This window comes from Streptomyces sp. SGAir0957, from assembly GCF_043523415.1.
Genome location: NZ_CP027291.1, coordinates 226805 through 282156, shown reverse-complemented (window position 1 = coordinate 282156; position 55352 = coordinate 226805). Strand labels below are relative to the sequence as shown.

The window sequence follows — 55352 nt, the reverse complement described above, 5'->3', positions numbered from 1 at the left end:
CGTGATGTACTGTCGATGTCGTTCGGTTGAGCAGCCGCCGCTGCTGCATCGGCCGGCCCCCTCTCCTCCCGTCCGCGTCCGTCCGGCGCGGCAGGTCACGAAGCGGATGCGCGCCCCTCACGGCGCAAACCCTCCCCCTTTTCCATGGAGTTCGACATGAACAAGGCCCAGCTCGTCGATGCCGTCGCCGACCGGATCGGCAGCCGCCAGCAGGCTGCCGACGCCGTCGACGCCGTACTCGACGCCATCCTCCGCGCAGTTGTCAGCGGCGAGCGAGTGTCGGTCACCGGCTTCGGTGCGTTCGAGAAGGTCGACCGCCCCGCCCGGTTCGCCCGTAACCCTCAGACCGGCGAACGGGTCCACGTCAAGAAGACCTCGGTGCCCCGATTCCGCGCGGGACAGGGATTCAAGGACCTCGTGGACGGCTCCAAGCAGCTCCCCGCTACGGAGCAGGTGGCGGTGAAGAAGGCGCCCAAGGGAACCCTGTCCGGCTCTACCAAGCAGCTGGAGACGATCGCGGCCTGATCGTCTCCGCCGCCGCACATCACGTCAGGCATCCATCCCCACTGCGGCCGGGCACCCCGGCTCCCGGCCGTAGCACCGACACACCCGCCGCGCTCCCGTGGCGGGTGTGTGTTCCCGCCCCGAGGACCACGATGCTCATCAGCCCCACGCCGCACGGCCCGCCGCCCTCGGCGACCGTCCTGTTGACCGCCCTGTCCGCCGTCGGCGTCTGCGCCTACTACGACCGGGAGAACCGCGCGATCCTCGCGCACGCCGCCGACGTGCCACGGGCCGAGGCACTCAACCACGTCCACGTGATGCTCGGGTGGATAGCGTTTCCCTCGAAGCAGCCGGACGCTGACCGCGCATGCGTGACGGCAACGATCCGCCGGCCGGACGGCACGCCGCAATCCCACCACCAGGCGGGCGCGCTCTACCGCACCGCCCGTCTTCGCCCCATCGCCGACGAGGCGCAGGCGGCCGCGTGCGCCGTCGCCGCCTGGATGACCGGCCGCTCGGCCGGGCTCATGCTGCTGTCCGCGCTCGCCGAGTACGGCATCACCCCGGGCGACGGGCTGTCGATCGGCCCCGACCGCTTCGACATTCCGCTGCCGTTCACCCACGGCTTCTGGGGCCGGCTCTCCATAGCCGACCGGTTCTACTCCGTCCGGCACGCCCCTGAGGCGCACACCGGCTGGCACATGTTCCTGCACGACGAGCGCGGCGAGCCGGTCGGCGACCCGGTGTTCGTCACCGGCGCCGGAGGTCTGGTGGACTGCGCCGAAGACTCCGCCGTCCTCGCCGCGGCCGTCGCAGACTGGCTGACCTCCCCCGTCTCCCGTCACTGTGACTGCTACGGCAACGAGCGCCCCGGACGGCCGCATGACCGCGAGTGCAACCGCTACCGGCTGCCCGTGCAGGGACGTCCGACGTGAACGCCGGGTCCGGCGGACTCAAGGCCGGCGCGGCGAGGGGCGGCACGCCTCCATACGCGAGCCCACACCACTCGACGCAGACCAAGGCTGTTGTCCCGTTCGACGCCGACACCACCGCAACGGCGTGCCGCACCTCCGCGGATGCGCCGATCGCGCCATGCGGTGATCCCGGCGACGGCAAGACGTGATCACCCGCCTGGAGACGTGGTGGAGCGTCGGGGTGGACTCCTTCGCCGAGGACGGCGGCTACGACGCGGCCGAGGTGCCCCGGGAACTGTGCTGGTACGTCACGTCGTCGATCACCGACATCAAGGCGCTGGATGAGGCCGAGGGCTGGGCGTACGGCTACGGCTCGTCTCAACTCCGGGTCCGCGACGGGCGGGTGCACATGGCACTCGCCTGGCGCCTGGAGGTGAACCGCGAGTCGTGGGCCGCCGTCCGCGGTCTCGGCCCGCGCGCCGCCGTCCGTCACGACTTCGCCGAGCACATCGCCCGGGAGCTCATCGGCCTCCCCTCCGTGTGTGAGACCGACGCCGTGATGACCGCCCGGTACGCCACCGGCCACGGCACCGTCCGCCGCTCGTGGACGTGGCAGGACCGCCATCCCGACGCCCGCAGCAACGGGCCGTCCATCCACCTTCCGGTCGTCCCCGACCAGTCCCACAGAAAGACACCGCAATGACCTATCTCGTGGTCGAACACGGCCGGGTCACCTCGGCTCACACCACCTTGGTCTTGGCCCGCGCGGCCGAGGTGCAGGGGCCCGGTCACAGCGACGAGCCCGGCCCGGTCCTGGGCAGGGAGCCTGCCTGGTGGTTTCGCGGCGGCCACGGCGCCTTGCCGCAGCTCGGGCTTGTGCGCACCGAGGCAACCGCGCTCGGGCTTCGCTTCGAGCTGCGCGCCTGCCAGGCGCCCGCCGGCAGCTGCGGGCACGAGCCCTGCGCCGCCTACGTCACCTGGGCCAGCAGCAGTTCGTATCACCTGCTCGATCGCCTGGCCATGTTCGTGCCCACCTCGTGGGTCTGGGCCGGAATGCGCGGCCACGACCCCCGTGGCGACGATCCCGGGTTCCGGGCCGAGGCTCAGGCACTCGTCGAGCGTCTGACGGCCGACCTGCGGCCGCCCCTGCATCCCGTCGGTGAGGCGCCCATCGACCCCCGGCCGCTGGAAGACCGGCGGGCAACTGCGCACGGACTCGTCGTACGTTTCCTCGCGGCCCAGTTCGGACCGTCGACGAGCCGAGAATCTGCCGTCGAGGTGTATGCGGTGCTCGCCGACGACCTCGTGCACCTGACGTTCGAGCCTCCGGCGCAGGAGAGGCGGGCTGTGTGCGGGGGGCTGCTCGCGGATCGGGAGGGCGGTCACGGCCTCACCGACGGCACCGCGCGCCGGTGCGAGCAGTGCTTCGGCCGCGCGCCCATCAGCCCGCCGCCCGTGCTCACGGCGGCGGAGCACGACGCATGGACGGCCGTTCTCCGTGCCCAGAACCCGCCCCGTCCGTAACCCGGCACCGTCCGCCAGAAGAGGTGATTGCCCGTGTCCGAAGCACTTGTCGCCCCGGTTTCCGGCTCGTACACGCAGACGGAACTCCGCCTACTGCGGCGGGGTTCCTACACCGCCGGCTATGTACCGCAGGTGATCGATTTCATCATGCGCGGCGTGACGGGCAGCGAGTTCGCATCCCCCAGCGAGGAGCAGGCCAGAGAGATCCATCGCCTCCTGGTGCACTACGCCGCAGGCGGTCAACCGGGTTCGCGGGAGCTCGCGCGGGCCATGCTGAACGTGCGGCACGCAACGGGGCTTGTACGGCATGAGCACTACCGGGGGTCGGCCGTGCCCGCCGCCGGCCCGGACACCGCCGTCTCCGGGCATCGGCTGCTCGAGCTCGCCGCAGAGGCCGGCCGCGACCGGGTCCTGCCGGCGCAGGGCGGGGCGCTGGTCGTCATCGAGCACGACTCCGACGGGCGGGGGACCGTCTACCGCCCCGTGCCCCTGGAGGAGGCGCGGGCGATTCGTGTGGCCGTGCGCGGCGCTAAGGAGGAGGCTGCCCGGTTGCACGAGCGGGTCGTTGCGGCACTGAGCCCCCACGTTCGAATGGCCGACTGGAGCAAGGACGAGGGATACGGCGTGGCCGTGGATGTCGTGTCCAATGCGGTCTCCGTGTACTGGTGGCCGGCTTCGATGCCCGAGACGCGAGACCTTTGGGAGCGGGGCGGGATCCGGCAGCTGTGCACGGACCTGTTGTCGGCCTGGTTCCGTGCCTCTGAAGGCCCTCGGGGGACTGTCCACGTCCATGACGTTGCACATTAGAGTTTCTTTATGTAATGTACTTGTACCGGCTCGGGGGCGGCGCCCTGTAGGCGCTACGCCCCCTTGACCGACCAACACCCCATGCCGCTGCGCCACTTCGGCGTCCCGCGTCTCATCTCGGCGTCCCGGCCCGCGCCCGCGGCCGCCCGACCACTGTCCAAAGGAGCTTCGATGCCCGACACCGCTCCGAAGTACGCCGTCGCGTTCGACATGCGCGTGCTCAACCTCTTCTCCCGGCTGTCGTGCGCCGAGAACGCCGAATCCGCGCTTGCGACTTGGGTGCCCACCCGCGCCCTTCCCGAACACCACATGTGTCTCGCTGCGGTGATGTTCCGTTCGCACAACGGCGTGAACAAGCTGACGGCGGCGCTCGCCCTGGCAGACGACACCGGTCACCTCGTCTGGGTCCCCGAAGCCATGGGCAGCCGCACCGAGCGTCGCACGGCTTTGTGCGACTACTGGGACTGGACGGATGAGATCCGGCCCGCCAGCGAAGAGGGCGACCGTCTGATCCGCGCCGCGCTCCCGAAGTACGGCGTCGACGCCGAGGCGACCGACCTCGACCTGGCCCGGGAGCTGTTCAGCACCACCCTCGCCGATGACGAGTACGGCCGATCTCGGCGCATCCGGCAGCTACTGAAGCGACTCAGCCTCCCCACGTCCACGACGCCTCCGGCGCCTTCCCCGGCGGGCGGCGAACAGTGAGCGCGCCTCCGGTCCCGCAGATGTGCGCTCACCGCCCCCGCCACGGTGGCCTGGTCGTTCCCTACGTGTCCTTCGAGCACAACAACGCGGTCACGTTCGGCGCGCTCGACCCGCGCAAGCGGACCCGTGCCTTCGTCAACCGCCTCTGTCAGATCTGCGAGAGGCCGTTGCACGAGCGGTTCTATGTGCTGCTCCGGCCCCAGGACGTAAGCGTCGGGTACGCGCCGGAGCCCGGGCTCCATCCGCCATGCATGATCTACTCCGGGCAGGCCTGCCCCATGTTGTCCGGAGCCGTGACCACCTACCGCGAGGGCGGGGTGATCGCCCGGCACCCAGCAGGGCGGCCGTGCGACGACCCCAGCTGCTCCTGCCCCGTGACCGCCCCCAGCGAGGAGGACGAGCGGCGCTCGGGCAGCACGGCGGATGACTGGGACGCGTGGATGCTGCCGCTGGAAAAGTACCGGCTCCGACACACCGCCCAGGGCGAACCCATCGGGATCGAGCTCCCCAGCAAGCCGCTGCGCATCCGCCGCATCCGCGTCTCCCCGGCCCGCCAGCGCGCGCTCGCGCTGTTGGAGGCGCTCCAGGAACTGGGCCTGTAGCCCCGGCAGAACTCCGACCACACACCGCCCGCGTGCCTTGCAGCCACAGCCTGCCGGGCCTTCGCCTGCCACGAGGAAGAACCATGATCACTACCACCTTCAGCCCGCCCGACGTCGAGCGCCTCGTCCGGATCGCCGGCGCCCTGGCCGACTCGCCGGCCGCTGCCGACCTGTCGGCGCCGGACCGCGAGTTGGCAGCTCGCGCACGGACCGAAATCCTGGCTCAGGCCGCCGGCCGCCTCGCCCCCGCCCGCACCGCACTTCTGGACCCTCGACCGGGCGAGCAGGTCTGGCTGCTGCGCATGTGGAGCAGCCACGAGGACTCCACCGTCCCGTACTCCACCGAAGCCGCCGCCTATGCCGAACTCGCCAGCTACGCACGGGGATGCTGGGACAACCTGTACGGGGAGCCGGGTGTGCCGGAGCGCCCTCCGGCGGACGACACCGAAGCCGTCGAGTTCTACTACGGCTCGGACGGCAACGCACGGCCGAACGAGGGCTACGAGCTGTATGCGGCTGAGGTGGTCCGCGACCGGCGCTCCCGCTTCGTCCCGCTGGACTTCGACTTCCCGGCCGCCGCGGAGGCCGAGGTCCTCAATCGCGCCGCAGTCTTCTACGCGGCGGACGATGACGGCCTTCCGTGCATGGAGGTGGTCGGAGTGCTCGTCTTCGCCTACCTCGACCACGAGGACGGCGTGGTGCAGGTCTCGGTGCACACGGACAACGCCGACGCCGAGCACGTCGTCCGGCCGGATGGCTCCGTGCCGCTGCGCGTGGTGGTGGAGGACACCGTGGTCTTGGACGACGGGCCCACGCGTGCCCCGCGCCCGCCAGTGCTGGAAGAGCTCCTGGCCAGTGCCGACGCCGACCAGGAGGCTGCGATCTACGCGGCGGCAGTCACGGCCGGGCTGATGTGGCGCTGCCCCAAATGCCAGTGGACCAACCCGCACGCCGCAACGCGCTGTGAGGGCCCCGAGAACTGCCGCGCGATCGCTCCGTCTGCCGGAAGCGAGCTGCCGGCCGACCTCCTGTCGGCATCAACTCCACCTCTCGCCCTGGACGGTCCGCGATGAGCAACCAGTCGCAACCGCCCGCCCCTCACCACCTCCGGTCCGCGTCCGCGCACCCGGACGGGCACCTCACCGCGCGGGTCAGCCGCGCGACGCTTCAGACCTACCTGGACGACGGACTGGTCTACCGCAACGACTCCGACGGGTACCGGCTGCCGCCGGAGGCCGCCCAGGACAAGGGCGCGGGACCATACGTCATCACCGGCGCAGGGCGGCGCGCCATTCTGAACGACTCGCAGCGCGCCGCCATCGACTCCGCCGACGACCGCGGCTCCGTGCCTTCGAAGGTCGCCTGGCCGACCGCCGACGCGCTCGTGCGGCTCCGACTCGCCGAATACCGGGACGCCCACGGCGTGGCCCAGCCCACCGACGGCGACGACGGCCGCACCGGTCCCAAACACCGCCTCTGGCTCACCCCGGCAGGCATCGCAGCCACCCGGCCGGCCTGACCGCGCAGGCCTGTCACGGCTCCGCCGGCGCTGGGCATCGCACCGGGATCGGGGTTCCCCGCGGGACGTGACGGCCGAACGCCCCCTGATCCGCAGAACAGAACGGACACGCAGTGAGCACCGCTTCCGAAGAGACCTTGGCCGACATCTGGCGCAATCTCGAATCGATGCTGGCCCCGATCATCACCGTGCGGGAATGGGCAGAAGACGAAATCCAGGCTGCTCAGCAGCGCCACCACGAGAACGGCCGGGGGCCGATCTGGCACGCCTCCTCTCTCGTGCGCCCGACCCTCGGCCGGCTCCACACCTCCGAGCGGCTCTACCGGGCCCACGCCGCGGAAATCCTCGACCGGGTTGCCGAGGGCGAGAACACTCGGCCGGCGACAGCCGCCGAGATGATCTGCGTCCTCATGGAAAGCAGCCTGCCCGCCCCACTCAACTCCGCTGCCGCCTACCTGTACATGCGCCTGTTCGCCCAGCTGTTCCCAGAGGACTTCTGCCGGCTCGTCGCCAGCCCCACGGAACTCGACGCCTACGAAAGGGTCCACGGGTCGGAAGCCGACGAGTACGAGGCCGACCTCCAGCGGAAGCTCACACACGCATGGCGAAGGCACATGGCCTGACCCGCCGTGCCCGTCATCGCGCGCCGCCGAGTCCACCCGAGCGGCGCGCAGCCCCGGCCGCTCCGCCCCAGCCGACATCAACAGCGCTGCGGCCCCCTTTTGCGCCTTTTCCACCAGCGGGTGCGGCCCGTACGGCCCGCACCGCCCGATTGTTTGGCCCAGACCATGACCCTGACCCTGTTCGACGCTCCCATTCCAGTCCCGTCTGGAAATCAGGCTGAGGTGGCTTCCCCGGCAGCACTGGATGCCTTCCGCGCAGCACCCCGTAAGTCACTCTCCTACGGCCTCGGCGTCGACTCGACGGCCGTGCTCTTGGCGATCCTCGACGATCCCGTCAGTTTCGGCATCGCCGAAGACTTCTCCGACTTCAGCGTGATCACGGGCCTGACGGGATTCGAGTTTCCAGACACGGTCGCCGACGTCCAGGACCACGTCCTGCCCAGGCTCCGCGCGAAGGGCATCCGCTATGCGCAGGTGTCTCGCGCCGGCCACCTGGAGGACGCCGGCGTCCAGGTCCTCAGCGACACCACGAATCCCGGGAAGATGCACAGCCGCGGGCAGTGGACGCTGATGGACGAGCTGGAGGCCAACGGCACCGTCCCGCAGTACGCCGGCGGTCACCGATGCGCCCAGAAATTCAAGGCTTTCCCCATCGAGCGCTTCCAGCGCGACCAGGCGGGAGGCCAGACAGTCGGCAAACTCTTCGGCTACAACGCGGACGAGCACAAGCGCGCCGTCGAGGCCAACCGGCACCAGGCCTGCAGGGACAAGAAGGCCGGCACGCGCATCTTCGCCCTCGACTATCCCCTCATCCGGCTCGGGCTCGACAGGAAGGGTGTGCAGGGTTACGTCAAGGAGCGGCTCGGCGTGGCCATGTCCAAGAGCTACTGCCCTGTTTGTCCCTTTTCGGGGGTTTGTTCGCCGCAGCCGGATCATCTGAAGCGGCTGCGGAAGTATCCCGACCTGGCCGCTCGCGTTCTCCGCCTGGAGTACGTCTCCATGGCCCTCAACGACAACAGCTCGCTCTACAAGGACGACACCCTCCACCGGCGCGTCGTCAACGACGGCAACACAGAGGCGCTCGGCCAGTTCGAGGCGCGCCTGGACGACGAGGACTGGGCCGTCTACCGGTTGCAGCGCGCCTACACCGCAGGACGCCGGCCCGAGTGCCGCACCGCGCACGGGGACCGCTGCGCCAAGCCGGAGTGCCGCGACAACAGCATCAAGGGGACCGTCTACCGGTCGGTGAAGACTGTACGCACCGGCAGCCGCGCGGAAGTCGGCGCGTTCCTGCGCAACGCCGCGTCGGCGCTGGATCGGCCGGTCGAGCACTCCACCAGCGCCCACCGTGCCGGCATCGACCGCGTGCGCACCCGAACCCGCCCGGACTCCAAGGCGTACGGAGCGGTCGAGGACTTCTACGTGACGGCGCCCGCCGGCGTCCAGGACAAGGCCCGCGACGGCTTCGCCAGGGTGTGGGCGGCGATGACCGTCGGCGAGCAGCAGGCAGCCTCCCCAGACGAGCAATCATGACCACCCGCACTCTGCCCGCGGCCGCGTACGAGAAGCTGACCGCCTCTGTCGCCCGGGACACCGGCGATCGGCGCAGCGCCGCCCTGTGGATCCACGCCGCCGGCCTTGTCCGGCACGCCCAGGACCACGGCCTCCTCCCGGACAGCGGCCCTGCGCCCGGGGCAGACGGGCTGCGCAAGTCCCTGGAGATCCTGGCCTCCTGCCACCCGGCCCTTGCGGCGCTGACCGACCCGCGCATGCTGCCGGTCTGGTCCCAGCCGCTCGGCGAGATCGCGTGGGAGTCCATCAGCACCTTCTGGGATCGACACCCCGCCTTGGAGGACGAGCACCGGATCGACGGGTACGCCCTCGGCGACACGTACCAGCTGCTCTCCGACGATGCCCGCAAGGGCCGCGCGCTGTGCCAGACCCCGCCGTGGATCGCCCGGCTGCTGCTCCGCCTGTCTCTGGAGCCGGCGATGGAGGAGTGGGGGCCGGCCAGCACCCGGATGATCGACCCCGCCTGCGGGACGGGGCACATCGTCATGGCGGCCTTCCACATGGCGCGGGTCCCGCCCATCCGCGGGCGAGGCTCGGCCCCGGCCTCACACGGGCATCGGGCCCTCGAGCGCGCGCTGGCCGCGGTGACGGGGGTCGACCTCGACCCTTACGCCGCCGCACTGACGGCGTATCGCCTGCTCGCCAGCTGCGCCACCATGCTCCGCACGCCCCTGGAGCGTCTTCCGTCGAACTGGTCGGTCAACGTGGCCGCGGCCGACTCGCTGTTGGCGCGCGACGAACCCCTGCTGGCCGCTGGCACCTACCACGCCTGCGTGGCCAACCCGCCGTACATCACACCGAAGGACCCCGTCGTCCGCGACCGCGTGCGCGCCGCGTACCCGCAGGTCGCCAGCGGCAAGTACTCGCTGGCCCTCCCCTTCACCGCGCTGATGCTGGATCGCCTGGCCGTCCCGGGCGGCTTCGTGGCGCAGCTGACCTCGAACTCGTTCATGAAACGGGAGTTCGGCCGGCGATACGTCACCGAGTTCCTTCCCCGCTTCGACTGAGCCGAAGCACGGTAGTTGTCACATAGGCAGTCTTGTTGTCACCTGCGAGGTGCGCGCCGGAAAGTCGTCCTCTCAACTCTTGACGGCCTCTGCGATCTGCTGGGCGGCCTGGGCGGGGGTGAGGTGCGTGGTGTCGACGACTTCGGCCTCGGCGTGCAGCCACGTGCGGGCTGCCTCGGCGTAGGGCTCGAGGTATTGGAGCCGGAAGGGGGAGTTGGGGCCGAGCACGGTGTCGCCCGCGATGCGCGCGCGGAGGGTGTCCTGGTCGGCATGGAGGACGAAGTGCCGGACCGGAATCTCGTGCCGGGCAAGTCCCGAGCTGATCTCGCGCCAGTACTGCTCGACCAGGACGGTCATGGGCATCACCAAGGTTCCGCCGGTGTAGTCGAGGATGCGTCGGGCGGTTTCGACCACGAGGGGCCGCCATGGCGGCCAGTGCTGGAAGTTGTCCGTCGCGGGTAGTCCTGGCTTGATGTCCATGAGTGTCTCGCCGACCTTCTCGGCGTCGAACACCCGGGAGTCCGGGATCAGCTGCTGGACGAGCGCGCTGGTCGTCGTCTTGCCCGCGCCGTGGGTGCCGTTGAGCCATACGATCATGGACTTGACGCTAGCGTCTGCGGGCTGCTGGGACAGGGAGAGTGGAAGATCCGGTGCGGTCGATCGCCTTGGCCAAGAGCCTGGCGTGGTCTTCGAGCAGTGGTTTGAGGGCGCCGTAGTAGGGCTGATAGTCCGTTGTGCGGAGCCAGTGGAAGACGTTGTGCCGCTCCCGGAGCCAGACAGAACGTAGCGCTGGGTCGTGTGCGATGTGCGGCGGGCAGGGGACGAAATCAGGCTCGCCTTCGGTGGCGCGGGTCCAGATGTAGGCGCTGACGGCCAGGCGTCTGCGGTCGTCGCTGATGGGTTTCCGATGGCTTGTGAGGACCGGAAGCTGGGCGAGGATGTGCTGCCAGCTCTCGGGATCCAGGGTCCAGGTAGCGAGGACCTCGCGCCGATGCTGGTAGTCGATGGTGGGGCCCGAGAGAAGGTCGGCGGTGATGGCGTCGAGGGCCTGCTCGAAGTCGCGGGCCGTGCCGCTGGTGCGGAGATGGCGGTTCAGCAGCTGTGTGTAGCCGTTCCTCTTGCCCTGGGGGTTGATCCCAAGGAACTGGGCGGCTTCGTCGAGGCTGCCGCCGCGTGCGCGCCGGACGAGGAAGACCGAGGCACTGCGTCGGCGCATCTTGGGGACGATAACTGAGAGGAAGTTGAGGTGATGTTCGGCGAGCGCTTGGGGCAAGAACGCGGGGATGTGTTCGGGTCGCAGGCCGGCACCGGTGGAAGGGAGGCGGAGTCCGCCTTTGCCGGTGCGTCGGAAGGTGGGAACGATCGTGTCGGCGGCGTGCTGGAAGCGTTCGGAGCATGCGCTGCGGTGCTTCTTGAAGTTCTTGTCCCAGATCAGGTGCCGTGTGGGCGGAATCCCGCTGCGGGTCCGGTTCTCCTCGGGCGCGAGCGCGGAGAGCGCTTCGCGCAGGTCGTCGGCGGCCAAGAGGCGATCGGTGACCTGGAGGAGGCCGGCGCAGGCGAACGCGTCGACGGGTGCCCCAGTGGAGCGGTAGGGACGGGAGTCGGTTCCTTCGTGGATGGCGAGGTGCTGGGCGACGGCTTCGGCGAGTTGGCGGGTGGTGCCGACCGGCTGGACGCGCGGCCAGCAGATCATGACCAGTCCCGCGAGCAGGATGAGCTCGGTGAAGTACTGCTGGGCCGGCTGCTTCGCTCCGCCCGGCCGGAGTAGTTGAAGGATCTTGTGCTGGAGCGCGAGCAGGGCGGGTCCGGGCCGGTGATGGTGCAGTGGGTCGTGCGCAAGCGGTGCCCCGCAGGGGGCGCCGGGCCGACTGGTCGGGATGTCCTGATCCGTGGAAGACCGGCAGTGGGCAGGGTGGACTCCGGAGGCGGCAGGACGGGGAAACAGCTGGGCTCTGCTGCTGAAGTTGACCGGTTTGTGGCAGTGGGGGCAGAGGTGTTCCAGGAACACCTCGTGGAGCGGGCAGGCGAAGACGACCGGAAGGCGCCAGAGGATCTGCCAGGGCCCGCCGTGGGCGCTCTGGATGTCGGAGCCGTCGCCGGCGAGACAGCGAGGGCAGTAGCGGGCGGTCGTGGCGAACAGCCATCCGTCCGTGTGCATGGAGTAGACCTTGCCGGCCCGCACGTTGGCGACGCTTCGGGCCGCCGGCGGGTAGCGGGAGGCGAGAGGTTCCAGCGTCATCGCTCGGACCTCGCGGGGGTCCAGGCGGGTGGTGGCGGCGAAGCTCTTGATCTCGGCGGTGGTCAGCCGCGTGGAGAGTGACGCCCGGGCCCGACCGAGCCGGTCCTGTTCGGTCAGGCCGGTCAGCCGGGCGAGCTCGTGGGGCGAGATGTGCAGGCGGTGGGCCAGACGCAGGACGAAACCGGTCAGGGACTCGCCCTTGAGAGGGTCGAGGCTGAGTCCGAAGGGCCGCCGCCCGGAGCTCATGGTCATGTCAGTCACCGGCGGCCGGCCTGTTCCCGCGGTCGTCGAGGACCGTGTTGCGTCCGCGCCGGCGACGGGGCTTGGGCTTCGTGGGCGGGGCTGTGTTCTGCGGGATGTCGGGGACCTCGCCAGCGCCGGGGTCGAGGTCGTCCAGGTTGCCGAGGTGGATCGTGGTCTTCGCGAGCAGTTCGGGGGTGAGGCGTTCTTCGCCGGTGAGGATCGCCTCGGTGCAGCCGTCCTCGATCAGCCGCCGCAGCAGGCCGACGACGCCGCGGGTGCGGCCGAAGAGGTACTCGGGCATTTCGCCGCTGGTGAGCATGCCTTCGAAGGACCGCAGGAGCCGCAGCTGGTCCTCGATGCCGGCGAGGTGGTCGAGGAAGGCGGTGATGCTGGCCGGGGTGGAGTAGTCGAACGGGTCGAGATCGACCATGTCGAACCGGCGGCCAGTCTGTGTAGCGGCCGCGGCGTGGTGCCGCCCGCCTCGCCCGTGGTCGGGGAAGACCCACTGTCCGGTGCGCTGGTCGACATAGGCGCCGCGCAGGAGTCCGGAGCCGGGGATGTCCACGCCGATCAGGATCAGGGTGACGTTGAGGTCCATCAGCTCGCGGATCAGGTCGAGGGTGTCCTGGTCGTCCTCGCGGTGGAGCCGGAGCCGGGTGATGTCGTCGATCAGCAAGGCGGTGGTGTGATGGTCCCGGATCGCGTCCCGCACCGCTCTGACCAGGTCATCCAAGGTTCCGGGGTGCGGGTTGCCGTAGACGTTCAAGATCGCCTTGCAGAGGCCCTTGGGGGTCGCGCGGACCGGCAGGCGGCAGTAGGCGACGGGCACGAACACGTCCCGGGTGCCGGGGGTGGGGCCGGGCAGCAGCTGGTGGTGGACCTCGCGCCAGACGTCCTCGAAGGACGCAGCCGCGTCGCAGGCGGTCTCGGTCTTGCCCTGGAACCCGCCGCCGTTGATCATCAGGCCGTCGCGGGTGCCGGGCATGAACTTCACCGCGTTGTTCTGCAGCCGGCCGCGCATCAGGTTCGCGACCCGCGCGCTCATCGGCGTCTCCTGCAGCCGCATGTTGACGTGCGTCGCGGTGCGGTGCAGGTCGTGCAGGGCCCGACGCCGGGGGCTCAGGCTCTGGTACTCGGCCGGCGTGAGCCGCGGTGCGGGCACGAAGGTGCCGCGGATCTTCCGCCACTGCTGCCAGCCCTCCCATCGGGTGCGGTCCGGCGGCGGACCGGCCCGAAGGAACGGGACGACCGCGTGCTCATCGGGCGTCGTCTGGTCCACCACGGTCCTCCTCCAGGTCATCCTCGGGCAGGACGAACACGCTGCGGGCCCGGAAGCTGTGGCCCAGCTCGGGCGGCGGGACGGGTGCGGGCCGGGCGGCCTCCCGCCGCCGACGCCGTTCACCAGCGACCGCGTCCTGCGTCTCGCGGGCCCGGCCCGGCCAGCTCAGCACCGTCGCCGTCTCCTCCCCGGCAGGAACTGGAGACGCAGCGGGCTGTGGGGCTGGTGCGGGTGGGCTGGGCGGCCGGTCGGCCTGGGCAGCCCTGGCCTGGTGCATCTCGCGGGCGTGCTCGGTGCGCTGGGACTTCTTCAGCTGCGTCGGCCACTTGCTGACCGGGATGTTCGAACCGATCAGCTCCAGCAGCACGGGCAGCAGTTCGGCGTCCGACTTCGGCTTCAGCCCGGCCGCGGCGGCCTTCGCGAGCAGGGCGCTGGCCCGCGCGTCCCCGAAGGCCGGCATCTGACCGGCCCGGGGCATGCCCGTCCAGGGCAGCGGGTGCCAGGCATGGCTGATCGGGTCCTGGAAGAACACCTGGCGCCGGTCACGCGGGTCGCGGCGGATGAGCCACTTGCCCTTGTGCTTGCCGCCCCGCGTCGACAGCTCGCCGCGGTAGTCCCGCAGGACGTCCGGGTCGTCGTACCAAAGTCCGCGGATCTTCACCCCGCGGCGCTTGTCGATGCGGACGTAGTGGGCGGGCAGCAGCTCGTAGAACAGCTCCGGGGAGGGGATGTCCATCGCGAAGCCGGTCTGCGCGAACGACGCCGCGAACAGGGAGTTCGGGCTGTGCGAGCCGTCCGGATCCCAGGCCGGGGCGTACTCGCCCAGCTTGCGCTTCTGCCAGACACCGACGATCCAGGTCGCGATCAGGTGCTCGAGCTGGTCGGCCGTCAGCACCGCGTCCGCGGCCGGGTCGGCCCCGCGGTCGGCGACATCGACGCCGGTGTAGCCGACCAGGTGCTCGAACAAAAGCTGCCGGATCACGCCGAACGCCCGCTCGACGGCGGCCTTGTCGGTCGGCCGCAGCACCCGCGCGGGCAGGACCTGGCAGCCGAGCACCCGCTCGACCTCGACCAGGTGGTGGTTGCGATAGACCGATCCGTGGTCGGTGGTCACCGTCTCTGGGGTGAAGAACGGCAGGCCGGCCACCGCGTGCCCGGCGAACTCCGCCACCACTGCGGCTGGCAGGCCGGGGTAGGGCCATTCCAGGTCCTCGCCCCAGTCCGCCCGCATCGGCAGCGGCATCGTCACGTCCCGCAGCACCATCGCGACATCCACCGAGGTGTCGGAGACCAGCGTCAGCCGGAAGGCGACCAGCGAGTGCGTGCAGACGTCCAGGGCCAGGGTGAGGTGCATCTTCACCGGATCGCCGAAGACGTGCTCGCGGACCATCACCGGCAGCACCGTGGTGTCCAGCGCGACGACCTGCCCCGGCCGGTGCACCAGGACGTGCCCCTCCGACTCCGGCAGATCGGCCGAGCGCGCATAGCGCTGCCGGGCGCCGCCTGGGCCGAACCACTCCTGCCAGAGCCGGCGCAGGGTGTCGTAGCTGGGCACCTTCGTCTCGGGCCCGAACTCCTCGCGGACGTACTGGCGGATCATGCGGTCCTTGGTCCGCATCGACACCTTCGCCATCCGCTTCGTCTCCTCGCGGACCGCCAGGACCGCCTCCCGCATCTCCTCGGAAACCGTCCGTGTTCCGCCGCTGCGGCGCAGCCAGCGGTCGTCCGCGCAGCCGACCAGCCCGAACCGGCGGCGGGCGTTCTCCCACCGGATCAGCGTGCGGTAGCCGACCGAGCCCAAACCGAGCAGCTTCGCGTGCTGCGGATCCAGGGCCGCGAGCTCCGCCACCTTCGCGTGCCGGCGCTCGGTGAGCGTCGTCCTCCTCGGGTCGTACTCGGCTCTCGGCTCGCCCGGGCCCGGGTGGAACGGGTCACCGGAGCGGAACCCGGTCGCGACTTCCAGCAGGTGGGCCATCCGCAGCTCGGTCAGCTCCAGCCGACCCGCTTTCAGGTCCTCGGACGCCTTACGCTGGCGGCCCCGGTCGGCCCCCGCCGACGACGTCCGCGACGACGGCCGGCACTGCGGATGGTTGGCCAGGAACCGGAACGTCATCCGCTCGCGGGTTCCGTCGTCCTTCACCAACTGCACTCGGCCCAGGTGCGGTTCGCGCCGCTCGACCGTCCACTCCGTCCCGTCCAGCACCAGCCCGGCGCCGGGGGAAAGGTCCAGCACCGCCACCGCGGTCACCGGCCCGCCTCCCCAGCGGGCATGACGAGCGAGCCGTCCTGCAGCGAGGCGGCCAGATCGACGCCCAGCTGCCGGGACCACAGCAGGTGCAGCAGCTGGGCCCGGGCCACCGGCTCGCAGCCCGTCGCCGCCGCGAGCTCACCGAACCTCCGCCCGCCTTCGGCCTCGGCGAGCAGCACCGGCCGAAGCCCCAGCGGATCGGACCTCAACCGGCGCCGCGACGCCATCGCGTCCAGGCCCGCGAAGGCGTGCTCGCGCCAGCGGGCGGCCACCGCGTAGCGCCAGCCGCAGGCGACGGCGACCTCGGCGGCCGCGGCGAACGACTCCCGGTCCGCCTCCTTGATCAGGGGCTCCGGGCGTACGTCGAGCAGCCAGACGCCGCGGCGGGTCACCGCGAGGTAGTCAGGGGTGTGGGCACGGCGCTTCCCGCAGGTGGCGAAGGAGATCTTCAGCGGCTGCGAGACGACGTCGACCAAGTCGCCGGCGAAGTCCAGGGCCAGCAGCACCCGGCTCTCCTCCAGGCTCTCCGCGCCGTGGTGCCGGCCGGTGCTGGTCAGGAACTGCAGGCCAGGACGGTGCCGTTGGTCCCGGCGCCAGGTGAAGTGCCGCATCGGGGCGCTCGTGAGCACCGGCTCCTGTACGAGATCGTGCACCGAGCAGGACGCATCGTCCCCGTCGGCCCGCCAAGAGACCGTCCACCGTCTCGTCCAGCCGTCGCCCAGATCCAGGCCGGACCTGCCCGCGTCGACATCCGTCTGCACGAAAAGGTCTTCCCAGCTGCACTGATGCGACCAGACGGACCCGGTGTCAGCGGCTTCGACTACCCTTCCCGACCCAGCACGTATAGCGGCCATGAGCTCATCGAAGCGCCGTGGAGATCCTCAGGCTTCCGATCTTCGTTTCTGGTGACAGAAAGACTGCTGAATGAGCGTCTGTGACAAGTCGGATGCCTCGTTAGTGACAACCGCGCTGCTTCGGTCGCCCCAGTTGACCAGCTCAGCCGGTCCCGCTGGTGACAACTCCTGAGCTTCGGCTCATCGACGCGCGCTGGATCATCGACACTTCCGGGGCCTACATCCCAGGCCACGGGACACCCACCTGCATCCTCGTGCACCGGGCCCGCCCGCCGGTCGGCGACACGGTCACGGTGATCCGGGGCAACCGCGGAGAGCCCCACGTTCCGGAGGACCCGGCGCGAGGGCTGGTCTGGAGAGCGATCGAGGACGCTGTCGACAGCCGGCTTGCCTGGGACCGGTTCCAAGCGGGTGCGGACCTCGCGCGGCGCGGTTGAGGCCCCACCGCCCAGAGCGTTGCATCTTCCAGTTTTCATGTGTATTGTCATCGTCAAGTCGGGGCAACGCCCTGTCACACCAACCCACTTGACGAGCGCCGCTCCAGGCGTCGCGCCCGTCTCAGCGCATCCGGGGGACTGATACAGATGAAGCGGAACAAGCCGCTCATAAAGCGCCGCAAGTTCGGGACGCAGCATGCGCGGCGGAGGCCGTACCAGTGGCAGGAGAGCGCCACTTCCTACTGGGCGCTGGCCGTGCCCCAGGCGTTCACTGGGACCGGCCAGACCGTCCTCGACATGACCGGAGCGGTGCCCGCGGGTGCAGACGAGTCAGCCCCCGACAACCCGCGCTACGGCTCCGTGCTGCGCTGGCGGCTCGACCGCGACGGCCAGACCCAGTTCGTCTACGGCAGACAGGTATGGGGGCGGTACCGGAGCGAGAGCCCGTCGGCCTACGGCAAGCGCATCGCTGAAGGTTTCCGCCGGTCACTCCCCACTTCGCCAGACGTCTACCACGTGTTCGTCGCCGAGCGGCCGGGATGTGCACGCGGGACGCGGTGCCCTCTCACGCGGCACTGGTACACGGCCATCGAGGCCGACCTGTCGACACACCAGCCGGATCGGTGCCCGATGGGCGTCCTGAACGATGGCCCGCCCTGGCGCCTGATCGGCCGGACAGTACCCGACGGCCGTCACATCTACTGACGCCCCTCGGCACAGCGTCCCGGGCCGCCCGGCAGCTCTCTCGGCTCCGGTCGGCTCGGCCCCGAGACCGGACCGGCCCACGCCCAGCGTGGCCAAGGCGCCGTTGAGGCCACCTCCGGCAGCCGCCCCTTCCACACCCCAGAGGCGACGCACCCTGCCTCGTATCACCCCAGGAGCCATCACACATGGGCACCACCCGTACACGTCTGCCCGGCATCACCCTCCGCGATGTGGCGCCCGCTGACGCGGACGCCGTCATGCGCCTCCTCGCCAATGTGAACCCCGACGACCCCGACGCGTTTGAGGACGTCCGGCCGAACCTGTCCTTGCCGCAGGAGGGGCCCCTCTCGCACTTCCGATCCCTGATGATCGTGGCCGAAAACGGCGAGGGCGAGGTCCTCGGTGTCCTCATCGGAGGTGTTCCGCTCTGGCTCTTCAACCACGTCGGCGTTGATCCCGAGCTGGCGCACCACCTGGCAGAACGGGTCGCGACCATCACCGCGGTGGCCGTGCTGCCCCGTCAGCGCGGGCGTGGCATCGGAGCCGAACTCGTCCGGCACTCGGTGCGCCGTTTCACGCGCGCCGGCTACGGACTGCTGACCCTCAACTGCTTCCCGGAGCTGGAAAGTTACTACCGGGGCCTCGGGTTCTCGATCATGGACGACCTGAACGTGTCCCTCGGTCCGCTGAACCCGGTACAGCAGCAGTGGGGCGACACGCGGGTGGCCGCGCGGGCGCTGGACCGCTACACCTCGCTCGTCGACGTTCCCGGTCTTTCCTCTCCGGTCGTCTCGGGCATCCTCCCCAACACGAGCCTGCCCCGGGGTACCTACTTCGACGGCGAGCGGCTGTGGCCCTGAACTGCCGACGGCCCGGGCGAAACGTTCGTTCAGGCTATGGAGCACGTGCTCGGATGCAGGTACGGGCCTGCATCCAGAACCAAGGAGGATCTGATGCCGGTAACCGAAAGGCGGGGCCCTTTGCCGCACCCCTGGGCTCGGTGGGCGTTTCGCTGGGGCGCGCCGAGCGCGGCAGTCGCCTTGGTCAGTGTGTGGGTGGTGGAGCCCGACAGCATCGTCGGCGCGATCGTTGCGGCCGGGGTGGCGATGGCGGCGCTCCTGGTCTTCGTCGGCACGATGCCCCGGCGGCAGCCGCAGGCGCAGCAGCGGGCGAGCAGGGGCGCCGGCGGGGGCGAGTAGCGGGAGTGCGGTGCCGCGGCCGTCGCGCCGCACACTTGGAACTTCTGATGGCGGGCGGGGCGATCGCGTGAGCGCCCCGCCCGCCACCCCCGGGGGCCCGGGCGCTCCCAACTGTCCCGAGCGTTGCTTATTCATGTTTCACCATGTAGATTGATTTCATTGCTGGCGGACCTCCAAGTCCACGCCGCACAAACCCCCTTTACTGCTCAGGAGTCCTCCCATGCTTGCTGTCGTCCGCGAGGTAGATGCTGCCCTTCTGGCCTACCGGCGGGGCTGGGCCGACGTCTGGCTGACCCTGGTGGACGTCACCACCGACCTGATGCACCTGGCCAGTCACATGCGCTCCGACGTCGAACGCTGCCTCGACGGTGACGCGAAGGCGCGACTCGACGAACGGCCCCTGGCGGCCATGCCGAACCTCGCCCCGTCCGTCGAACCGATCCAGAACACGGACGACTCGGCCGCCGGGGACCACCTCTTCGACGTGTACGTGCACGCCAGCGACGCCGCTGCCGCCCTCCGCGTGCACATGGCAGACGACCCCTACCCCACCTTCTCGAAGGCGCTCTACGTGCTGCTCAACGATCTGCGCGCCTACGCGCATGACCTCGGCTTCGACTTCGACGAGGTCATGCGCGCGGCATCGCAGGCCCACCGGATCGACCAGCGCAAGGCCAAGTAGCCGGACGCCCCCGGCACCGCGGCCCGCGGGTGCCGGAGCCCAACGAACGATCCCGTCGGAAGGACCTTCACCATGACCACGCCGCCGATTCCCGCCCCGGACCCTAAGTACCCTCCCCGGGGCTCGATACGGATGTACCTCGACCGCGGTGAGCACCCCGCGTCCCGGATGCCGCTCCTCGGTGCCGATCTCGACAACCCGCCCGCCGTCTGCGGAGGCTGCGTCAACACGGTGTTGAGGCAGCTCGACGACGGTCAAGAGCGTCTCAAGTGCGGACTCCAGCCTCGCGGAAGGCGCAGGAGGCGCGGCCCCGATCTGCGCGACTCGATGCCCGCGTGCGTGAAGTACGCCGCCGCGGCCGCCGCACTGCGCAACACCTGATCTCCCTGACCCCCGCGCCCGGGTCCCCTCCGCCGGAACCCACGCCGGTCCCGCGCCTCAAGAGGCGGCGGGACCCGGTCGGGGTCAGGTCTCCCTCTCCTTCGCCCCCGCATCCGCCTCACCCCGGAGATGTGATCATGCTGCCCGGCCTCGCCCAGCACATCGACTTCCAGCCCGCCCACAACGACTACAGCCGCGGGTTCCTCGTGGTGAGCAAGACCGACCACACCATCGAGTACGGCTACGTGTGGGAACACGCCCTGTCGGACGACACCACCACGTGGGTCGCCCAGCCCGACACGGCCAACGACGCTTCGCGTATCGCCGGGTTCCAGTCCCGGGAGTGGGCCGGCGAGTTCCTGTACGAGCGCGAGTGGCCCAAGTTCGTCCATCGTGAGGACACCCAGGTCGACACCATCCCGCTGCCGGAATGCACGGAGCACGCGCCGTGCGGGACGTGCTCCCTGTGCGAGCCCGACCTGACCCGCCGCGGAGTCCTCTGAACCGGGTGCAGTCGCCCCTGGTCGCCGCCGAAGCTGCCGTCGACACCCTCGTCCGGGAGCTCTGGGCCCCGCGCGTGGTCGTCGGATGCGGAGACGTCCTCGCACAGCGCGACCTTGCCGAGGACACCGTCGCCCGCCTGCGCGAATGGCACGCCATCGCGACGGCGTCCCTGAAACTGATCTGCTTCGCGATCGCCACGCGCACCACCGACCGGCTGCTGGACGCCTTCACGGCCAGCAGGTAGCCGCCCCCTCCCCGGCCCACCTCCTGTGGGCCGGGGCCGAAGGAGGAATCGTGGCACAAGCCCACGACCACAGCGAGAGCCAGGCCGTAGCCCGGGCTCTGCGCGGCGTCATGCCCGCACCCAGCCGTACCAGCGTGTACGTGCTGACCTGTGGATGCCCCGACGCCGAGGGCCTGTTGTCCTGGCACATCGACACCGAGAACCGGTCCTACGAACTCGACCTCTCGCCCGCCGCAGCCGGTCCGAGGCATCCGAGGCAGGTCCGGCTGACCAGCCAGCCGCTCCTCGGTGACGGCACCGTCTGGAGCGAGGACCTCCTCGTTTCAGACGCCCCGGCCGACTGGGCGCACTCCCTCGCACGACTCATCGCACGGCTCACCCTCTCGGACCGCAGCCCCCTCTCACTCGACTGAGCAAAGGACCATCGTGTCGAACCGCACTCCCCTGACCGGCTGTCTGCCCGGCTTCGGCCGGCACCGCGGCTACCCACCGCGTTACGGGTGGCTCCGGAAGGTCTACGACGCGCTGCTCCAGGACCCGGCCGCCCTGCACCGGCCCGACGCGACCGTCGTGCTCGGCGTCGGCAAGAGCATGGTCCCGTCCATGGCGTTCTGGTCCCAGGCCTTCGGACTGGCCGCCCGCAGCGGCCAGGACCTGGTGCCCACGGGCCGCGCCCACTGGCTCCTGGACGAGGAAACCGGCGCCGACCCCTACCTTGAACACGACGCCAGCCTGTGGCTGTTGCACTGGTGGCTGGTGAGCTCCGAGCCGTGCCACGTGCCCGCCTGGCGGTTTCTCTTCGGACACTCCCCGCTCAGCCGGTCCAGTCGCGCGGAGCTGCAGGGGCGTCTGACCGTCGCCGCCGACGCGGCCGGCCACAGGATCCCGGCCGCGTCGGTACTCGCCTCGGACATCGCCTGCCTGGTGAGCATGTACGCGCCCGGCGACCCCAGCGCCGCGAACATCGAGGACGAGCTCTCCAACCCGTTCCGCACCCTCCACCTGCTCGACCCCGAGCCGCCCGCCGACCGCACAGCCGACCGCAGCCACCTCGTGGCGCTGCGCCGCATGGCCGGCCGCCACTGCCCCGCGTCCCTTCAGGCGTACGCGAGCCTGGACTTCGCGGCCCGGACCGTCGGCCCCGCGGCCGGCTCCATCAGCATGGCGCGGCTCGCCTCCGACCCCCTCGGGCCCGGCCGGCTCCTTCTCACCGGCACGGCCGACCTCCGTCGCGCCCTGCACCAAGTCGCTGACGCGCATGCAGATATCGCTGTCGTTCAGTCCGGCGACGGTGAGGAGACGCTCGTCTACTCGCGTCCGCCTGTCCCCCTCGCCGAGGACGTCTTGGCCAGTGCCTACCCCGCACTGCGGTCGGCCACCAGCCGTCTCCGTCCTGCGGACGAGGGGAGTTCGCCGTCCATGTCCTGACGGACTCAGGCCTGCCGCGGGCGCGTACAGGCTCCACCCATCACGACATGCGTTGCGTACTTCAATTTCAATGTGTACTGTGATTGATGTTGATGGTGCTCGCCTCTCGGCTTGAGCACCCCGTGCTTCCCCTACCGACGAGACAGGCCAGGAGACACTTATGCGCATCAAGACCGGTGTACAGCATCAGGGTTGGACCGTGGTCCACCAGGCGCGCGGGAAGTGGCGCGGCTCCTTCGAGGGCGTGTGGCTCGGCGTGGAGGAGTCCACAGGGCACTGGGTGGTCGGCCGCCAGCACGACGGACAGTCGATGGACGACGGCTTCGACGCGGACGGCAACTGGGCCACGTCCCGGCACTTCCGCGAGGGCAACGAGTACTTGAACATGCGCCGGGCTCTGGCCGCGTACGACGAGGAGGCACAGAACGCGGGCGGTGTCTGGGACGGAATGTGGGACCAGCGCGCCCACGAGGCCGTCGCCCGGCACCTCGCGCACCGCGTTCCCTTCCCCGCGCCGGTCCGGCTTTCGGCCGGATGGATCGGGCGCGGCCTGACCGAGTCCCATGCCCCGATGGGGTCGACGATCCCGCTCGACGGGCCGGAGGCCAAGTACGAGCTGATCCGCTACCTCCAGGGCCAGACCCGGTTCGACGAGATCGTCACGGAGCCGGGCTCGGTCTCCGAGCAGGAGGCCTACCAGTTGATCATCAACGCGACGGGGCCGGTCCTGGTCGTGTGCCGCGGCGCGCACTTCTACCTGAGCAAGTGAGCCGGACGGCACGGGCGTGAGGGCGCCGCGAGCAACGCACCCGTGCCGCCGTACCACAAGTCGCCAGCCAACCACCGACATACACACCGAAGGCGACGACGCCGTCCCCAGGGGCGGCCGAGACGAAATGGACCACAAGAACCTCATCGGCCACGACGGCGCCGTCCACGAGGGCCTGCTCAACAGCCACACCGGCTTCATGATTGACGTGGCCTGCGACGCGGGCCGGTACTCGGTCGTCCACCACTACGAGAAGCTCGATCCGGCGCGCGTCACCGACGCCCCGCTGTCCTGTCCCGCGTGCGTCGCCGCGAACTCCCCGGCCACCGCAGAGCTGCACCGCGGACGCCTGGCCCACCGGTACGCCGAAGACGTGCTCGCCCTCGCCGACACCCGTGCATGCCCGCCCGCTCGGGACGACGAGGGGCTGCGGCTGGCCTTCGTGGCGCTCGGGATGCAGAACCCGCCGTCTCGAAGCCTCTACCCGCTGATCAGGGAACACCTCACCGACATGGCGACCGATCGCGCCCTGGCCGTGCCGGAAGGGGTCCCGCAGGTCCTCGTGCACTACGACCGGTACACCGGCGGCACGGTCCAGGCCCCCGTCGGCCCCGGAGACCGCCTCATGCACTACAGCGCCGCCGGCGGGTACTTCCAGTACGTCTGGGTCGATGGGCTCGAGGAGTCTCCGGACGGAATCGTTGTCACGGTCCACGAGAAGGACCGGCGTCCGGTCACGTACTCGGCGCGCGAGCTCAGCCGACGGTACTCGAAGCTCGACCGCGCGGCGCCGCCCGCAGAGGACGCCCCCGAGCAGTGATCGAAGCTGACGGCCCTGGCCTGCCCTCCGTCAGCTCTGGGCGGGCCGGGCACGGACCATCGCGGCTGCTCCCGCCCCCGGCCCGCAGCTGTGCGCCGGGATAGTGCTCGTCCCTCGCAGCCAGGTCCCCACCGCGATGGCCCCGGCCAGTTCGGGTCTGCTCGCCCGCGGCCCGCGCCGGGATTGCCTCGCCCCCACACAGCACCGCAGCGGATGCGCCCCACGGCACGTTCCGCCGCCCAACTGCCCCTCCCTTTCCCGGATGCTGCGCCGCGCCTTCGCCCCCGCAGCCCCATCACCCGACTTCGGAAAGCGCCCACACCATGACCACCGACCGCCCGCATGTCGTCTACCTGGCCCCGTCCGACCCGGCCCGCCCCCAGCCCGGCCGGGCCAACGACGAGGAGGCCGACCGCTCGGAGAACGCGGTCCTGACCGCCTACCTCTTCCACCTGACGGCCAAGGGACACCGTGTCCTGCGGCACCGCGTCGTCACGGATCCCGTCCTGGCGTCCACCGACCTCTTCGACGCAACCGCCGGAGAGGTGGTGCTGGCCTGTCACCGCTCCCACTACTCCGCTCTCATCGCCGCTTACGGCGTGATCAGCGACTGCGCGCGGCTCTTCTCCCCCGGCCGCCGCGCACTGCTGCTCACCGCTGAGCCGGGCCCGGTTGCACGGGAGTTCCTGTCCCACCACAAGATCATCGCGATCTGGCCCGAGGGCGAGTCCTTCGTCCGCGCGGACCCGGCAGCAGAGACAGACAGGACGTGAACCTCCAGCGCTTCGGGCCGCCGTCGACGAGAGCCGAGGAACGCGCATGGCGCGCGGCCGGTCTCCTCGTCGACGTCGCCGGGCGCGTACTGCCGGCCACGGTCCAGCCCTGCGCCTACTGCGACGGCGAGGATCTCGGCGACACCTGCCCGGCCTCCCTGACCTGCCCCACGTGCAAGGCCGCGCCCCGACAGGGGTGCCGCCGTCCGAGCGGCCATTCCGCACAGCAGTGGCACCGCGGACGCGTCCGTGCCTCCGACCTGGAAGACCAGCGCCGCGAGGAAGACGGCGACACCACCCTGCCCGCCCGCTGGGCCGACACCCAGCCGGCGCCGATCCCATCACGAGGAACACGATGACGACCGACCACCGCCGCACCCGCGTTGCGGGCACTTCTCTTTCGCGCGGCGCACCGGACCGGCCGCGTACGGCCGGAGCTTCGGCACCGCCCATCACCCCCGCTCAGCGCCGTGCCCTCCTCGCCGGGGCCAGGGACCCGATCGGGCTGCTGCCCAAGTCCGTCAACCTGCGGACCCTGGCGTCCCTCGCCGACGTCGGCTACGTCGGCCTGGACCAGAGCCGCGACGTCCTTCGCGGGCAGGAGGCGACCCGGGACCAGTTGGACGTCTGGGGTGGTGCTCTGACCGAGGACGGCTGGCAGCGGGCCCGCGCCGAGGGCGCGGGCGGGTTCCGGATCGTCGTCGTCGGCTGCGGAAAGGCCAAGCAGGACCGCCGCGTGAGGGCCGGCGCGATGTACGTCGGCACGTTCCATGGCTCCTGCCGGGAAACGGCCAAAGCCCTGCTCCAGGACGGCGGCCGCCTCTACATTCTGTCGGCTGCCCACGGGCTCCTCGACCTGTCCACGGAGATCGACCCGTACGACATCACCGTGGGCGACCCCGGCAGCGTCAGCGCGGACTTCGTGCAGGCGCAGGTCCGGGAACGCGGCATCGAGTCCGCGGAGGTGACGGTGCTCGCCGGCAGCAAGTACGTGGCCCTCGCACGGCAGTCCTGGCCGGACCTCGAGGCACCGCTCGCCGGGGCTGGCGGGATCGGGGAGATGAAACAGCGCCTCTCCCAGATCCGTCTCGCCGCGCGGGCCGAAGCCAGGCAGGAGCGGTGAGCGCGCCGAACGGACCCGCTCCGGCGCGGTGGGAAGCCATGGCATCCGGCAACGATGGAGGCTGGGCGCAGCGGTGGAGCGGCGGTGTGCCGACGTGGGTTCATACCTCGCAGGGCGGCTTTGACCGGCGCCGCTACGAGGTGGTCGAGCTGGCGGAGGCGCCCGCCCGGGAGTACATCCAGGCGAACCACTACCTGTCGGGGTGGCCGCCGGCTGTCCACCGGTTCGGGCTGGTGGACCTCCAGGCCGCAGGGGACGGCGACGGCCAGGTGGTCGACGGCCACCTGCTGGTGGGTGTCGTCGTCCTGGGCGTCCCGATGAGCCGCCGTGCTTTGACCAGGGTTTTTCCATCGCTGGTCCCGTATACGGAGGCGCTGGAGATGTCGAGGGTGTGCTTGTCCCCCTCGGTGGCGAGCAACGGGGAGAGCTTCGCGGTCGCGGGGGCTTTGCGTCTGGCCGCGGGCCACGGCGTTCGGGGAGTGGTCACCTACGCGGACCCCGTCGCACGGCTGCGGACCCTGCCGGACGGGCGCACGGCCGGCTCGCCGAGAGGGCACCTCGGGGTCATCTACCAGGCCCTTTCCGCAACTTATACGGGCCGCAGCACGGCGCGGACGGTCATCGTGCTGCCGGACGGCCAGGTGCTCCCTAGTGGAGTGCGCGCGTGTTCGTCTGCTGCTGCCTGACCCAGCGAAGCTGCATTTCAGCAGGCAGACCGCGCTGCAGGTGGCATTCACTCGTTGGTGTGGGATCTCAGCAGTAACTCGCAGATTCTGCGAGTAGTCCCTGTAATTTCACCGTTCGTGTCAGATTCCGAAAGTCGCGTCCTGACCCTGCTGCGTCCAGGTGTCGACACCCGCGCGGTGGTGGACCCGGCCGCGGTTTCGGTGGAGTCAGGGTTGGCGGACGTCGTCACCCTGCAGCGCCGCCGACAGGCCCGCATGTCCGCCACCGACGAGGAGAGCTTCTTCCTTGACACGCTCTCGGAGTACCAGTGGGCCCGGGACGCGGCCGGCCTCGCGCCGACGACGCTCGACGGCCTGCTCAAGCCGGTGGTGGAGGTCTGCGAGTATTACGGCACCGTGCCATGGCAGCTCTCTCCTCGTGAGGTCGACCGCTACTTCGCCGGGCCGGGCAAGCGGGCGCCGTCGACGTTGCGTGGGAAGATCAACAAGATCGACTCGTACTTCGCGTTCCTCGAGCAGCGGTACGCCGGCGAGATCATGCGGCGATTCGGCGCCTCCGTCGAGTCGCCGATCGACCCGTTCAACCGACCTCGGCACCGCGGGGACTTCGGTCTGCGGATCCCGCCGTCGCAGACGGCGATGCGCGACTTCCTCGGCCGGTGGCGCGAGGACTTGCCCAACGCCCGAAAGTATCTGGTTGCCTGCCGCGACTACGTGATGACCAAAGTCGCCTACCTCTCGGGCGTCCGCGCCGCGGAGTTGTGCGGCGTGTGCATGGGCGACCTGCACTGGGAGCACGGGCAGTGGGGCCGGTTCGTCGTGCTGGGCAAGGGCGCGCACGGCTCAGGGCCGCGGCCTCGGGAGGCGTACATGTTCCAGGAGGGGCGGGCCCTCCTGTGGTGGTACATCGAGGAGGTCCGGGGCGAGTTCGGCGACGATAGCGAGCACCCGCGGGCGCCGCTGTGGCCCTCGGAGCGCAAGCCGACCGCGGTCGCCTCGCTGAACCTGCCGATCGCGCCGGCGATCGTGCCGTCCACGTTTCGCAAGGCGCTGCACACGGCGGCCGCGAGCTACCTGACCGGCCCGGTCACCGATCTCTTCCCCCACCTGCTGCGTCACGCGTGCGCGACCCACAACTACGAGCGTGGGATGACGTTGTGGGAAGTGCAGAAAGTCCTCGGACACGACTGGGCAACCACGACACTTCGGTACATGGCGACCGCTCACGCCGACCCTGAGCACGCGAACCTGACCGCGAGCTCGAGGGCGGCGCAACGACTGGTGATGGACAAGGGGAACCTACGGTGAAGTGGAACCTTCGGATGGTGGCCGCGCAACGGGACCTGTGGCGGCCGACCGAGGTGCTGGCTGCCTTCCAGCAGGTGGGGTTCAACCCGTCGCTGAGCAAGGTGGCCGCGTTGTGGGGCGGGACCCCGGTCACGGTGCGCCTGGAGGACCTGGACAAGATGTGCGCCGCGCTGGACTGCACGGTCGCCGATCTGCTCCAAGCCGAGCCGTTCGCCGCTGCCCAGTCGGCGCCAGAGTCCGGCCAGCGCGCGGTCGGCGCCGAGGAGCAGTCGGCGGCGGGCCCAGTCCGGCCGGTGCCACGCAGTCGTCGGGGTGCCGGGCCGCGCTCGCTCCCGCCGAACTGAGCGGCCGGCTGATGGTGGTGGGGCGTGGAGCGGGGCGAGCGCGGAGCTGCCCGGTGTGTCTGGGGTGGCTGGTGGTGCACTGGAACCGAGTGTGCGACGGGTGCCGACCCTGGGTTAGGAGGTATCCCGAGGTCGGGGTGTGCCCGCGGTGCCGGCACGAGGCGCACCTGAACACGGACGGGCTGTGCAAGCCGTGTCTGATGGCGATCCGGGCGGAGGGCGACGCGGAGTGGGCCCTGGGCCTGGCCGAAGCGCGACCGCGGCCGGTCCAGTTGATCGTCGGCGGGATGTACGGCGACCGGTCGGCGGACGCCCGGCCGCTGCGCCGGCCCACCAAGACGGGGCTCAAGGTGGGGCAGGGGTGGTGGATCAAGCTACGGAAGCAGCGCGCCGCCCCGGCCGGGCCGCCGGTGCTTCAGGCGCAGGTGTGCGGCCAGGTGGCGCTGTTCACGGTGCCCAGGGTGCTGACCGACGCCACGGTCAGCGCGATCGTCGGCCGGCCGGTCGCTGGGTGGGAGGAATGCCGCCTGGTGGTCGAGGTGATGGCGGCGGAGCACGGCCTGTCCGTGGGCTGGCAGCGCGCAATCGCCGAGATGGTCCGCCTCGCGCTGGCCGTACGGGAGGCGGAGGGTGCCGTACGGCTGCCCGAGCCGATGCTGCGGGACCTGCCGTCCAATGGGGACGCGGTGCGCCTGGTCCTGCTGCGTGCCGGACTGCTGGACCAGGCGCCGGAGCCGATGCGGTTCTCCACCACCAACCAGCCCACCACCACCTACATCACCGCCCCGGCACCCTTGCCGCCGTCCGTGGCGCGGTCATGCCGCGACTGCGATGCCTGGATGGCCAGCGGCAAACGAGGCTTCCGCTGCAGTCCGTGCCGTCACTGGCGCGAGCTGCACCCAGTGGGCCGGTGCGGCCGGTGCCTGCGGGGTGAGCTGCCGCTGCGCGGCGGCCGGTGCCGCACCTGCCGCCTCTACCGGCATCTGGACGACGCAGGCCCGGCAGCGGCTGAGGCCACCCAGCTGGTCATCGACCTTCCCCACGGGGCTCCCAGCCAGGCCCAGCTGATCCCGGTCGCCGAACCTGTGCCGGCAAAGGACGAGGACGAGGTGGTGTCCTCCCTTCATGCTGCCCGCGGGCAGGAGCCGCTCTTCGGCATGCGGCGCGACTGGTCGCCGGTCATGGTCCATCTGCGACGCCGCAGCTACAGGGACCTGCCGTTGACCAGCGCGTCCCGTGCACTAACCGAGGAACTGGACCGGCTGCGCCGCGATCGGCAGGACCCCGCGTACCGCAAGGACATCCGCACCCTGACGATCCTGGTGTACTGGCTCGGCGCCGAGACGGTCTTCCAGGAGCGCGACGTCCACGACCTCGCCCTGCTCGACCCCAACCTTGCGGCCAAGGGGGTCTGCCAGTTTCTGGCCGCTCGCGGCCTGTTGGCCGAGGACCCGGAACTGCACCGGGACGCGGACCAGGTCTGGATCCAAGCCACTATCGGCAAGCTGCCGCCGACCGTCGCCGACGAGGTACGGCTGTGGGTGCAGGTCCTGCGCGGTCAGGGTCGGCGCGAGCATGAGGCCCGCGGCTACGACGGCATCCGCCGTTACCTCTTCGCTCTCGAGCCGATCCTCACCGCCTGGGCCAGCAGCGGCATCACCACGTTGCGGCAGATCACCATCGACCACGCCACCACCGCCGTCGACGACCTCACCGGGAGCGCCCGCCGCCAGCTCGCCATCAGCCTGCGCAGCCTGTTCAAGGCCCTGCGCCAGGAACGCGTCGTCTTCCGCGACCCCACCCGCAACCTCCCCGTCGGCGACCTCAAGGGCATCCCGAAGTCCGTGCCCTCGGACCTTCTGGCCGGGCTCCTCGACCGCGCCTCGACCCCGCTCGGCCGGCTCGTCATCGCCCTGACCGCCGTCCACGCGCTGCCCGGCCACGAGATCCCCACCCTGCTGACCTGCGACCTCAACCTCGCCCACGGCACCCTCGAAGCCCGCCGCGGCCTGCTGCGCCACACCCTCTACATCGAGGAGTTCACCCGGGCCCTCGCCGACGAGTGGCTCACCTACCGCCACCGGCGCTGGCCCGCCTCGACCAACCCCCACCTGCTCGTCAGCCAGCGCACCGCGCTCGATCCCGACCACCCGCCGGTCAGCATGACCATGCTTCACAGACACCTGCCCAAGGGGTTCACGCTGGACGGCCTGCGGCAGGACCGGATCCTGAACGAGGCGCTGGAGACCGGCGATCCGCTGAAGCTGATGCGCCTGTTCGGCATCACGGAGAAGACCGCCATGCACTACATCGGCGTGGCCCATCCGGAGAAGACTTCCCAGCTGCCCCGGTAACGGCCGGCGCGAGAACCTGCTCGGGTACGGCGACTGGACCGGCCCGGCCTCCGCCACCCTGATCGGTGTGGGCCGCCCGGCCCGTGACGCCGCACGGGACCTCGCGCAGCTGCTGAGCGGCTGACGCCGCGCACCGGCGTCAGGGCCGGGTGAGGATCGTGCAGATGTCGCCGGCCGAGCAGGTGTCCGGGCCGGTCATGGCGGCCCGGCGGGCCAGCTCACGCAACACGGTGCGGGCCTGGCGGAGCTCGGCCATCCGTCGGGTGATCTCCGCCAGGTGTTCCTCGATGAGCATGCCGACCTGGGCGCATGGCGCCTGGCCGCTGTCGCGCAGGGCAAGGATCGAACGGATCTCGGCGAGGGTGAGCCCGGCGGCCTGGGCGTCGCGGACGAAGGAGAGCCGGGCGACGGTGTGCGGCGGGTAGTCGCGGTAGCCGCCGGCGGTGCGTGGGGGCGCGGGCAGAAGGCCGGCCTGCTCGTAGAAGCGGATCGTCTTCGTGGTCAGCCCCGATTCGGCGGCGAGCTCCCCGATGCGCATGTCTCCAGCGTACGGCTAGACCTTCCAGTGCACTGGAAGGTCTACCGTCGGCCTCATGAGGATCACCGTGCTGACCGTGCCCGACTGCCCCAACGCCCCCGTGGTCCGCGAACGGATCACCGCAGCCCTGGGCGGGCGGGACGCCCGGGTGGAGCTGATCGAGGTGCGCGAGGAGGCGGAGGCGGCCCGGTGGCAGATGACCGGCTCGCCCACGGTCCTGGTGGACGGCGTCGACCCTTTCGCCGTGGCGGGTGCTCCGGCGAGCGTGTCATGCCGCCTGTACCGGGACGAGGAAGGCCGGCCCGGCGGAGCGCCGAGCGTTGAGGCCCTGCGGCAGGCGTTCGCCGGCACCGGGGTGTCCGCGTCCGCGCCTGTCGAAGAGTGCTGCCGGGACGACCGTGATGTGCTGGATCCGATCGGCCGGGCCGGCCGTGGCCGCAGCGCCCCGGACGAGCGCGGTCTGCGCGCGGTCCATCAGGCTGTGCTGCGGCACTTCGCCGCCACCGGCCACGCGCCGGAACCGGCCGACCTCGCTGCCGCCGCTGCTTCGGCAGGCCGTACGGCCGCGGACGTCCTGGCCGAGCTGGACTGCGAAGACTTCCTCACCCTCGACGCCGACGGGCGGATCAGTGCGGCGTATCCGTTCTGCGCGGTGCCGACCCCGCACCGCCTGCGCCTGGCGAGCGGGGTGGAGGCGTGGGCGATGTGCGCGATCGACGCCCTCGGCGTGGCCGCAATGCTCCACCAGGACGTCGCGGTCAGCTCCTGCGACCCGGTCGACGGCCGGCCGATCACGGTCGCCTTCACCGACGGCACCGCACACTGGGAGCCGGCCGAAGCGGTCGTCTTCGTCGGACAGCGGGACCAGGCGGGCCCGGCGGCCACCGTGTGCTGCGACGCGCTGAACTTCTTCGCCGGCCCCACCACGGCCGAGGCATGGGCGCGGCAGCATCCCGAGGTCCAGGGCCGGGTCACCAGCCAGGCCGAAGCACTTCGCATCGCCGAGCAGACCTTCGGTCCGCTCCTGGCTCGGGAGTGACGGGCAGCCGGGATCCGGTTGTGCCCCGGGCAGGGCGGGAATCATCTGCACCTGAGCACGAGCGCGGCTGGAGCGGAACACCATGGGCGAGCACACCGTGATGGACCGGCAGGCCGTGTACGCCGACTACGCGCGGGCGCGGCGGACCTTCCACGCCCTCCTCGGCCATGCCTCGCAGGGCGGCCTTGACCGCCCGAGTGACGGCACGCTGTGGACCAACCGCCAGTTGCTGTGGCACATGCTGTTCGGCTACATCATCACCCGCGTCCTTCTTGTCCTGGCACGCGCTTTCAGCCGGCTGCCCCGGCGACTGAGCCGAGGCTTTGCCCGGCTGCTGGACGCCGGTACCAAGCCGTTCGACCTCGTCAACTACCTCGGACCCCGTGGGGCCGCCAGGATCATCAGCCCACAGCGGATGGGCGCCATGTTCGACAAGGTCACCGGCGCGTTGGAGCGGCGCCTTGCCGCCGAAGCCGAGGCCGATTTCGCCCGCGGCATGCACTATCCCGTCCGGTGGGACCCCTTCTTCAAGGACTTCATGACCCTCGCGGACATCTACCGCTACCCCACCGAGCACTTCGACTTCCACCACCGCCAGCTGACCCTCGACGAGCCAGGCTGAAGCGGGCCGAAAGTGCCGCTCGCCACCCGGCGCCGCGGGTCGGCCACGCTGATCCCCCGAGCGGGGAGGTGGTCAGTGGCTGCGGGGCGCGTACATGATCACGGCCATCCCTGCGAGGCACACCAGCGCGCCGATCACGTCCCAGCGGTCGGGGCGGTAGCCGTCGGCGATCATGCCCCAGGCGATCGATCCGGCCACGAAGATCCCGCCGTAGGCGGCGAGGATGCGGCCGAAGTTGTCGTCGGACTGGAAGGTGGCCACCACGCCGTAGAGGCCGAGGGCGATGACGCCGGCACCGATCCAGATCCAGCCCTTGTGCTCGCGGATGCCCTGCCAGACCAGCCAGGCGCCGCCGATTTCGAAGAGGGCGGCGACGACGAACAGGGCGACGGAACGAGCGACGGTCATGTGGGTGGACCCTACCGGCGGCCCGTGCCGCTGATCTTCAGCGGGTCGCCGGACGCCTGGCAGCCGCACCGGCCCTGACCTGTCGTCTTCGGCGGGCAGGAGCAGGAGCGGCGGCGCTGGCCGAGCCACCAGGTGCCGGCGGCAGCCGCGGCCAGGGCGACGGCGAGGGCGGGCAGCCACCCCGCCACCGTCCCGGCGCCCGTGCCCAGAACACCGGCCGTGATCATGACGTGCTTCCGGCCCGACCGGCGCCTGTTCTACCGGCCGGTGGACCGCGCAACTCATCACGCCGCTGAGTACACCGCCACCCGGACAAGGTCCGCACATCTCTGGTGTTGACAGGCGCCGCGCCGCGGTCTGCCGCCTGCGCTTCCGCTCGCGCAAAGGGGCCGTTCATGTGGGTCGCGCAGCATGGGACTGCGGCCATGTGCACTGCTCTTTGGCTCATATATCGTGTGCCGATATCGGAGACCGTAAAGTATGCGGCCGTGTGTCGCTGAGGAGTGTGCCCATGAGCAAGCCATCGACCGCCGGCAGCATTCCGGGGGAGTTGCGGCGGACGCTCGGTGTGCCCGACGCGGTCGTGATCGGTTTGGGGTCGATGATCGGCGCCGGGATCTTCGCCGCGCTCGCCCCGGCGGCGCGCGCGGCCGGCTCCGGCCTGCTGATCGGGCTGGCCGTGGCGGCGGTGGTCGCCTACTGCAACGCCACCTCCTCCGCGCGGCTCGCGGCCCGGTATCCGGCGTCGGGCGGCACGTACGTGTACGGCCGCGAACGTCTCGGCGACTTCTGGGGCTACCTGGCAGGGTGGGCGTTCGTGGTCGGCAAGACCGCCTCCTGCGCGGCGATGGCGCTCACCGTCGGCTCGTACGTGTGGCCGGGGCAGGCGCACGCGGTCGCGGTCGCCGCCGTCGTGGCGCTGACCGCGGTGAACTACGCCGGGGTGCAGAAGTCCGCGTGGCTGACCCGGGTCATCGTGGCCGTGGTCCTGGCGGTCCTCGCCGCCGTGGTGGTCGCGGCCCTCACCTCCGGTACAGCGGACGCGGCCCGGCTGGACGTCGGCTCGGACGCCACCGTCGGCGGGGTGCTGCAGGCGGCGGGGCTGCTGTTCTTCGCCTTCGCCGGCTACGCGCGCATCGCCACCCTGGGCGAGGAGGTCCGCGATCCGGCCCGCACGATCCCGCGGGCCATCCCGATCGCGCTGGGCATCACCCTCGCCGTCTACGCCCTCGTCGCCGTCTCCGTTCTGATGGTGCTGGGCCCGGACCGGCTGGCCGAGGCGGCGGCGCCGCTGTCGGACGCCGCGCGGGCCGCGGGCGCCGACTGGCTGGCCCCCGTCGTCCGGGTCGGTGCGGCCGTCGCCGCGCTCGGCTCCCTGCTCGCCCTGATCCTGGGGGTCTCCCGCACCACCCTGGCCATGGCTCGAGACCGCCACCTGCCCAACGCTCTGGCCGCCGTCCACCCGAAGTTCCAGGTCCCGCACCGGGCCGAGCTCCTCGTCGGCGCCGTTGTGGCCGTGGCCGCCGCGACCGGAGACCTGCGCGGGGCGATCGGGTTCTCCTCCTTCGGGGTCCTGGTCTACTACGCCGTCGCCAACGCCTCCGCCTGGACCCTCACCCCCGACGAGGGCCGCCCCCACCGCCTGATCCCCGCCGTCGGGCTGGCAGGCTGCCTCGCCCTGGCCTTCGCCCTGCCCGTCTCCTCGGTCATCTCCGGAGTTGCGGTGATCGCGCTGGGCGCCGCCGTCTACGCCCTACGCCGAACCCTCACGGCGCGAGGCTGATCCCCCCGCCCCGGCCGTTGCCCCGCCCGGGGGAACGGCCGGGCTGTCTGTTGTCCCCGGCCCCGGAATCGCAGGACGATATCCGCATCCGATACCCGGCCGAGGCGAGGTGCCCCCCGTGACCCAGCTCCAGCAATGGCAGGCCAGGCTGACGGGCACGAGCGCACCGGGCGCCGCCATCCTCATCCGCCTCTACGTCGGCGCCATCTTCCTGTCGGAGGGTGTCTTGAAGTTCCTGCGCCCCGACCAGCTCGGCACCGGCCGCTTCGACAAGGCCGGCATCCCCGCCCCCGACCTCCTCGCACCCCTCGACGGCGCCTTCGAGATCGTGTGCGGCCTGCTGATCCTCGCCGGCCTCCTGACCCGGCTCGCCGTCGTGCCGATGATCGTGAACATGCTCGGCGCGCTGCTGCTCACGAAGCTGCCGATCCTGTGGGGTGACGCCCCGCTGTTTACCGGAAAGTCCGGCTGGTGGGATCTGGCCCATGAATCGCGTACCGACCTCGCGCAGCTGTGCGGCAGCCTGTTCCTTCTCATTGTCGGCGCCGGTGTCTACTCGCTCGACGCCCGCCTAGCCCGCGTCCGGTCCGCCGTCCCCGCCGGGGCGACGGCGCGCGGCTGATCAGGGTGCGTTGTCGCCCAGGACCTCGCGGGCCAGCTCCGCCAGGGCCTTGCGGTCCTCTGCCAGGGCCTTCTTCCCCGCCTCGGTTGCCTTGTAGACGCGGCGGGTGCGGCCGTCGACCACTCGCTGCTCCGAGGTCAGCAGCCCGTCCGCCTCCAGCCGGTGGAGCGTCGGATACAGCGTTCCGGGGCTGATCTGGTAGCCGTGGGAGGCCAGTTCCTCGGTCATCCACGCGCCGTGGATCTCCTCCTCGGCCGCGTGATGCAGGATGTGCAGCCGCACCGCTCCCCGCTGAAACTCCCGCACCCTTACCCCGCCTCCCCGCCCTCAAGGCAGTGACGAAACCGATATCGGGTACCGAGTCTACGGCCGGTGCCGCCCTGGATTCCGGCCCTCTGCGCGAATCCGATGATCGGCGAGCCAGGTGCGGGGCAGACGACCTGGACCCGATCCTTCGAGGAGACAACTGCGATGACGGACACCGACAGGTCCGGCAGGTGGCCAGGGGCGGTCAGAGGAGCGGCGGCCGCGTGGCTCGCCCAGCCGGCCGGCAAAGCCGCCCTGGCGCTCACCGCCGGCGCGGTTGTGACCATCACCCTGGTCGTCGTCGGCGCGCGTCCCGTTCTGCGCCTGGACCAGGCCGTGGCGGAGCGCCTGCACGCGGCGGCGCTCCAGCACCCTGGTCTCACCCATGTCGGCCGGATCGTCACCGACTGGGTCGTCGACCCGTGGACCATGCGCCTGCTGCTCGCCGCAGCCGTGGTGTGGTTGTGGCACCGGCGTCAGCGGCTCTTGGCCTGGTGGGTGGCCTGCACTTCCGCCGTGGAATGGGCGCTGCGATCAGTGCTGCGCTGGGCTATCGGCCGTGACCGGCCGGTGTGGGACCGCCCTGTCGACTCCGCCGAGTTCGCCGCCATGCCCTCGGGCCACGCCATGACCGCGGCCGCCACCTGCGTGCTGCTGCTGTGGCTCGCACATGTCGCCCACCTGCCTACCGGCCTGGTGCGTCTCGCTGCGGCGGCTGCCGTCGCCGCCGTTGCCGCCGCCTGCTTCACGCGGGTCTTCCTCGGTGTGCACTGGCTCACCGACACCCTCGCCGGGACCCTGCTCGGTGCCGGCCTGGCCGTGGGCGCCGCCGCGGCCTGGCACGCCGGGCCGTACGGCAACGCCGCCCGTTCGGAGTCCTCGCCCACCGACGACGATCTGAGCCGGGGCCTGTAGCAGCGGAGACCCGGCAGATATCGTGAGTCGACAGATCGGAGTTCACCGGGGCAGGCTCTGGGTGACGCGCCACAAGCGACGGGGCAGATCACCCTCCTCGAAGGCGTGCACCTCATCGAGGGTCCATCCGTCTGCGAGAGCGTCGACCAGGTCGCGCGGGAAGAAGTGCACGGCGAATCCACCGTGCTCCCAGACGTCGTCGCCGTGCGCGGTGCCGGCGCCGTAGTGGGCGTCGCCGGTGTGCCGCACCGTGTAGACGAACATCCCGCCGGGCCGAAGGACTCGCCGGATCTCGCCGACGGCTGCGTGGATCTCTTTGGTGGACAGGGCCATGCAGAGCAGCATGTGCGCGAATACACCGTCCACCGAGGCGTCCGGCAGCGGCAACGGCTCACGCACGTCGTGCAGCACGGTGGTGACCCGCGGATCGAGGTCCTGGGCGTGGGCGGTCTGCCGCAGTTGTGCCAGGCCGGTGCCGGAGAAGTCGGTGGCGTGAACCGAGAAGCCTTCCCGGGCGAAGTGCAGAGCGTCGCGGCCGTGCCCGGCGCCCAGTTCCAGCACGTCCCTGGCCCCGGCCGCGCGGAACACCCGGGCGGCGTGCAGGGCCGGGGCGGAGGGCTGCTCGCCGTACATTCCGGGATGGGCTGAGTAGGTGTCCTGCCAGTGTTGGCGCTGCGCCTCTGCCAGGTCTTGCTCGCTCTCGGCCATCGTTTCGCCCCTTCATCTCCCGGCCGGCGCCGGTGCCAGATGCGCAGGCCAGCCTAGACGGCGCTGCTGAGTGCCTGGCGCAGCTGGTCGAGGCTGGGGAGACCGGCAAGGCCCTCCGGCGTCGGATAGACGCGGCAGGCCAGACCCGGGGGACGGCCGGCCTCGGCGAAGGGGTCTCGGCCATTGATGAGGAGGGTGGGGGAACCGCTGAAGCCGAGTTCCTCGGCTTCAGCTTGATCCGCAAGGAGCCGGTGAGTGAACGTCGTGTCGCTCAGACCGAGGCTGTCGAGCGCGACCCGCAGGCGCTCGGTCGCGGGATTCTCGTTCGGACAGTCCGGCACGAGGAGGATCTCGATTTCCATGTCTCTTCCCTTGCCGTGAGGACGGGTCAGCAGCAGTCGCATCCGGGGCGGCAGCCGCACGCGTCCGCCTCGGCGCCAGCGCCCGGGACCACGGCGGCGGCCGGGTTGGCGCAACATCCCTTCCCCTGCCAGGCGTCGCGGCCTTCCTTGACGGCGATGGCGGCGATGACGAGGGCGGCGATCGGGTCGGCCCAGGACCAGCCGAGGGTGGCGTTGAGGAGAAGGCCCGCGAGCAGGACGGCGGAGAGGTAGGTGCACAGCAGGGTCTGCTTGGAGTCGGCGACGGCACTGGCCGAGCCGAGTTCACGTCCGGCCTTGCGCTGGGCGGCGGACAGGAACGGCATGATCGCCAGGGACAGGGCGGCGATGACGATGCCGGGGATGGAGCGGTCGGCCTCACCGGTGCCGGCCAGTGCCCGGACCGCGTCGACGGTGACGTAGGCGGCGAGTACGAAGAAGGAGATCGCGATGATCCGCAGGGTGCGCTGCTCGCGCGCCTCTCGGACGGCGTGATCGGAGGCGGAGAACTGCCAGGCGACCGCGGCGGCCGAGGAGACCTCGATGATCGAGTCGAGACCGAAGCCGACCAGCGCGGTGGACGAGGCCATCGTCCCGGCAGTGATCGCGACGACCGCCTCGATGACGTTGTAGGTGATCGTCGCGGCGACCAGCAGGCGTATTCGCCTGGCGAGGACGTCACGGCGGGCGGGGGACGGGCCGAGGGATATCGCCGTCATGTCAGCAGCAGCCCTTCTCATCGGCATCCGGACAGGTCCGGTCGGCCTCGACCGCGACGACAGCGTTGCGCAGATCGTCCAGCGCGTGGCCCAGGCGAGGATCAGCGAGTTCGTAGCGGCTTCGGCGGCCCTCGGGGACAGCGACGACCAGGCCGCAGTCACGCAGGCACGCCAACTGGTTGGACAGACGGGTTCGGGAGATTCCGAGAGCGTCAGCGAGGTCAGAGGGGTAGGCCGGGGCCTCGCGCAGCGCGAGCAGCAGCCGGCAGCGGATCGGATCGGCCAGCGCCCGGCCGAAGCGGGTCAGGGCGTCGAGGTCGGTGGCGAGAGTCAGCACAGCAGCGACGATACACGCATGCTTGAATCCATGGAACCGTGAACTATCAAGGGAGTCCGATGCGACGCACCGTCATGCCCGAGCCCTTGCGCTCGGCCTTCGCCGCCGAGATACCCCTCGCCCTCCGGCCGGGCCTCGCCGGAGCTGGCCCGGTAAAGAGCGGTTCCTTACCGGGCTGCTCGTACGATGGGCGCATGACCAGCAGCACGGGATCGAGCCGCCGCCCCGCCGGGCGGCTGTTTGTGCTGCTGGTGATGGCGGTGCTGACCGGCCTGCTGGGCATGCACGCCCTCGGCCCCGCCGGGGCGCCGTCACCGCGCATGGATGCCGGCCACGACATGGAGATGGCCACGACCACCGGCACTCCGCACGCGAACGCGGGATGCTCCCACACAGACGGCGGCACCGACCATCTGGACCACGCGGACGGAACGTGTGCGGCGGCCGGGATCGGCTCCGCGTACGCGCCGCCCGCGCTGACCAGCGCCCTGATGGACGCCCCTGCCGCTTCCGACCCGGCGACAAGCGTGACAGGGCCGGCCGAGAGCGGCCGGGCACCGCCCGACCTGTCTGAGCTGCAACTTCTGCGGATATAGAGCGGCCCGCACGGCACCCCCTTGCCCGGATGCTCCGGCGACAGGTGCCGCGCTTTCGCACGCCCTCATCCCAGATCACTCGCGCGCCGCTGTGTCGTGGCCGCGCGTACAAGGAGTTGCACCATGACCAGCAAGCGATCCCTCGTCCGCCGTACCGCCGCCGTGGCTGGCGCTGCAACCGCCGCCCTCGTCCTCGCCGCCTGTGGTGGGAACGGCGACAGCTCGGCCGGACACGACGGCCACAGCAAGGAGTCCCCGTCCGCCTCAGCGCCGGCCTCGCAGGCTCAGCACAACGCGGCCGACGTCGCCTTCGCCAAGGGGATGATCCCGCACCACCGACAGGCGGTTGAGATGGCCGACCTCGCGCCGTCCCGGGCCGATTCGGCGGAGGTGAAGAAGCTCGCCGAGCAGATCAAGAAGGCCCAGGACCCGGAGATCAAGACGCTGTCCGGCTGGCTGACCTCCTGGGGCGAGGAAGTACCCGCGGAGGGTGCCATGGATCACTCCGCGCACGGCACAGGCGGCATGATGACGGCCGAGGAGATGGACCAGCTCAAGAACTCCTCGGGCAATGCGTTCGACACCGCCTTCATGGAGATGATGATCGAGCACCACGAAGGCGCTGTGGCGATGGCAAAGACCGAGAAGTCCGACGGCGCCTACGAGCCGGCCAAGAAGATGGCGGACGCGATCATCACGTCCCAGACGGCCGAGATCACCCAGATGAACAAGCTCCTCGGCAAGAACTGACCGGAGCGTGACAGGGGCGGGCGCCACTGGCACCCGCCCCTGTCCGGGCACTCACTTCCGCCGTCCGCTTTTTCTCGACAGCTTGGACCTCCCGTGATCAGCTCTGCTCGCATACCCCGACGCCGCCGGCGCGCCGCTGCACTCCTTGCGGCAGCCGCCGTGTTGCTCGCCGCCTGTACCAGTCCCGACACGGAAACGGGCACTCCGGCCGCCGATCCTGGGACCGGGCATCTGCACGGCCTGGGCGTCGACCCGGCTGACGGCGCCGTTTACGCCGCGGGCCACCTCGGTGTCTTCCGCCTCAGTGGTGGTGGGAAGGCGGTGCGGGTGGCCGACCGTTACCAGGACACCATGGGCTTCACCGTCACCGGCCCGTCCACGTTCCTGGCCAGCGGCCACCCCTCCCCGACCGACACCGACGCCCGCTCGCCCCACCTGGGCCTGATCCGCAGCACCGATGCCGGCCGGTCCTGGCAGACGCTCTCCGCCGAAGGCGAGGCCGACTTCCACGCCCTACAGCAGGCCGGCCGCGCGCTCTACGGCTTCGACAGCCAGAGCGGACAGCTGTGGGCCAGCGCCGACGGCGGCCGCAGCTGGGACAAGCGCGCCAAGCCGCCGCTGCTCGACATCGCCGCCCACGCCAAGAGCCCCGAGACGGTGTGGGCCGCCACGGGCAAGGGCCTTGAGCGCAGCACCGACGGCGGGCGCACCTTCAGCGCCGTCCCCGCCGCCCCCGCTCTGGTCGCCGTCGATGAGCCCGAAGCCGGTCTGCTCGTCGCCCTCGCTGCGGACGGCCGCGTGGTCAGCAGTCCGGACGGCCGCACGTGGACCGAGCGCGGCCGCTTGCCCCAAGGCGGTGATCCCACCGTGCTGACCGCCGTGACGGCGCAGCGGCTGCTGGCCGCCGACAGCACCGACGCCGTTTACCAGTCCACCGACGCCGGCCGGACCTGGAAGGTCCTCCACCGGCCGTCGCAGACGACGGAACACCACTAGAAGGAATACCCCTGGGGGGTATATGGTTTGTGGTGTGGGGCCCGGTGAGCGGACCGCACTGGACGGGAATGGGGATGAAGGTCATGGACCACAGCAGTCACCACACCGGCACCGCACACGACCCGGCCACCCACGCAGGCCATCACGCTCACGCCGATCACCACGGTGGGCACGCGCACGGGGCGTCCTGGCCGATGGCCGCGAAGGCCACCCTGCACTGCCTGACCGGCTGTGCCATCGGTGAGATCCTCGGCATGGTCATCGGTACCGCTCTGCTGTGGGGCAACGTCGAGACCATGGTCCTGGCGATCTCGCTGGCGTTCCTCTTCGGCTACTCGTTCACGCTGTTCGCGGTCCGCCGGGCGGGCCTGGACTTCAAGAGCGCGGTCAAGGTGGCACTGGCCGCCGACACCGTCTCGATCGCCGTGATGGAGCTGGTCGACAACGGCATCATCGCCCTGACCCCCGGAGCGATGGACGCCCACCTGTCGGACGGGCTGTTCTGGTCGGCGCTCCTGGGCGGGTTCGCCGTCGCGTTCCTGATCACCACGCCGGTGAACAAGTGGATGATCGGCCGCGGCAAGGGCCACGCCGTCGTCCACGCCTACCACTGACCACTCACACCTCACGCGCCCGGCGCAGCTCACGGTGCGCCGGGCGCGATCGCGCTGCTGGGAGTTAGCTGGAGGTGTACCGGGGGCTCGCGAGGCGACCAACCGGATCCGCCGGCCCCACGGTGAAGGAGGCATCCTCATGTCCAGCACCGTGAAGGACATGCTCGCCACCTACCCGGCTGACCTCGGCGACGGCGACCGGGAGAAGCTCACCCGCTGTATCGAAGAGTGCATCGCCTGCGCCCAGGCGTGTACCGCCTGCGCGGACGCCTGCCTGTCGGAGGGCATGGTCGGCGATCTCACCAAGTGCATCCGCACCGACATGGACTGCGCCGACATCTGCAACGCCACCGCGTCCGTGCTCTCCCGGCACACCGGCTACGACGCCAACATCACCCGCGCCATCCTCACCGCGTGCGCGACCGCCTGCAAAGCCTGCGCCGACGAGTGCACCTCGCACGCCGACATGCACGAGCACTGCCGCCTGTGCGCGGAAGCCTGCCGTTCCTGCGAACAGGCGTGCAACGAACTGCTCCAGGCCCTCGGCTGACCGACCCAGGCCCGCATGATCACTGCTCGGGATGCTGCTGGCGGCGTCCATAGCGGTCACCCCACGCGGCTTGCGTGGCATGCCTATGGCCCGCATCGCACCAGCGACGCTCGCCACGACCTTCACCACCTCCGTAGCCGGGGCTGCCGCCTACGCCGTACTGGCCACCGCGAGCTCCGGCCCGGTTGAACCGGACTGGTTGCTGGGCGTGGCCTGCGGCCTCGGCGGTCTCCTCGGTGGCTACCTCGGGGCCCGGCTCCAACCCCGCCTGCTGGAGACTGCCCTTCGACTCCTGCTCGGCTCACTCGCAGCCGGCCTCGGTGCGCTGTACACCGTCCAGACCCTGTACTGACGCGCACCGCCACTTCGAGGCCAGCCGCCCCATGGTGTGTCCACCACGACGGCCATTTCGACCGCAGCCCACAGCCCGTCCGAACCGGAACCCACACGCCACGACGACTCCAGGGCGGCAGCCACAGTCCGGTTCGCAACTCAGGGTCTCCGGGATTCCGCGAACTCGCGCGCTTCGGCGCGGTCGATCGCCAAGTTCGTCACCGGAGACCGCGGCGCTGACGGGTTCGAACGGCGCATCGTGGCGCTGGGCGCGTCTCAACGCCCAGCGGGGGCCGACCGGCGCGCCTGGCTGCGCACCGCGCTGGAGCAGATCGGGGCCAGGCGCCAGCGGCACCCGGGGACCCACAGGTTCTGCGGACGGTTCTTGCGTGTTGCCGCTTGGTCAAGGACGGTATCAGGCTGATGGGCTCCCGACCGCTGAGTCCCGTCCAAGACATCCTTCCCTTCGACGACTTGACTGAGATCCCGAATGCCTCCGACTGGTGTCAGCGGTGGCGAGGCCGACGGCACTCCTTCCGGCATGTCAGCGAGGGCGGGTTCGATGCCCGGCGATACGCGGTCGAGGCGTTGCCCGAGACCGCGGCGAAGGAGTTCGTCGTGGGGCACCACTACTCCGGGTCCTTCCCGTCGGCGCGGTTCCGGTTCGGGCTGTACGACATCGACGCCGGAGAAGCGCAGTTGTGCGGGGTGGCCGTCTTCGGGGTGCCGGTCACGGCGGCTGTCTTGACGCGACCACTGCCGGGCCTCCGGCCGTACGTCGAGTCCTTGGAGTGCTCGCGGTTCGTCCTCGTGGACGAGGTTCCGGCGAACGCCGAGAGCTGGTTCCTGGCCCGCTGCTTCGACGAACTCCTGGTGCTCGGCGTGCGCGGGGTTGTCTCCTTCGCCGACCCTGTGCCGCGCAGGGACGCCTGCGGCAACTTGGTGGCTGTCGGGCACGTCGGCACGATCTACCAGGCCACGAACGCGGTCTACATGGGCCGGGCGACGCCGCGGACCGTGAAGCTGCTGCCGAACGGCGTCGTGCTGAACGAGCGCATGGCACAGAAGGTGCGCCGCCAGGAGCAAGGGCACGAGTATGCCGAAAGACTACTGATCGGGCTGGGGGCGCCGCCTCTTCGCGCTGGCGTAGACCCGAAGGTATGGCTGCGGGAGGCGCTGTTGGCCGTGGGAGCCCGAAATCAGAGGCACCGCGGTGTGCACCGGTTCGTGTACCGCCTCGGCCGAAACCGTCGGGAGCGGGAGAGCATCCGACTGGGCTTGCCGACGGTCGGCGCCTTCCCCAAGGTGCCGGACACTTGGTGATAGTGCTGCCGAGGTGGCGATTCAACCAGCTCCGGGGTACGTCTGCCGAGTTCAGGACCTTCCCTGCCGGAACTGCCTGACGGGGAAGGTCAACCCGGGTGAATACCATCTGCGAAACCGTCTGGAGGGAGCGCCGTGAGTCACGAGACTGTTGAGGACGCCCGAGTCGAAGCCCTTGAGGCAACGCTCCGGGACGTTCTCGCGCATATCCGGCCCCAAGGCCATCCGAAGTGGGAGCTCAACACCTGTCTCGTCACGAACGCCCAAGTGGCAACGTGGTGGGCTGTACTGGGTGTCACTCCCACGTGGGGAGCCGAACCGTCGAAGTAGCTGCCAGATGGGCGCAGGTCGGCTGTGGCCGCTTGGGCTGAGAAAGGATCTGATGGAGCTCCCTGAGATTCCCGCCGCGGACGCCGAACCGGGTGACCTCTACGTGCTGAAGGGGAAGCTGATGTTCATGCCCGGCTTCCCCAGCATCCGCTGCGTCGTACGCAACCAGAACCGCACGCGTTGTGTGACCAAGCTGCCGGGCCTCTCCACCTGGGGAGAGGCCCTACTCGGGTTCCCCACCGGGAGTGGATTGCTCTGGGTGCGCGCCACACGGGTTCCTGACGTCCTTGCAGACCAGTACGCGGTCCAGCACTGCACTCGTCACCACACAGCCGCGGCACCGCTCGTAGACGACACCTCACCGGAATGGGAAGAGTTCGACGCTCATCGTCACCCAGGTGCCCGCGCTCTTTCGCTCCCGCGAGGGCAATGGACCGTCCTCCCCTTCGACGTCGGGCAAGGCGCCGGCACCTAGGCAACGCCTGATGTGGGTCAGGGACGGCGCCTCCGCTGCGTGAGGTCGGGGACCGAAGTATAGGTTGCCATCTGCTGTTTCAGTGCCTCGTTGGTCTCCTTGAGCTTGCTGTTCTCGACCTCCAGGACGTGGACGATCCGGGCCAGGAGCTGCGCCTGTCCGCGCAGGTCGTCGCGTTCGGCGCGGACGCGGGCCAGGTCCTGCTGCTGCTTGAGCGCGCGGGCCCGCGCCGAGTCGGGCAGCACGTCGGGGACCGGGGTGCGGGCCTTGACCAGGGCGTAGAACAGGTCCTTGAGGCCGGTGTGCTTGTGGGTGAGCTTGTTGCGGCGCAGTCCGGCTTCGGTGGCCAGAGAGACGACGGTCAGCTTGCCGTCGGAGTGCAGCGGGGCGCCGATCAGCAGGCGGACCATGGCGTCGGTGATGGCCCGCACCTCCTCGGCGTCCCCGGGGTCGGCGTTGTGAGCGCCGGCCAGGGCCGCGCCGACGAGCTGGGCCAGGGCGGCCCCGCCGCCCGGGCCGGGGCCGGCTCCGTGGGGAGTGCTCATCGGGGGTCCTCGGGGTCTGCTGCGCTCGGCTGCTGGGCGTCGTGGCGGCGGATGATGTCGGCGAGGTGGGCCCTGCGCTGCTGCTCGCGGGCCGCGATGGGGAAGGGGTCGAGACCGGCCTCGGCGGCGTCGTCGATCCGTACGATCTCGGTCCGCAGAGCGGTGATCTGGCTGTCGGTGCGGCTGATGTTGGCGCACGCTGACTGGCAGCGGGAGTGGTCCGGAGTGCTGCGGCCGCCATCGCGCGCTCGGTCGCGGTCCGGGTCGCACAGCGCGGTGAACGCGTCGTGGTTGCAGGTCAGGAAGGCTTTCGGGTCCTCGTAGACCTGGAGGCGCGGGTTGTCGACGAGCGCGCGGAGCTCGCGTTTGCCGAGGTAGGTCCCGGCGTAGCGGTCGGAGAACTCGGTGGCCGCGGCGCGGTAGCGGTCGGCGGCCGGTCCGCTGACCTTCTCGCCGGCGGCGAGGCGCTCGCCGGCCTCGGTGAGCGTCTCGGCCAGGGCCAGGCCCTTCTCCTGGTCGAGGATCTCGAGCATGTCGGCCTGGGAGCGGCCGGCGTACGACTCCGACATGGCGGTGGCCGCGTGGCCGTACTGCACCGCCAGGGCGATCCGGCCGCCGGGCTGGCGGTAGATGAACCAGGCGATGGTGCGGCGGAAGCGGCGCAGCGCGACGGCGCCGTCCGGGTCGTCCGGGATCAGCTCGTGCGGGCGGTCGTGGGCGGCGGCGAGCTGGTTGGCCCAGGCCGTGAAGGCCCTAATCCGCTCCACGGCGGTATCCGAGGACAGGCCGGTGCGGGGCATGCAGGTGCCCTTGGCGTACCGGTAGAGCGTGCGGGTGAACAGCTGCTCGCCGTCTTCGAGCTCTTCGACGACGGCGATGGCGCGCGCGACGGGCTCCAGCACGATCCAGGGGTCCGCTCGCACTTCGCCTTCGCCGATCGTGTTGCCGTCCTCGTCGAGGACGCCCTTGAAGTGTCGGCCGCGGACCTCGAACCGCACGGTGTCGTCGTCGCGCTCTACGCGGGTGCAGCAGCCGCGGCGCAGGGCCAGGACCTCCTCGGGGCGCATGCCGGAAAGGTAGGCGCAGCAGATCAGGGCGGCGGTGGACAGGTGCAGCATCAGCACGTCCACGTCGTCGAAGCCGATCGTCTCGCGCCAGGGTGCGGCGCCGATGCGGGAGGTGAGAGGTAGGTCGAGGAGCGGGGCGGGGCCGAAGTCGGCCGGGGTGAGCTCGTCGGCCAGGTTGCCGCGGGCGCGGGCGATTTGGGAGGTGGTGACGCCAAGGGTGCCGGCCAGGTAGGTGTTGGCCATCGGCGGCAGCGGCCCGCCGAAGCGGGCGCGCACGGCGGTGGCGCCGGGCGCGCCGCTGGAGGGCAGCTTCTTGCCGGCCGCGAGTAGGCCGCGCAAGTGTGCCACCGCGGTTTCGGTGCCGCCGCGCGGGGCGCGGGCGGGGATGGCGGCGAGCAGGCGGCGCTGTGCGCGGGCGGCGGCCAGGATGTCCGGGGACAGGTCCAGGACCGTGCGCAGCGCCCACACCAGCAGCGGGGCCATGACGGCCGGGTGCACGATGGCGACGTTGTTCTCGCCGTTGGGGGTGTCGTCGTTGGTGCCGAGGAAGTCGGACATGACCGCGGCCGGGTCCTCCCACGGCGGCATGACCAGCCGGTCGCGCTCGGGCAGGTAGGGGGCGTAGGCCCACAGCCGCGAGATCACCCACAGGGCCTTGGCGTCGGTGCGCCACCGGCGGCCGAGCGGGCGCAGGTGCTCGGCGTACGCCTCCAGGTCGCCGGTGGTGACCTGGGAGAGCTCGGTGATGCCGCGGCCGCCGAGCCAGATGGCGAAGTTGATCCAGATCTGGAAGTTATGGCGCAGGGTGCCCGGTTGGGTGGTGGAGCGCGAGGCCCGCTGCTGGAGCAGCACCGCCGGGGTCGGGACATGGATCTCGGCGAAGGCCGCGCGCATCATGCCGGGCCGCAGCCCGGCGGGGCAGCGGCTCCAGTCGATGACCAGGGAGCGGCTCGACTCTCTGGGGCTGATCAGCGCCAGGCGCCAGGCCAGATCGCGAAAGCGCGGCAGCTGCTCGGGGTCGAAGCCCGGCTTCAGCCGGTTGAACGGCAGGACGAAGGCGTCCGGAGCCGGGTCGACGATCTCCGGGCCGGCAGGCAGGGGCGGGGAAGCGGTCACGGGTCGAGCCTCCGTTCCAGCATCGCGTGGATCAGCTCCCGCTCGCTGTCGGCCACGGCGGCGACCAGCTGGGGCCGCGCGTCGGTGGTGGTGTAGGTGGTGAGGAAGTCGCCGATCCGTGCGTGGTGCGTTGCCCAGTCCGCGGCCCATACCGCCGGCGTCACGGCCGAGCGCAGGGACTCCAGCGCCTGGTGTAGGTAGGCGATGCGGGGCAGGTCGCGGCCGGTGGCCACCGCGTTGCGGCAGGCGAAGCACAGCAGGAACGACACTGCGCACGGCGTCCCGGCCGCGCTGTGGTCGGAGTTGAGGAAGTCCGCGCACGAAGCGACCGGGGTGCGCAGCTGGCCGGCCACGATCCGGCGCGCCACCTCCAGGTCGACCCCGGTCTCCCTGGCCACGAGCTCGGCGCTCACCTCCTCGTCGACCCCGGTCTCCCTGGCCACGAGCTCGGCGCTCACCTCCTCGTCGGCGTCAGCTTTCTCGACCAGGCGCATGGCGAGCGTCTGCCGGGCGGAGGCCAGGGCCTGGGCCAGCCCGAGCTCCACCGCGCCGCGCGAGGCAGCGCGGGCGTCCTCGTCCTTCAGCTGGTAGTCCCGCTCGTGGGTGTCCTGGGTGTTGTTGCGGGCCCGGCCGTGGTGCGCCTGCGCGCTGTGGCGCAGGGCCTGGGCGTGCACCCGGGCGGGCAGGTCGACGCCGCTGGCGCGGACCTGCTGCTGCCAGCGCCGGATCGCGCCCTCCAGGGCCTTGCCGACCTCGTGGTCGCGGAGATTCTCAGCTCCACCCAGGCCGCGGTGGCCGACCAGCAGCTTCGTCGCGGGCCGGCCCAGCGCCTCCAGGGTGGTCCGGGCCTGCGCGGTCAGCTCCAGCACGTGCCGCAGGGCGCGGCCGCTGGAGCCCTCGCCGACGTCGACGAGCGTGTTGCTCGCGTGCCGGCGCCGTCCGCGCCGGGGCTTGTCCGTGTCGACCTGGTGCACGGCGGGGTCCTCGCGGTCGGCGTTCGGCCACCAGGTGGGCACGTCCATCTTCTTGAGCACCGACTGGTTCCACGCCTCGTGGGAGATCAGCAGCACGGCCGCCGCCCCGATCTCCGCCGGCGACGGAAAGAGCCGGGTCAGCGAGGCGGCGTTGCCCTCGAAGCCGAGCGCGCGCTCCGCGTACGCGGTCACCGCGCGGGTAGCGCTGTGGGGGTAGCGCGGCAGGTCACCGGTGCGGGCCAGCACGTCCAGCACCTCCCCGAGCGCCCAGTCGCTGTCCCCGCGCTCGATCTCCCCGGCCCGCCACCGCTTAAGGACCGCGGTGTTCGCCGCGATCCGCAGCCGCCCCGCGCGTACCGTCGCGGCGGCCGCATCCCGGACCCGGCGCAGCTCCTCCCGGGTGTGGGCCTGCTTGCGCGGCCGTCCGCGCCGGGCCGGCGGCCGGCGCTGCGGCGTCTCCAAGAACACCCGGGTCGCCTCCGGTACCCCGGGCGCCCGCCGGACGACTGCGGCCAGGACCCGGCGGACGTGGATGTCGCCGGTCCACTGCTTCCACCACTCCACCGTGATCTGCCCGGTCGCGACGACGGGCGGCTCGGCCGCTGCCGCGTCCTTGAACAGCAGCTTCAGCGTGCTGGCGTTCGTCAGGTAGGTGTCCTGGCTGCCCCAGCCCCGGCCCTGCGCGGCCAGGGCGGCCACCAGCGCCCGCCGGAAGTCGACGGGGCCGGGGCTGCCCCGGAAGTCCCACACGCCCAGCGGCTTCCCGGCACCGCTGACCGGGCGGATGACCAGGCCGTCCGCGTCCAGCACCGGCGCCTTGCGGTAGTCCGTCGGCGGCAGCGCCGCCCGGCGCCCCCGACCGTTCACGCCGCGTCCAGGATCAGGCCCGTGCGCGCCGCCAGCTCCGCGATCTTCTCCGCGTTCACGGGGTTGTCGTCGTCGCCCAGCAGCGACTCCAGTTGCAGCCCGCGTACCGGCTCCAGGTACACGTCCCGCGTCACCTGGTCGCTGCGGTGTCCGAGCATGTCCTTGACCATCAGCCAGACCTGCCCGTACACCTCCTCGTAGTGCCGGCGCTCGGCCGGTGTCAGCCCGAGCCGGCGGTCCAACGCGTTGTGCAGCGCGATCAGGGTCCGCAGGGCCATGGAGTGCCGCAGCATCTTCGGCGTCGCGAAGACGTCGAGGCCCGCGGCGGCGCACCGGTCGCTGGCCCGCTCGAAGACCTTCGTCCAGCTCGTGTACCGCAGCGGCAGCCCGCTCTCGGTCAGCCACAGCATCGCCGGTTCCAGGCCGTCCTCGCCCTCGACGAACAGCAGCATCCGATCGGCGGCCGTCAGCTTCCCCAGTGCGCTCTCGCCCGTACGCCCGTCCGGGCTCCTCCACCTCACGCGGCCCGCCCGGCTGACCTTCTGGATGATGCGCAGGTCGGGCAGCCGGTCGTAGACGCCGCGCCGTCGCGCGCGGGCCACCGCCGCAGCGCGCGTGCTCATCCGGTAGCCCTCGACGCGCTGGAGCGCCGGATGGCCGAGGTAGAAGGTGTAGCCGGCCCGCTTGGCCACGCCCTGCCCCACCTTGCCCGGGTAGTAGTTCCGCCGCCCGAGCGCCGGAAGTTCGCACAGCAGCAGGGTGCCGCCCTCGCGGCGCCGCAGGCCGCTGGAGTACATCAGGTCGGCGTACGCTGTGTCCCGGCCGGCCGAACGGCCGCGCCACGCCTCGTCCTCCAGGCCGCTCGGCAGCATGCCGCCGAGCCCGACGTTGCGCCACAGCCGAAAGGCCCGGGGCGACAGCCACTTCACGTCGGACGTCTTCACGTCCGACGGCGGGGCGAGCGTCATCGGGTTCGACGGGACGAGACCGCGCTTGGCGGCGATGCCGTACAGCAGCTTCAACGCCGCCTGCTCCTTCGCCCACGTGCCGCCCTCGACCGGCGCCGGGTTCGTCGCCCCGCGCAGACGCCAGTCCTCCCAGTCCTCGACGTCGTCCTCCGACGCCTCGTTCCAGTCCAGCCCGCGCTGCCACAGAAAGGTGAAGAACAGGCGGTAGAGCGGGGCGTACGTGACCTGCGTGCCCTGCGCCTTGGCGGAGAACGCCGAGCGTCGCAGGCACTCGCTCAGACGAGGATCGACGCGCCCGTCCGGCGCGACGAGGATCGGCTGCCGCTCGCGCAGCCCGAGCGCACGCTCCCGCTCCGCCAAGCCCTCCCAGCCGGGGACGGGTCGACCTCCAACGGGATCGCCCCCGTCACCAACCCAGAACAGCCGCCACTCGTCGCCCACTTGACTCCCTCAGTCGCAACACGACATGAGGCAACACAGCGTATGTCCACAGAACACCGCTATGCCCTGCCCGTTGGCCGCAATCGGGGCGAGCGGTCGAGGGCGGTCTTCGGCATGCCTGCGCTCCCCTACCCGAAGTGGGAGGCGGATCGACGCCCGTCAGGAGCGGGAGCCCACCAAACAGCCATTGCATAATCCATGTTCGACATGTACTGTGAATTTCGGTCGAGGTGTTGACCTCCCGCTCCCTTCTGCGGCCCGTGCTGCAACACGCCATGCCACGAGAAAGCCCCGAGATGAAGCTGCTCATCACTGCCGTCGACTCCAACTTCCGTACATCGGACACGGATTACTCCTGGACCGACCCCGGCGAGATCCTCACGATCGGCACCGACGGCGCCTTCGTCGGCGTCGATTCCGGACGGTTCACAACCCGCGGTCGCGTCGCCGACGTCGCGCTCAGCCGCGTCGAAGTTCGCTTGAAGACCATCGCCCATCTCACGCGCGGCGGCTGGTACGAGCCGCAACGAGAGCGGCAGAGCGCTGAGACGAGCAAGCGGATGACCGAAGTCTTCGGCCTGGCACGCGGATTCGCTGTCGGCACCGTCCTCGAACTCCACGAAGGCAGGCCTCGTCCCTTCACCGGCTAGGTCCCCTCCGCGACCTGATCCGCCGCTACCCAGCACCCAGAAAGGGCACCTTCCATGAACGCTCCCGCCTCCCGCAGCGACGCCGAGCAGACCTGGTACCTGGCCACTCTCGGTCGAGAGGCGCTGCTCCGCTCTCTCGCGCCGCTCGGCCTGTCCAGCGCCGTCACCCACGATCCGCTCAGCCTCGCCACGCATGTCGTCGCGTCCGCCCCCGGGCGCGCCATTCACCAGATCGGTCAGGCCGTTCTCCAGCCCCTGCTCACAGCCAGGGCGTTCACCGTCACGGTCACCAGCGACGACATCCCCACCGCTTTCACCGGCGTGGTGCCGGTGATCGGAGAACACACGGCAGGCGGGGCAACCGGCCTGTATGCCGAACTGCTGCTGTTCAGCATGGAAGGTCTGAGCGACAAGGCCGCCTTCCGGCTCTCGCGGATGCCGACCGACAAGACCTGGATCATCGACACCGACTTTCACCCCACCGGGCACCCCGACCTCCAAAGGCCGTTCGGCTCGTCCCGCATGGGCCGCAAGCGCGCCCCGCTCGCCTTGTTCTCCGCCGAGCTCGACCGGCTTGCCGCAGAGCTGAACACGCAGGGCAGTTCGACGTGACGCTGTACGGCATCCCGCCCGCCGGGATGCGCCGCTTCATGGTGCCCGAGCGCGGCCGGGACCACGCCCACGCCATCGCCGACGCCGCGCACGCCTGGTGGGTGGCCAACCGCGGAGGCTCGGGAGACCGAGCCATCGCGGTCGGCACTCTCGCCGTGCTCGCCCTCGCTGCTCCGAGCCGGCCCGACGGCCCCGACTACGGCCCCCTGCTGATTCCCCTGAGCGACGAAGGCCTCGTGGACACGCTCAGGGCCGGATGGAACACCTTCAGGACCTACGATCCCGATCTTGCGGAAGCCGCGCGCCCACTGCACGACTGGCTCGGCGCACCGACCGCGAACGACATCCATGGCCTGTCCGACTACGCGCGGGTGCTCGTGCGGGCGGGACTGCTGGAGTACTGCAGCGACGTGGCCCGCGCCGAGTCGGACGACATCCTCGGCCTCCTGATCACGCGGATGCGCACGTACGCCGAGCGGCAGAGCACCGGGGAGTTCTTCACCCCGGCGATGGCCGCCGACAACGTCGGCGAGACCATCTTCGCCACGGACCGGAAGCCGGGTGACCTGTTCCTCGAGCCTGCTGCCGGGACCGGAACGATGGCCCGGGCCGCGGCCGCAGCCCTGCGGGTGTACGGCGCCGACCCGGCCACTTTCCACTGGTGGCTCAACGACCTCGATCCGCTCAACGCGGCCTGCTGCGCCGTCAACGCCCAACTGTGGCGGCTCGGACGGAACGTCACGGTCTCGTGCGGCGACGCCCTGAACCACCCCCGGCTGCTGGAGGAGTCGGTTCAGCGACGCGCCGAGAAGGCGGTCGCCGGCCTGAAGGACGCCCCCGTGCTCTACCCCACCAGGACCCGGCCCCCCTTCTGGCCGTTCTGACCCCCACAGGTCCCTGCCCTGCCACCGCCCTCCCGGAGTTCCCCATGGCCATCAACAACACGCCCCCGCGTACCGTCTGCACGATCGTCCCCGACCCGGAAGGTCGAGGGGCCGTACTGCGCGTCCGCTACACCCACCACCTCGACGGCGAGAGCCTGGCGTTGAAGCTGTACGACCGCTACGGCCGCCGCCTGGAGAACGGAACGCATCTCCCGGACGAGCTCACCCTCTCCGACCTCGCCGATCTGCTCGGCGAGCAGGGGGTCAACTGCGCCGAGGGCTGGCACGTGTCGGAGCTCGAACCCACGGAGGACACCTGGAACACGGTCTGGCCCTGGGCCTGCCAGCAGGTTCACCGGCTCCTGCCCGGCCTGTCCTGGAGCGTCGAACCTGAACGCCGCATCCGCCTGCCCTGGCACGACGAACCCGCCGCATCGCCGACCACCAGTCGCTGAAGCTGCCCCCTGCGCCGGCAGCAGCCCCATGCTCGGCGCACCAGCGGCGCTGAGGGAGTCCGGGCACGAATCAAGCGTTGCATATTGCTTTTTCGCGATGTACTGTCATGTCATCGCCCGGCGCACGGCGCCCGCGACTTCCCTCTCTCCCCCATCTCCCAGGTGAGGTTGCCTTGTTCTCGCATCTGCCCGATGTGCCGGATTCCGCGCTGCTGTCGAGCACCTCCGCCGCCGCCCGGCGGCGGAGGGTCGTCCCCGACGACGAGTTCAAGATCATCAGCTCGCTTCAGTTCCAGCTCTACCGAGAGCTGCATACCGCAGCCGCCGACACGGTACGGCCGCCGGTCAAGGCAGCCACCCGCCCGTTGGCGGTGTCCCGGCTGACGCGTGCGCTGAACAGGATCTTGGAGCACCGGGAGGAGGCCGCCGTCTTCCGCCAGGTCTACGCGCACCTGGCGAACGCGGCACTGGAGGATGAGCGCGCGGCGGACGGGCTCCTCGTCCTGTCCAGCGGACAGCGGGGTGCGGGCGCCTCGTTCCTCAAGCGTCTGCTGCGCTTCGCGGCTGCGGACACCCCGGTGCGCACCGTGCAGCTCCTCATCGCCCACTTCCTGACATCCGAGGACCAGGACACGGTCCGCGCTGCCCTGGGGCAGCTCGCGGGCCTGGAGTGGGCGCTTGACCCCGACGACGTCCATCAGGAGCTGATCCTGGATTCCGGCGACGTCCGCCCGAAGCCGCCCATGACCCCCGACTTCGTCGTCGACGTGGCACAGTCCGAGGTCCAGCGGTTTCGTGAACTGCTCCCCCCAGACGCCGAGTCGGCCACGCCGTTCACCAACTGCCTCGCCGATGCCGCCAGCACGGCCTGGGCGGCGCCGGACTGGCACCGCATCCGGAACTGGCGCCGCCGGTACGTCGCGGCGCACACTCGGAGCCTCGACTGGGCGGTGAAGAAGGCCGAGGCGTACCGCGAGTGCCGCGAACCGCTGGCGCCCTACGATCACCCGGGCGACCTGGCGAAGGCCGTCGTCACCCAGCTCCGGCAGGAGGCCGAGCGTGCGGCGTCGGCCCGCCTATGGCAGCTCGATGAGTCCGTGGCCGAGATGGCGCTGCGGCGCGTGCAGCGGCGCTGTGACCGGGCCACCACGCCGTTCGACCCGCGTCACCGTCCCTCCCCGCGCGGGATGTTGTTCCTCGACGTCCCCTTCCGACTGCCCACCGGCCGCCGCATCGTCGGCTACGTGTGGGGCCCCTGGTCCCCGCGCCCGGAGGACGGGTGGATGCGCCTGGAGGACGACGGCGGGCCGCGCCCGCTGGACCTTCCGCAGGAGGACGCGTCCTGGACCTGGGTGACCCCCCTGACGTGCGACGAGTCGCTGCTGAAGCTGCCCTTCGCCCCGAGCGGCACGCTGCTGCTGCGCCCCGGCGACACCGTGGAGGCCGAGACGCGGCTGCGGGATCCCGAGAACCCCGAGCGGTACCGGGACGGTGTGGGGCCGATCGGCCGCAGCGAGATGCTGGTCCGGCACATCCGCAGCCTGTGGGAGCTGCTGACGCAGCATGAGCGGTCCTCGGTCCGTGTCCTGGCCGAGCAGGTGCACGAGGCCAAGCCGCGCGAGCAGCGTTCCGACCGGCGGCGGGGCATCACCGACTCCGGTCAGGTGACGAACGTGTGGGTCGACCCGGACGCGGGCGAGCGGTACCGGGCCCAGCGCCGTGGTGGGAGCGGGTCCGGCCACAAGCTGACCGTCCGGTACTGGAGGGGCGAGCACGAGCGGGACCAGTGCCCCAACTCGCATGAGCACGCGGTGCGCGAGGCGACCGTGGCCGGGAGCTGCCCGCACTACGAGATCACCATTCCCGAGCATGTCGTCGGGCCCGCCGGGGCGCCGTGGTCCGACCGGATGCGGCGGGCCCGTTCCCGGGGAGCAGCGCCCTCCTCCCGCGACCAGAGCGCGTAGTCCGTCGCGCCGGGCTGGCAGAGCCTCTGTCAGCCCGCCGTGCTCCGGCATCCCGGCCGGGGCTCCAT

General features: G+C 70.9%; 62 protein-coding genes and 3 pseudogenes. 48 read left to right on the top strand and 17 right to left on the bottom strand.

Annotated features, from left to right (window positions below):
• Window positions 1–156 precede the first annotated feature (156 nt).
• The 12 genes and pseudogenes from C1N81_RS03940 to C1N81_RS03885 all read left to right on the top strand — a co-directional run.
• Window positions 157–513, top strand: a pseudogene (locus C1N81_RS03940) (HU family DNA-binding protein); the annotation flags it as partial.
• Between the two features lie 143 nt (window positions 514–656).
• Complete coding sequence (locus C1N81_RS03935; protein WP_394426784.1) at window positions 657–1439, top strand: hypothetical protein; 783 nt, start codon at window positions 657–659, stop codon at window positions 1437–1439.
• Between the two features lie 184 nt (window positions 1440–1623).
• Window positions 1624–2121 (top strand): hypothetical protein, encoded by a 498-nt coding sequence (locus C1N81_RS03930; protein ID WP_394426782.1) that lies wholly within the window; start codon window positions 1624–1626, stop codon window positions 2119–2121.
• The gene (locus C1N81_RS03925) at window positions 2118–2942 is read left to right on the top strand and encodes a hypothetical protein (RefSeq protein ID WP_394426780.1); all 825 of its coding nucleotides are present in this window, start codon (window positions 2118–2120) and stop codon (window positions 2940–2942) included. The genes C1N81_RS03930 and C1N81_RS03925 overlap by 4 nt, the downstream gene beginning before the upstream one ends.
• Before the next feature lie 33 nt (window positions 2943–2975).
• Window positions 2976–3749 carry a hypothetical protein gene (locus C1N81_RS03920; protein WP_394426778.1) on the top strand — a complete coding sequence of 258 codons (774 nt, stop codon included), beginning with the start codon at window positions 2976–2978 and terminating at the stop codon, window positions 3747–3749.
• A 171-nt stretch (window positions 3750–3920) separates the two neighbouring features.
• Entirely contained in the window at window positions 3921–4454 is a 534-nt protein-coding gene (locus C1N81_RS03915) for a hypothetical protein (RefSeq protein ID WP_394426776.1), read from the top strand.
• A gap of 20 nt (window positions 4455–4474) precedes the next feature.
• Window positions 4475–5056, top strand: a complete 582-nt coding sequence (locus tag C1N81_RS03910; RefSeq protein ID WP_394426775.1) for a hypothetical protein — start codon at window positions 4475–4477, stop codon at window positions 5054–5056.
• Between the two features lie 83 nt (window positions 5057–5139).
• The gene (locus C1N81_RS03905) at window positions 5140–6129 is read left to right on the top strand and encodes a hypothetical protein (RefSeq protein ID WP_394426773.1); all 990 of its coding nucleotides are present in this window, start codon (window positions 5140–5142) and stop codon (window positions 6127–6129) included.
• The gene (locus C1N81_RS03900; RefSeq protein ID WP_394426771.1) at window positions 6126–6575 is read left to right on the top strand and encodes a hypothetical protein; all 450 of its coding nucleotides are present in this window, start codon (window positions 6126–6128) and stop codon (window positions 6573–6575) included. Before C1N81_RS03905 ends, C1N81_RS03900 begins: the two co-directional genes overlap by 4 nt.
• 113 nt (window positions 6576–6688) lie before the next feature.
• Window positions 6689–7198, top strand: a complete 510-nt coding sequence (locus C1N81_RS03895) for a hypothetical protein (RefSeq protein ID WP_394426769.1) — start codon at window positions 6689–6691, stop codon at window positions 7196–7198.
• Window positions 7199–7363: 165 nt separating this feature from the next.
• Window positions 7364–8731, top strand: coding sequence for a hypothetical protein (locus C1N81_RS03890; protein WP_394426767.1), 1368 nt, complete (start codon window positions 7364–7366; stop codon window positions 8729–8731).
• Complete coding sequence (locus tag C1N81_RS03885; protein ID WP_394426765.1) at window positions 8728–9777, top strand: Eco57I restriction-modification methylase domain-containing protein; 1050 nt, start codon at window positions 8728–8730, stop codon at window positions 9775–9777. The genes C1N81_RS03890 and C1N81_RS03885 overlap by 4 nt, the downstream gene beginning before the upstream one ends.
• A gap of 72 nt (window positions 9778–9849) precedes the next feature.
• Here C1N81_RS03885 and C1N81_RS03880 read toward each other — a convergent pair whose 3' ends face one another.
• From C1N81_RS03880 to C1N81_RS03860, 5 genes are read right to left on the bottom strand one after another with little or no spacing between them, the layout of a single operon-like run.
• Window positions 9850–10374 (bottom strand): ATP-binding protein, encoded by a 525-nt coding sequence (locus C1N81_RS03880; protein ID WP_394426763.1) that lies wholly within the window; start codon window positions 10372–10374, stop codon window positions 9850–9852.
• 10 nt (window positions 10375–10384) lie between these two features.
• The gene (locus C1N81_RS03875; protein WP_394426761.1) at window positions 10385–12268 is read right to left on the bottom strand and encodes a TniQ family protein; all 1884 of its coding nucleotides are present in this window, start codon (window positions 12266–12268) and stop codon (window positions 10385–10387) included.
• Window position 12269: 1 nt separating this feature from the next.
• Window positions 12270–13538, bottom strand: coding sequence for an AAA family ATPase (locus tag C1N81_RS03870; protein WP_394426759.1), 1269 nt, complete (start codon window positions 13536–13538; stop codon window positions 12270–12272).
• Complete coding sequence (locus C1N81_RS03865) at window positions 13516–15786, bottom strand: transposase (RefSeq protein WP_394426757.1); 2271 nt, start codon at window positions 15784–15786, stop codon at window positions 13516–13518. Before C1N81_RS03865 ends, C1N81_RS03870 begins: the two co-directional genes overlap by 23 nt.
• On the bottom strand, window positions 15783–16547 hold the full coding sequence (locus C1N81_RS03860; protein ID WP_394426756.1) for a TnsA-like heteromeric transposase endonuclease subunit: 765 nt from the start codon (window positions 16545–16547) through the stop codon (window positions 15783–15785). The genes C1N81_RS03865 and C1N81_RS03860 overlap by 4 nt, the downstream gene beginning before the upstream one ends.
• Before the next feature lie 677 nt (window positions 16548–17224).
• On the opposite strand from C1N81_RS03860, the gene C1N81_RS03855 reads away from it, so the two are divergent.
• From C1N81_RS03855 to C1N81_RS03765, 19 genes and pseudogenes are all read left to right on the top strand, one after another.
• Entirely contained in the window at window positions 17225–17782 is a 558-nt protein-coding gene (locus C1N81_RS03855; RefSeq protein WP_394426754.1) for a hypothetical protein, read from the top strand.
• Window positions 17783–17967: 185 nt separating this feature from the next.
• Window positions 17968–18642, top strand: a complete 675-nt coding sequence (locus C1N81_RS03850; RefSeq protein ID WP_394426752.1) for a GNAT family N-acetyltransferase — start codon at window positions 17968–17970, stop codon at window positions 18640–18642.
• 198 nt (window positions 18643–18840) lie between these two features.
• On the top strand, window positions 18841–18981 hold the full coding sequence (locus tag C1N81_RS03845; protein WP_394426750.1) for a hypothetical protein: 141 nt from the start codon (window positions 18841–18843) through the stop codon (window positions 18979–18981).
• Window positions 18982–19201: 220 nt separating this feature from the next.
• Window positions 19202–19663: a hypothetical protein gene (locus C1N81_RS03840; protein ID WP_394426749.1), complete on the top strand. Its 462-nt coding sequence runs from the start codon at window positions 19202–19204 to the stop codon at window positions 19661–19663.
• A 72-nt stretch (window positions 19664–19735) separates the two neighbouring features.
• Window positions 19736–20044, top strand: a complete 309-nt coding sequence (locus C1N81_RS03835; RefSeq protein WP_394426747.1) for a hypothetical protein — start codon at window positions 19736–19738, stop codon at window positions 20042–20044.
• Window positions 20045–20181: 137 nt separating this feature from the next.
• A complete protein-coding gene (locus C1N81_RS03830) occupies window positions 20182–20547 on the top strand; it encodes a hypothetical protein (protein WP_394426745.1) in 366 nt (121 codons plus the stop codon).
• Window positions 20548–20552: 5 nt separating this feature from the next.
• Complete coding sequence (locus C1N81_RS03825; protein ID WP_394426744.1) at window positions 20553–20792, top strand: hypothetical protein; 240 nt, start codon at window positions 20553–20555, stop codon at window positions 20790–20792.
• A 50-nt stretch (window positions 20793–20842) separates the two neighbouring features.
• On the top strand, window positions 20843–21205 hold the full coding sequence (locus tag C1N81_RS03820; protein ID WP_394426742.1) for a hypothetical protein: 363 nt from the start codon (window positions 20843–20845) through the stop codon (window positions 21203–21205).
• Window positions 21206–21218: 13 nt separating this feature from the next.
• Window positions 21219–22220, top strand: a complete 1002-nt coding sequence (locus C1N81_RS03815) for a DUF4007 family protein (protein WP_394426739.1) — start codon at window positions 21219–21221, stop codon at window positions 22218–22220.
• A 160-nt stretch (window positions 22221–22380) separates the two neighbouring features.
• The gene (locus C1N81_RS03810) at window positions 22381–22989 is read left to right on the top strand and encodes a hypothetical protein (protein WP_394426737.1); all 609 of its coding nucleotides are present in this window, start codon (window positions 22381–22383) and stop codon (window positions 22987–22989) included.
• A 127-nt stretch (window positions 22990–23116) separates the two neighbouring features.
• Complete coding sequence (locus C1N81_RS03805; protein ID WP_394426735.1) at window positions 23117–23809, top strand: hypothetical protein; 693 nt, start codon at window positions 23117–23119, stop codon at window positions 23807–23809.
• Window positions 23810–24132: 323 nt separating this feature from the next.
• Window positions 24133–24582 carry a hypothetical protein gene (locus C1N81_RS03800; RefSeq protein WP_394426733.1) on the top strand — a complete coding sequence of 150 codons (450 nt, stop codon included), beginning with the start codon at window positions 24133–24135 and terminating at the stop codon, window positions 24580–24582.
• Window positions 24579–24941, top strand: coding sequence for a hypothetical protein (locus C1N81_RS03795; RefSeq protein WP_394426731.1), 363 nt, complete (start codon window positions 24579–24581; stop codon window positions 24939–24941). The genes C1N81_RS03800 and C1N81_RS03795 overlap by 4 nt, the downstream gene beginning before the upstream one ends.
• Window positions 24938–25705: a DUF6884 domain-containing protein gene (locus C1N81_RS03790; RefSeq protein WP_394426729.1), complete on the top strand. Its 768-nt coding sequence runs from the start codon at window positions 24938–24940 to the stop codon at window positions 25703–25705. Before C1N81_RS03795 ends, C1N81_RS03790 begins: the two co-directional genes overlap by 4 nt.
• A 38-nt stretch (window positions 25706–25743) precedes the next feature.
• A complete protein-coding gene (locus C1N81_RS03785) occupies window positions 25744–26391 on the top strand; it encodes a Mom family adenine methylcarbamoylation protein (protein ID WP_394426727.1) in 648 nt (215 codons plus the stop codon).
• A gap of 180 nt (window positions 26392–26571) precedes the next feature.
• On the top strand, window positions 26572–27699 hold the full coding sequence (locus C1N81_RS03780) for a tyrosine-type recombinase/integrase (protein ID WP_394426862.1): 1128 nt from the start codon (window positions 26572–26574) through the stop codon (window positions 27697–27699).
• Window positions 27696–28043: a helix-turn-helix domain-containing protein gene (locus C1N81_RS03775; RefSeq protein WP_394426725.1), complete on the top strand. Its 348-nt coding sequence runs from the start codon at window positions 27696–27698 to the stop codon at window positions 28041–28043. The genes C1N81_RS03780 and C1N81_RS03775 overlap by 4 nt, the downstream gene beginning before the upstream one ends.
• A gap of 200 nt (window positions 28044–28243) precedes the next feature.
• Window positions 28244–30397: a hypothetical protein gene (locus C1N81_RS03770; protein ID WP_394426723.1), complete on the top strand. Its 2154-nt coding sequence runs from the start codon at window positions 28244–28246 to the stop codon at window positions 30395–30397.
• A 7-nt stretch (window positions 30398–30404) separates the two neighbouring features.
• Window positions 30405–30521 (top strand): annotated as a pseudogene (locus C1N81_RS03765) (pyridine nucleotide-disulfide oxidoreductase); the annotation flags it as partial.
• Between the two features lie 15 nt (window positions 30522–30536).
• On the opposite strand, the gene C1N81_RS03760 reads toward C1N81_RS03765, so the two are convergent.
• Window positions 30537–30935: a heavy metal-responsive transcriptional regulator gene (locus C1N81_RS03760; RefSeq protein WP_394426721.1), complete on the bottom strand. Its 399-nt coding sequence runs from the start codon at window positions 30933–30935 to the stop codon at window positions 30537–30539.
• Window positions 30936–30990: 55 nt separating this feature from the next.
• On the opposite strand from C1N81_RS03760, the gene C1N81_RS03755 reads away from it, so the two are divergent.
• The gene (locus tag C1N81_RS03755) at window positions 30991–31974 is read left to right on the top strand and encodes an alkylmercury lyase family protein (protein ID WP_394426718.1); all 984 of its coding nucleotides are present in this window, start codon (window positions 30991–30993) and stop codon (window positions 31972–31974) included.
• Between the two features lie 82 nt (window positions 31975–32056).
• Window positions 32057–32596 (top strand): DinB family protein, encoded by a 540-nt coding sequence (locus C1N81_RS03750; RefSeq protein ID WP_394426716.1) that lies wholly within the window; start codon window positions 32057–32059, stop codon window positions 32594–32596.
• Window positions 32597–32668: 72 nt separating this feature from the next.
• Here the strand turns inward: C1N81_RS03750 and C1N81_RS03745 are convergent, their stop codons facing one another.
• Together C1N81_RS03745 and C1N81_RS03740 are read right to left on the bottom strand one after the other, a co-directional pair.
• Window positions 32669–33004 carry a YnfA family protein gene (locus C1N81_RS03745; RefSeq protein WP_070201649.1) on the bottom strand — a complete coding sequence of 112 codons (336 nt, stop codon included), beginning with the start codon at window positions 33002–33004 and terminating at the stop codon, window positions 32669–32671.
• 11 nt (window positions 33005–33015) lie between these two features.
• Window positions 33016–33231 carry a hypothetical protein gene (locus C1N81_RS03740; protein WP_394426714.1) on the bottom strand — a complete coding sequence of 72 codons (216 nt, stop codon included), beginning with the start codon at window positions 33229–33231 and terminating at the stop codon, window positions 33016–33018.
• 284 nt (window positions 33232–33515) lie between these two features.
• Between C1N81_RS03740 and C1N81_RS03735 the strand changes: the two genes are divergently transcribed.
• Both C1N81_RS03735 and C1N81_RS03730 read left to right on the top strand, forming a co-directional pair.
• On the top strand, window positions 33516–34787 hold the full coding sequence (locus C1N81_RS03735; RefSeq protein WP_394426712.1) for an APC family permease: 1272 nt from the start codon (window positions 33516–33518) through the stop codon (window positions 34785–34787).
• A gap of 118 nt (window positions 34788–34905) precedes the next feature.
• Window positions 34906–35409, top strand: coding sequence for a DoxX family protein (locus C1N81_RS03730; protein WP_394426710.1), 504 nt, complete (start codon window positions 34906–34908; stop codon window positions 35407–35409).
• Here the strand turns inward: C1N81_RS03730 and C1N81_RS03725 are convergent, their stop codons facing one another.
• Window positions 35410–35715, bottom strand: a complete 306-nt coding sequence (locus C1N81_RS03725; protein ID WP_394426708.1) for a PadR family transcriptional regulator — start codon at window positions 35713–35715, stop codon at window positions 35410–35412. It abuts the gene before it with no gap.
• A gap of 165 nt (window positions 35716–35880) precedes the next feature.
• On the opposite strand from C1N81_RS03725, the gene C1N81_RS03720 reads away from it, so the two are divergent.
• Entirely contained in the window at window positions 35881–36630 is a 750-nt protein-coding gene (locus C1N81_RS03720) for a phosphatase PAP2 family protein (protein ID WP_394426706.1), read from the top strand.
• 42 nt (window positions 36631–36672) lie between these two features.
• Here C1N81_RS03720 and C1N81_RS03715 read toward each other — a convergent pair whose 3' ends face one another.
• Genes C1N81_RS03715 through C1N81_RS03700 form a run of 4 tightly spaced genes read right to left on the bottom strand, consistent with a single transcriptional unit; the run spans window position 36673 to window position 38774 of the window.
• Entirely contained in the window at window positions 36673–37338 is a 666-nt protein-coding gene (locus tag C1N81_RS03715; protein ID WP_394426704.1) for a class I SAM-dependent methyltransferase, read from the bottom strand.
• Window positions 37339–37391: 53 nt separating this feature from the next.
• A complete protein-coding gene (locus C1N81_RS03710) occupies window positions 37392–37700 on the bottom strand; it encodes a hypothetical protein (protein ID WP_394426702.1) in 309 nt (102 codons plus the stop codon).
• A gap of 26 nt (window positions 37701–37726) precedes the next feature.
• Window positions 37727–38437 carry a cation transporter gene (locus C1N81_RS03705; protein WP_394426700.1) on the bottom strand — a complete coding sequence of 237 codons (711 nt, stop codon included), beginning with the start codon at window positions 38435–38437 and terminating at the stop codon, window positions 37727–37729.
• Between the two features lies 1 nt (window position 38438).
• Window positions 38439–38774, bottom strand: coding sequence for an ArsR/SmtB family transcription factor (locus C1N81_RS03700; RefSeq protein ID WP_394426698.1), 336 nt, complete (start codon window positions 38772–38774; stop codon window positions 38439–38441).
• A 194-nt stretch (window positions 38775–38968) separates the two neighbouring features.
• Between C1N81_RS03700 and C1N81_RS03695 the strand changes: the two genes are divergently transcribed.
• The 7 genes and pseudogenes from C1N81_RS03695 (at window position 38969) to C1N81_RS03665 (ending at window position 43936) form a co-directional block, all read left to right on the top strand.
• The gene (locus tag C1N81_RS03695) at window positions 38969–39370 is read left to right on the top strand and encodes a DUF6153 family protein (protein ID WP_394426696.1); all 402 of its coding nucleotides are present in this window, start codon (window positions 38969–38971) and stop codon (window positions 39368–39370) included.
• Window positions 39371–39493: 123 nt separating this feature from the next.
• The gene (locus tag C1N81_RS03690) at window positions 39494–40120 is read left to right on the top strand and encodes a DUF305 domain-containing protein (RefSeq protein ID WP_394426695.1); all 627 of its coding nucleotides are present in this window, start codon (window positions 39494–39496) and stop codon (window positions 40118–40120) included.
• A gap of 93 nt (window positions 40121–40213) precedes the next feature.
• Window positions 40214–41116: a F510_1955 family glycosylhydrolase gene (locus tag C1N81_RS03685; RefSeq protein ID WP_394426693.1), complete on the top strand. Its 903-nt coding sequence runs from the start codon at window positions 40214–40216 to the stop codon at window positions 41114–41116.
• Between the two features lie 83 nt (window positions 41117–41199).
• Window positions 41200–41730, top strand: coding sequence for a DUF4396 domain-containing protein (locus tag C1N81_RS03680; protein WP_394426691.1), 531 nt, complete (start codon window positions 41200–41202; stop codon window positions 41728–41730).
• 139 nt (window positions 41731–41869) lie between these two features.
• The gene (locus tag C1N81_RS03675; protein WP_394426689.1) at window positions 41870–42280 is read left to right on the top strand and encodes a four-helix bundle copper-binding protein; all 411 of its coding nucleotides are present in this window, start codon (window positions 41870–41872) and stop codon (window positions 42278–42280) included.
• 19 nt (window positions 42281–42299) lie between these two features.
• Window positions 42300–42632, top strand: a pseudogene (locus C1N81_RS03670) (TSUP family transporter); the annotation flags it as partial.
• A 380-nt stretch (window positions 42633–43012) separates the two neighbouring features.
• The gene (locus C1N81_RS03665; protein ID WP_394426687.1) at window positions 43013–43936 is read left to right on the top strand and encodes a Mom family adenine methylcarbamoylation protein; all 924 of its coding nucleotides are present in this window, start codon (window positions 43013–43015) and stop codon (window positions 43934–43936) included.
• Window positions 43937–44758: 822 nt separating this feature from the next.
• Here the strand turns inward: C1N81_RS03665 and C1N81_RS03660 are convergent.
• From C1N81_RS03660 to C1N81_RS03645, 4 genes are read right to left on the bottom strand one after another with little or no spacing between them, the layout of a single operon-like run.
• The gene (locus C1N81_RS03660; protein ID WP_394426685.1) at window positions 44759–45286 is read right to left on the bottom strand and encodes a hypothetical protein; all 528 of its coding nucleotides are present in this window, start codon (window positions 45284–45286) and stop codon (window positions 44759–44761) included.
• Window positions 45283–47469, bottom strand: a complete 2187-nt coding sequence (locus tag C1N81_RS03655) for a hypothetical protein (protein WP_394426683.1) — start codon at window positions 47467–47469, stop codon at window positions 45283–45285. The genes C1N81_RS03660 and C1N81_RS03655 overlap by 4 nt, the downstream gene beginning before the upstream one ends.
• Window positions 47466–49310, bottom strand: a complete 1845-nt coding sequence (locus tag C1N81_RS03650; protein ID WP_394426681.1) for a hypothetical protein — start codon at window positions 49308–49310, stop codon at window positions 47466–47468. The genes C1N81_RS03655 and C1N81_RS03650 overlap by 4 nt, the downstream gene beginning before the upstream one ends.
• The gene (locus C1N81_RS03645) at window positions 49307–50638 is read right to left on the bottom strand and encodes an integrase (protein WP_394426679.1); all 1332 of its coding nucleotides are present in this window, start codon (window positions 50636–50638) and stop codon (window positions 49307–49309) included. Before C1N81_RS03645 ends, C1N81_RS03650 begins: the two co-directional genes overlap by 4 nt.
• A gap of 377 nt (window positions 50639–51015) precedes the next feature.
• Between C1N81_RS03645 and C1N81_RS03640 the strand changes: the two genes are divergently transcribed.
• From C1N81_RS03640 to C1N81_RS03620, 5 genes are all read left to right on the top strand, one after another.
• A complete protein-coding gene (locus C1N81_RS03640; protein WP_394426678.1) occupies window positions 51016–51369 on the top strand; it encodes a DUF7715 family protein in 354 nt (117 codons plus the stop codon).
• 54 nt (window positions 51370–51423) lie between these two features.
• Window positions 51424–51981 (top strand): hypothetical protein, encoded by a 558-nt coding sequence (locus tag C1N81_RS03635; RefSeq protein WP_394426677.1) that lies wholly within the window; start codon window positions 51424–51426, stop codon window positions 51979–51981.
• Window positions 51978–52865 carry a hypothetical protein gene (locus tag C1N81_RS03630; protein ID WP_394426675.1) on the top strand — a complete coding sequence of 296 codons (888 nt, stop codon included), beginning with the start codon at window positions 51978–51980 and terminating at the stop codon, window positions 52863–52865. The genes C1N81_RS03635 and C1N81_RS03630 overlap by 4 nt, the downstream gene beginning before the upstream one ends.
• A gap of 44 nt (window positions 52866–52909) precedes the next feature.
• Window positions 52910–53320, top strand: a complete 411-nt coding sequence (locus tag C1N81_RS03625; RefSeq protein ID WP_394426673.1) for a hypothetical protein — start codon at window positions 52910–52912, stop codon at window positions 53318–53320.
• A 173-nt stretch (window positions 53321–53493) separates the two neighbouring features.
• Window positions 53494–55284 carry a hypothetical protein gene (locus tag C1N81_RS03620; protein ID WP_394426672.1) on the top strand — a complete coding sequence of 597 codons (1791 nt, stop codon included), beginning with the start codon at window positions 53494–53496 and terminating at the stop codon, window positions 55282–55284.
• The last annotated feature ends 68 nt before the right edge of the window (window positions 55285–55352 follow it).

Excerpts from the sequence above, each read along its gene's own strand:
- C1N81_RS03675 (WP_394426689.1), top strand. The coding sequence starts at position 41,870 with ATGTCCAGCACCGTGAAGGACATGCTCGCCACCTACCCGGCTGACCTC.
- C1N81_RS03740 (WP_394426714.1), bottom strand. The coding sequence starts at position 33,231 with ATGATCACGGCCGGTGTTCTGGGCACGGGCGCCGGGACGGTGGCGGGG.
- C1N81_RS03625 (WP_394426673.1), top strand. The coding sequence starts at position 52,910 with ATGGCCATCAACAACACGCCCCCGCGTACCGTCTGCACGATCGTCCCC.
- C1N81_RS03880 (WP_394426763.1), bottom strand. The coding sequence starts at position 10,374 with ATGATCGTATGGCTCAACGGCACCCACGGCGCGGGCAAGACGACGACC.
- C1N81_RS03915 (WP_394426776.1), top strand. The coding sequence starts at position 3,921 with ATGCCCGACACCGCTCCGAAGTACGCCGTCGCGTTCGACATGCGCGTG.
- C1N81_RS03805 (WP_394426735.1), top strand. The coding sequence starts at position 23,117 with ATGGACCACAAGAACCTCATCGGCCACGACGGCGCCGTCCACGAGGGC.
- C1N81_RS03830 (WP_394426745.1), top strand. The coding sequence starts at position 20,182 with ATGCTGCCCGGCCTCGCCCAGCACATCGACTTCCAGCCCGCCCACAAC.
- C1N81_RS03635 (WP_394426677.1), top strand. The coding sequence starts at position 51,424 with ATGAACGCTCCCGCCTCCCGCAGCGACGCCGAGCAGACCTGGTACCTG.
- C1N81_RS03715 (WP_394426704.1), bottom strand. The coding sequence starts at position 37,338 with ATGGCCGAGAGCGAGCAAGACCTGGCAGAGGCGCAGCGCCAACACTGG.
- C1N81_RS03690 (WP_394426695.1), top strand. The coding sequence starts at position 39,494 with ATGACCAGCAAGCGATCCCTCGTCCGCCGTACCGCCGCCGTGGCTGGC.
- C1N81_RS03785 (WP_394426727.1), top strand. The coding sequence starts at position 25,744 with ATGGCATCCGGCAACGATGGAGGCTGGGCGCAGCGGTGGAGCGGCGGT.
- C1N81_RS03640 (WP_394426678.1), top strand. The coding sequence starts at position 51,016 with ATGAAGCTGCTCATCACTGCCGTCGACTCCAACTTCCGTACATCGGAC.
- C1N81_RS03810 (WP_394426737.1), top strand. The coding sequence starts at position 22,381 with ATGCGCATCAAGACCGGTGTACAGCATCAGGGTTGGACCGTGGTCCAC.
- C1N81_RS03850 (WP_394426752.1), top strand. The coding sequence starts at position 17,968 with ATGGGCACCACCCGTACACGTCTGCCCGGCATCACCCTCCGCGATGTG.
- C1N81_RS03835 (WP_394426747.1), top strand. The coding sequence starts at position 19,736 with ATGACCACGCCGCCGATTCCCGCCCCGGACCCTAAGTACCCTCCCCGG.
- C1N81_RS03790 (WP_394426729.1), top strand. The coding sequence starts at position 24,938 with ATGACGACCGACCACCGCCGCACCCGCGTTGCGGGCACTTCTCTTTCG.
- C1N81_RS03890 (WP_394426767.1), top strand. The coding sequence starts at position 7,364 with ATGACCCTGACCCTGTTCGACGCTCCCATTCCAGTCCCGTCTGGAAAT.
- C1N81_RS03885 (WP_394426765.1), top strand. The coding sequence starts at position 8,728 with ATGACCACCCGCACTCTGCCCGCGGCCGCGTACGAGAAGCTGACCGCC.
- C1N81_RS03910 (WP_394426775.1), top strand. The coding sequence starts at position 4,475 with ATGTGCGCTCACCGCCCCCGCCACGGTGGCCTGGTCGTTCCCTACGTG.
- C1N81_RS03710 (WP_394426702.1), bottom strand. The coding sequence starts at position 37,700 with ATGGAAATCGAGATCCTCCTCGTGCCGGACTGTCCGAACGAGAATCCC.
- C1N81_RS03800 (WP_394426733.1), top strand. The coding sequence starts at position 24,133 with ATGACCACCGACCGCCCGCATGTCGTCTACCTGGCCCCGTCCGACCCG.
- C1N81_RS03760 (WP_394426721.1), bottom strand. The coding sequence starts at position 30,935 with ATGCGCATCGGGGAGCTCGCCGCCGAATCGGGGCTGACCACGAAGACG.
- C1N81_RS03900 (WP_394426771.1), top strand. The coding sequence starts at position 6,126 with ATGAGCAACCAGTCGCAACCGCCCGCCCCTCACCACCTCCGGTCCGCG.
- C1N81_RS03750 (WP_394426716.1), top strand. The coding sequence starts at position 32,057 with ATGGGCGAGCACACCGTGATGGACCGGCAGGCCGTGTACGCCGACTAC.
- C1N81_RS03905 (WP_394426773.1), top strand. The coding sequence starts at position 5,140 with ATGATCACTACCACCTTCAGCCCGCCCGACGTCGAGCGCCTCGTCCGG.
- C1N81_RS03735 (WP_394426712.1), top strand. The coding sequence starts at position 33,516 with ATGAGCAAGCCATCGACCGCCGGCAGCATTCCGGGGGAGTTGCGGCGG.
- C1N81_RS03720 (WP_394426706.1), top strand. The coding sequence starts at position 35,881 with ATGACGGACACCGACAGGTCCGGCAGGTGGCCAGGGGCGGTCAGAGGA.
- C1N81_RS03770 (WP_394426723.1), top strand. The coding sequence starts at position 28,244 with ATGGCGATCCGGGCGGAGGGCGACGCGGAGTGGGCCCTGGGCCTGGCC.
- C1N81_RS03935 (WP_394426784.1), top strand. The coding sequence starts at position 657 with ATGCTCATCAGCCCCACGCCGCACGGCCCGCCGCCCTCGGCGACCGTC.
- C1N81_RS03755 (WP_394426718.1), top strand. The coding sequence starts at position 30,991 with ATGAGGATCACCGTGCTGACCGTGCCCGACTGCCCCAACGCCCCCGTG.
- C1N81_RS03695 (WP_394426696.1), top strand. The coding sequence starts at position 38,969 with ATGACCAGCAGCACGGGATCGAGCCGCCGCCCCGCCGGGCGGCTGTTT.
- C1N81_RS03660 (WP_394426685.1), bottom strand. The coding sequence starts at position 45,286 with ATGAGCACTCCCCACGGAGCCGGCCCCGGCCCGGGCGGCGGGGCCGCC.
- C1N81_RS03745 (WP_070201649.1), bottom strand. The coding sequence starts at position 33,004 with ATGACCGTCGCTCGTTCCGTCGCCCTGTTCGTCGTCGCCGCCCTCTTC.
- C1N81_RS03680 (WP_394426691.1), top strand. The coding sequence starts at position 41,200 with ATGGACCACAGCAGTCACCACACCGGCACCGCACACGACCCGGCCACC.
- C1N81_RS03705 (WP_394426700.1), bottom strand. The coding sequence starts at position 38,437 with ATGACGGCGATATCCCTCGGCCCGTCCCCCGCCCGCCGTGACGTCCTC.
- C1N81_RS03840 (WP_394426749.1), top strand. The coding sequence starts at position 19,202 with ATGCTTGCTGTCGTCCGCGAGGTAGATGCTGCCCTTCTGGCCTACCGG.
- C1N81_RS03855 (WP_394426754.1), top strand. The coding sequence starts at position 17,225 with ATGAAGCGGAACAAGCCGCTCATAAAGCGCCGCAAGTTCGGGACGCAG.
- C1N81_RS03875 (WP_394426761.1), bottom strand. The coding sequence starts at position 12,268 with ATGACCATGAGCTCCGGGCGGCGGCCCTTCGGACTCAGCCTCGACCCT.
- C1N81_RS03925 (WP_394426780.1), top strand. The coding sequence starts at position 2,118 with ATGACCTATCTCGTGGTCGAACACGGCCGGGTCACCTCGGCTCACACC.